Raw genomic sequence first — 54,813 nt, 5'->3', positions numbered from 1 at the left:
GGATAGAGAATATCCCTTTTTATTTTGTTCTAAATTCGATTTTTGAATGGAATATCAGATGATGAGACAAAATATTTTTGAAAACAGAAAAAGACAAACACCAAAAATGACGTTTGTCTTCGTTCTGGTTTTTAAAGTCTTCTGTTTCGACAATAGTAACACTGGCATTTGCTAGACCACCATTTTTTCTAAGTAGTGGAGTATCATAGCCTAGAAGAGTTCGAATACTGGCTGTGAGATTGGCTCCGTGACCGACAATCATGACATGTTCAAAAGGTTTGGACTCTAATGATTTGATAAATTGAATGGTACGCTGAGTTGTTTGATAGACAGACTCAGCACCAAACATAGTCGAATCAAACTTCGCTAGATTGGTACGAAAAGCTTTTAATTGCTCGGGATAGATGGCTTCTAAGGTTGCAAATTTTGCTCCTTCAAGTTTCCCGAGTTGCCACTCTCTTAGAGAGGCTATTTCTACTAAAGGACATCTATCTTTCAGTTGACTTTGGATAATTTGAGCAGAAGTTTTAGCCCGAGGAAGATCACTAGAATAAATCACATCAAATGGAGTTTCTTGGAGATACTGACCCAATTTTTTTAAGGTCTCAATGGATTCCTCAAGGAGTGGAGAGTCACCACTTGCTCCTTGAAAACGTCCCTCAAGATTCCAAAGTGTTTTACCGTGACGAATAAAATAGAATTTCATGTGTTACTTGCCTCCAAAATGTCAGCAAATTCAGCTTTAACAAAGGCTGCTAGATCTTTAGGGTTGATAATGATACTATGACCAATCTCCCCTGCGGAAACAATCATTTCATTGAATTTAAGCGCAGTTTGATCGATAAAGATAGGATAGTTATGTTTTTGACGAATCCCAACTGGATTATTGGCACCGTGGATATAGCCTGTTGTCTTTTCGAGGTCTTTTTGTGGAATCATACTGACTTTCTTGTTACCAGAAATCTTAGCCAGTTTCTTTTCAGAAAGATGTTCAGTGATAGGAAGGATTCCGATAATGGGTCCAGTCTTATCTCCCAGAAGGGCTAAAGTCTTAAAAATCTGACTCTTTTCATAACCTTGAGGCATCTCACCTTCCAAGGCATTAATTTGAATACCCGTATGGTTTATTCCTGCCTTAGTTAAAATTTGTTGGACCAAGGTTTTCTTGACTTTTACTTTTTTTGCCATTATTTATACTTATCCTCCAATTGACTCATCCAGATTCCCAACCAAATACCTAGAGCGAAGAAAAAGGCAATGATGACATAAGACACAAGAGATAATCCACTGTAGCTGATGCTTTCAGCATTACCAGCATTTGGAATGAGGATTAAGATTGTACTTGAAAGAACAATTCCGATGATAAAGTGGTAAACACGAGATTGATAAACACGGAGAGCGTAGTCCATAAATTTTGAAAAAATGACAAGAGTAGCAAGTGCTCCAATTCCTATTGGAAGGAAGGTTCCTAACAAATCAAAAGTCTTGAACCCTGTTAACATAGGGCCATAAAGGCCAAGAATCAAAAGAAGATTGGAAGGACTAAGCCCTGGAACCAAAATACCAAGTGCTAACAAACATCCAGCCAGTGTAAAGTTTAGGAAGCTTGCAGATAGAGAACCAACTACAAAATTCAAGGCATAGAGGGCGATACCTGAGATGATGAAGGTTACCCAAAACCATATGTGGTCAACCTTATCTCTATCAGAGTCACGAGTTGATTCTTTGACAAGACTTGGGATGGTACCAATGATAGCTCCAGCAAAACTCCACAATACATAAACTTGATAATTTTCTAAAAGATACTCGATTGGATAGGAGAAAAGTCCAATACCTAGTAGCATCCCAATGCCGACAGGAAGGAAAAAGAGAACATCTTCTTTTAAATTCTTAAAAGGATGGGCAAGAAAACGAATCATTCTTTCATAAATTCCCAAGATAGCGGCAAGAACGCCACCAGAAATCCCTGGTAGAATGAAACCGAGAGCAATAACAATTCCCTTAATAATTTTTGATAGCCATGATAACATAGAAGTCCTCCAAAATTCAGTGTATATTATAAAGATAAAACAGTGGTTTAATATTGAAAAATAAAGAAAAGCAAGCAGAAAGCAATGTCTGACTTGCTTATGGTGATAGTGATTAAGGATTTAAAAATAATTTTCTAAAGGTTTCTTCCTTGTTTTTTGTGGAAGAAATAAGGTTCAAATCCAGATGATTTTCAAAGCCTCCAAGGCTTCCATGAGAGGTGTATTGGTGAAGATCATAGTTAAGATCTGTATTGGGAGCACTCTCGTAGTAACCCGAGTTGGTTCCATAGGACGGTATCCAGATTGCTGAGAAATTCTCCGTACTGATACTATGCTCCTCCATAAAGTAAACACCAACATAGATGCCAATATTTTTTGCACCCAATGAAGCTAATTTAGCACGGAAGGCCTCAACACCCTGGTTCATGTCAGACATAGTCTTGTCTTCAACATCCAACCAATAGTAGCTAGGATTATAGGGAGAAGCAGCATTATAAAAAACTTCGGCAGCTTTTTCCATTTCTTCGACATTTTTACCAGCTACATAGGCATAAACAGCGACTGGAATATTCCGTTTTTGAAATTCTGTGATGTGTTCTTTATAAGCCTTATCAACCCCATTTTTAAATGAAGCATCGTTTTCAACAGAAGCTTGAGCTCCACTATGAACCCGAACGATTGCACCTGAAATATTTTGAGCTAAGGTGTCATAATTGATCTCTGATGGTCTTTGCCAGCCAGAAACATCAATAATCGGCTTGTTGATATTATGTAAAGCTTGAGTTTCTACTTGAACTGGATTTTGCTTTGTTTTGACTGGATGGTCTTCAAACTTGGGTCTATTGATGATTAAAATACCCACAAGAGTAGCTAATACAGTAAAAATAAAAACAGGATTTATTTTCTTTCTCATACTTTTATAGTGTATCGTAAATGGTGAAAAAAATCAAAAAAAAATACTCGAAATCATCTAGAGAATGCGATGTTTTAAAGCATTTGCCCTCTTTTGTGTTTGAAAGAGCAAAAATATGATATAATTAAAAGGAATTTCTATAGAAAAGAGAAAAATATGGCAAATTATGCAGTTATTTTAGCAGCGGGTAAAGGTACTCGTATGAAGTCAGATCTACCAAAAGTCATGCACAAGGTTGCAGGAATTTCAATGCTGGAGCATGTTTTTCGTAGTGTAGGGGCAATCAATCCTGAAAAAACAGTAACGGTTGTTGGTCATAAGGCAGAGCTAGTTGAACAAGTTTTAGCTGGTCAAACTGATTTTGTAAGACAGTCTGAGCAATTAGGAACTGGTCATGCGGTTATGATGGCTGAGCCAATTCTTGAAGGACTTTCTGGACAAACATTGGTTATTGCTGGTGATACACCACTCATTACTGGTGAAAGTCTAAAGAACTTGATTGATTTCCACGTTAATCACAAGAACGTAGCTACAATTCTTACTGCAGAAGCTGAAGATCCATTTGGTTATGGACGTATTGTTCGTAATGAGAATGCTGAAGTGCTTCGTATCGTGGAGCAGAAGGATGCGACTGATTTTGAAAAACAAATCAAGGAAATCAATACAGGAACCTATGTATTTGATAATGCTCGTCTTTTTGAAGCTCTTAAAAATATCAATACCAACAACGCCCAAGGTGAATACTACATCACTGATGTCATCGGCATTTTCCGTGAAGCAGGGGAAAAAGTTGGTGCTTATACTCTAAAAGACTTTGATGAAAGTCTCGGAGTTAATGACCGTGTTGCCCTTGCGACAGCTGAAGGCATTATGCGTCGCCGTATTAACCAAGCGCATATGATCAATGGAGTTAGTTTTGTGAATCCTGAAGCTACTTACATTGACATTGATGTTGAGATCGCTCCAGAAGTTCAAATAGAAGCAAATGTAACCCTCAAAGGTTCTAGTAAGATTGGTGCAGGAACTGTTTTGACCAACGGAACTTATATCGTTGATAGTAGTATCGGAGCAGGAGCAGTGATTACCAATTCAATGATTGAGGAAAGCTCAGTTGCTGATGGTGTTACAGTTGGTCCTTATGCTCATATCCGTCCAGGATCAAGCCTTGCAAAAGATGTGCACATTGGAAACTTTGTTGAAGTCAAAGGATCTAGCATTGGGGAGAATACTAAGGCAGGTCATTTGACTTATATTGGTAACTGTGAAGTTGGTAGTGATGTCAACTTTGGTGCTGGAACAATCACTGTAAATTACGATGGTCAACACAAGTTTAAAACAACCATTGGTAACAATGTTTTCGTTGGTTCAAATTCAACTATCATTGCTCCAGTAGAGCTTGGAAATAATTCTCTTGTTGGAGCAGGTTCAACCATTACTAAAGATGTCCCAGCTGATGCCATTGCTATTGGACGAGGTCGTCAAGTCAATAAGGATGAATATGCAACTCGCCTCCCTCATCATCCTAATAATAAATAGGAGCTAACGATGGAATTCGAAGAAAAGACTATAAGTCGTAAAGAAATCTATAAAGGACCGATCTTCCAATTGGTTCAAGACCAGGTTGAACTACCTTCTGGCAAAGGTAGAGCGCAACGTGATTTGATTTTCCACAATGGAGCAGTTTGTGTCCTTGCAGTCACTCCAGAAAATAAGATTGTCCTTGTTAAACAATATCGCAAGGCGATTGAAAAAGTCTCATATGAAATTCCAGCAGGTAAGCTTGAAATTGGGGAGAATGCAGATCCAGAAGCTGCAGCCCTTCGTGAATTAGAAGAAGAAGCGGCCTATACTGGTAAATTAAGCCTTCTTTATGATTTTTACTCAGCGATTGGATTTTGTAACGAGCGCTTAAAACTTTACTTGGCAATCGATTTGACAAAAGTTGAAAATCCTCGTCCTCAGGATGAAGATGAGACTTTGGAGTTGCTTGAAGTCAGTCTTGACCAAGCTAAAGCACTGATCCAGTCAGGAGATATCTGTGATGCTAAGACCATCATGGCTATCCAGTACTGGGAATTACAAAAAAATAGTGGAGGAACCCATGGGTAAACCTTTATTAACAGATGAAATGATTGAACGTGCCAATCGAGGAGAGGACATCTCAGGTCCTCCCTTGCTAGATGATGAGGAAACTAAGATTTTACCGACTTCTTCTCAAAATTTTGGCTATTCACGAAGCAGAGATCATGGTTTTAGTCAGGATACACTGACTATCGAAGTTGAACCCTCTATTCACAAAAGTCGTCGGATTGAAAATACTAAGAGAAATGTCTTTAATTCTAAATTGAATAAGATTCTATTTGCAGTTATTCTTCTCTTGATTTTGTTAATTTTAGCAATGAGATTTATTTAGGGGGACTATCATGAAAATTGGAATTATTGCAGCTATGCCTGAAGAACTAGCTTACTTACTTCAACACTTGGAGGACGCTCGTGAAGAAAAGGTTCTGGGAAATAGCTATCATACCGGTAAAGTTGGTTCTGTTGAACTTGTACTCGTAGAGAGTGGTATCGGAAAAGTCATGTCTGCAATGAGTGTCGCTATCTTAGCAGATCACTTTCAGGTTGATGCAGTGATTAATACTGGATCTGCTGGTGCAGTGGCAACTGGGATCGCAGTAGGGGATGTAGTGATTGCAGACAAGCTTGCCTATCACGATGTTGATGTGACTGCCTTTGGCTATGATTACGGTCAAATGGCTCAACAGCCTCTCTATTTTGAATCAGACAAAAAGTTTATCAATTTGATTCAAGAGAGTTTGTCTAAACTGGAACAAACTTGGCATTTAGGTTTGATTGCGACAGGAGACAGTTTTGTTGCTGGAGAAGATAAAATCAAAGCGATAAAAGAGCACTTCCCTCAAGTTCTTGCTGTAGAGATGGAAGGGGCAGCTATTGCTCAAGCAGCTCACGCTTTGAACCTACCTTTCTTAGTCGTTCGTGCCATGAGTGACAATGCCAACCATGAAGCATCCGTTTCCTTTGATGAATTTATCGTAGAAGCAGGACGTCGTTCTGCCCAAGCCCTAATGACGCTTTTGCAGTCTATAAAGGATTAATAGAATAATTACTGAGAGTGGGACAGAAATCGGTAATTCGTTAGAATTCGATTTCGTTGTCCCACCTCCGCACAGTTGAGTAGGGTTGTAAAAGCTGATGAAATCAGCGTAGTAGAGCCCACTCAACCACTGCGTCTTGCTCGACAATCCATAGACAATTGAGTGGCTAGGACTTTTGTCCCAGCCTCTTCTTATCTTGTCAACTAAAATAATCAGAAGGCTTCTGAGAAAAGTTATTTTCAAACTTTTTTGATATAATAGAAACATTGACTTGAAGAATAAGGAAGAGAAAATGAACGAATTATTAAAGGGAATGAATGACCGTCAAGCTGAGGCCGTCCAAACAACAGAAGGTCCACTACTTATCATGGCGGGGGCGGGATCTGGTAAGACTCGTGTTTTAACCTACCGTATTGCCTACTTAATTGATGAAAAGATGGTAAATCCATGGAATATCTTGGCCATTACCTTTACCAATAAGGCAGCGCGTGAAATGAAGGAGCGTGCTTATGGACTCAATCCAGCTACTCAGGATTGTTTGATCGCGACCTTCCACTCTATGTGCGTGCGTATCCTACGGCGCGATGCGGACCACATTGGCTACAATCGCAATTTCACGATTGTGGATCCTGGGGAGCAGCGGACGCTCATGAAACGCATTCTCAAGCAGTTGAACTTGGATCCAAAAAAATGGAATGAACGCACCATTTTGGGAACAATTTCCAATGCTAAGAATGATCTGATTGACGATGTGGCTTATGCTACCCAGGCAGGAGATATGTACACTCAAATTGTAGCTAAGTGTTATACGGCCTATCAGAAAGAACTTCGTCAGTCAGAGTCGGTGGACTTTGATGACTTAATCATGTTGACCTTGCGTCTCTTTGACCAAAATCCTGATGTTTTGACTTATTATCAGCAGAAGTTCCAGTACATCCACGTTGATGAGTATCAAGATACCAACCATGCCCAGTATCAATTAGTTAAACTCCTGGCTTCACGCTTTCAAAATATCTGTGTAGTTGGGGATGCAGACCAGTCTATCTATGGTTGGCGTGGTGCTGATATGCAGAATATCTTGGACTTTGAGAAGGATTATCCTCAAGCCAAGGTTGTTTTGTTGGAGGAAAATTACCGCTCAACCAAAACCATCCTCCAAGCAGCTAATGATGTCATCAAAAACAATAAAAATCGTCGTCCTAAGAATCTCTGGACTCAAAATACTGATGGGGAACAGATTGTCTACTATCGTGCTAATGATGAACAAGACGAGGCAGTCTTTGTAACCAAAACCATTGATGAACTTGGTCGAAGCCAAAACTTCCTCCACAAGGACTTTGCAGTGCTTTACCGTACCAATGCCCAATCTCGTACGATTGAAGAGGCTCTGCTCAAGTCCAATATTCCTTATACCATGGTCGGTGGAACTAAGTTCTACAGCCGTAAAGAAATTCGTGATATCATCGCCTATCTGAATCTCATTGCCAACTTGAGTGATAATATCAGTTTTGAGCGCATTATCAATGAACCTAAACGTGGTATTGGACCAGGAACAGTAGAGAAAATCCGTGATTTTGCTAATATGCAAAACATGTCGATGCTTGATGCTTCAGCTAACATCATGTTATCAGGGAGTAAAGGTAAGGCAGCCCAGTCTATCTGGGATTTTGCCAATATGATTCTTGATTTACGGGAGCAACTGGATCAATTAAGTATTACTGAGTTAGTGGAAGCAGTCTTGGAAAAAACAGGCTACGTGGATATTCTCAATGCTCAAGCAACCTTAGAAAGTAAGGCTCGTGTTGAAAATATCGAAGAGTTCCTTTCTGTTACCAAGAACTTTGATGATAATCCAGATAATCAGGAAGAAGAAACTGGCTTGGATAAGCTCAGTCGCTTCTTGAACGATTTGGCCTTGATTGCAGATACAGACTCTGGCAGTCAGGAAACATCAGAAGTAACCTTGATGACGCTCCATGCGGCAAAGGGACTCGAGTTTCCAGTTGTATTCTTGATTGGGATGGAAGAAAATGTCTTTCCACTTAGTCGTGCAGCAGAAGACATGGATGAACTAGAAGAGGAACGCCGTCTAGCCTATGTCGGTATCACGCGCGCAGAGAAAATCCTTTATCTAACCAATGCTAACTCACGCTTGCTATTTGGTCGAACGAACTATAATCGTCCAACACGCTTTATCAATGAGATTAGTTCAGATTTGTTAACTTATCAAGGTTTGGCGCGTCCAGCTAATAGCAGCTTCAAAGCATCCTATAGTAGTGGAAGTGTCGCCTTTGGTCAAGGCATGAGTCTAGCTCAAGCTCTACAAGATCGTAAACGCAACGCAGCACCAAGATCAATTGAATCAAAAGGACTACCTTTTGGACAGTTTTCAGCCGGTTCTAAATCGGCTTCTGGTGAAACCAACTGGTCTATTGGTGATATTGTCCTTCATAAGAAATGGGGTGAAGGAACTGTTCTAGAAGTTTCAGGAAGTGGATCTACTCAGGAATTGAAAATCAATTTCCCAGAAGTCGGCCTCAAAAAACTCCTAGCCAGTGTAGCACCGATTGAGAAGAAGTAAGTTTTCTAAATGAATAAGATTGAGGTTGGGACAAAAGATCCCGACCTCACTTTTTATTAGCAATCAAACTTTGACGCGGTAGCTGATTGAACTTTTTGTTCGTCTTTTAGACTCCAAAAAGCTCCTAATCATCCTCGCGGGGCTGGGACTACGAAATCGAGACTTTGTCTATCGATTTCTGTCCCACCGCCATTTTTATGAATACTCTTATCACAATCTTGTGATAATTTACATTTTCATAACAAAAAGTTTTTTGCTTACACGATTAAAACAAATAGTGTATAATTGAAAATTTTTGAAAGGAGAAGAAAATGACTGAAAAACAAATGAAAACATTAGGTTGGATTGCAACCTTTATGTCTGTAATGATGTATATCTCATATATTCCTCAAATTATGAACAACCTTGCGGGTCAAAAAGGAAACTTTATCCAACCAGCAGTAGCTGCAATTAACTGCAGTCTTTGGGTATACTACGGACTCTTTAAAAAAGAACGTGATATTCCTTTGGCAGCAGCCAATGCACCAGGCATCGTTTTTGGGATTATTACCGCATTGACAGCTTTATTCTAAAACATAAAGTAAACTCTTCTTCGTATCTAGTTATGAAGGAGAGTTTTTCTTTATCCGAAATTCCTAAAAAAACATGATATAATACTATTAGAAAGGTTGGTGTTTATGGCTAGAATACTTATCGTTGAAGATAATAATGAGATTCAAGAAATTTTGAGAACTCTTCTTTCTGAGGAGCATGAGGTGATTCAGGCTTTTTCTGGTACTGAAGGAATGATACGATTTGAACAAGGTGACATTGATCTAATCTTGTTAGATATTATGCTTCCAGGAAAAAATGGCGATCAGGTTTTAAAAGCCATTAGACAAGATAGTTCAGTTCCTGTCATCATGCTAACTGCCCTAAGCGATAAAAAGCTCATCAGCCAATATCTCTTAGATGGTGCTAATGATTATATTGTAAAGCCCTTTGATTTGGATGAAGTTTTTGCCAGGGTTACGGTACAATTACGTCAAAAAAGTGACAAGCAAGCAGCTGAAATCGAACATCCAGACAAGTTGATTCAACAGTTAAAAAATATTCAATTTGATGCAGACAGTTTTGAAATCAAAAATAGCCAGGAAACTATTCGCCTAGCTAAGAAAGAATGTTTGATACTCCAAACCTTGCTGAGACATCCTAAGAAGATTTTTACGAAAGAAGAACTTTATGAATTGGTTTGGGAGGACACTTATTTACCAGGCGACAATACTCTCAACACTCATTTAAGTAATCTCCGTAAAAAACTAAGCCAACTGGATCCAGAGCAAGAGTATATTGAGACTATCTGGGGAGTTGGTGTTCGGTTTAAAGGAGATGAGCAATGATCTACATTTTACTATCTTTGCTACTGATAGTCATTATCGTATTGATAATATGGTTGATTCGTTATCATTTAGCACTCGTGAACTTAAGCCAACAAATCGAAGACAAGATTCATACTGGAAGTATGAAGAGAATAGGAGTGTCAACCTTCTCTAAGGATTTTTTACATCTTTACCAGCAAATCAATCATCTTTTTCAAGAAGTTGAGCAGTCACGCTTGATTATGAAGCGTGAAAAGCAGACCTTGGATATGGCTATCAGCAATATTGCCCATGATATTCGGACGCCTTTAACGATTGCGTCAGGTTATACTCAGCAATTGCTTAAAACAGAAAATCCTGAGTCTGAGAGTTTGAGAAAAATTGCTCATCATCTCAATCAAGTTTCAAAACGCCTAGAGGCTCTTTTGGACTATCGTCGGTTAATGGAAGGAGCAGTGAAACCTAACTTATCTGAGTTAGAAGTTTCAGCTTTTATAACTCAAAAATTACTGACCTATTATGATTCTTTTCAAACGGCAAAGATTAACCTTGATTTGCAAGTAGAACCTGGTTTGTATTTACTGACAGATTCAGATTTATTAGACCGTATGTTACAAAATCTGCTTGGCAATGTTCTAAAACATGGTAAAGATGAAGCGATATTTTCTTTGAAGGAAGTGGACAATCACATCTGTTTAGAAATTGCGAATCTTGTCAAACAACCGATTCGTAAAATTGAAAATCTCAGTCAACGATTTTACTCTGAAAACCTCTCAGATACAGAAGAATCCTCTGGTTTAGGTCTTTATATTACAGAAGAATTATCTCATCTACTTGGTGCAGAACTACAACTAAGTACAGATGGTGCTTGGTTTACAGTTAAAATACTCTTTTAAAACAAGAAAACCTCCTCTTTTTGAACAGAGGAGGCCTTTTTTATAAGCTTTTCTTCTTGAAAACAGCAAGTCCACTAATGTTAAAGAATAGAATAATGGTCACTGTAACAATAATGGTATATAGAATGGACTGACTATGTGCAGTCATGGCATAGGCAAAGTTCAAGGATAAATAGCGCAAAATCTCGATATCTGGAAAGATAAGCATTGGCATTGAAAGTAAGGTAGAACTGATTAAATAGCCAATGAAAACAGCCAAATAAGAATGAGTCACATAGAGAATGAAGGAAATAATAGATAGCCAAGCTAGAATGCAGAGAAATTGAAGAGAAATTGTTAGAAGGAGATTGCCAATAAATCCTTCTGGCATCGTACCAAGACCGTTTAGGATAGTCGCTGGTACGAAAGCAATAACTAGGCTAACAAGAATTTGCATTAGAGCGATACTTGCTAATACTACAGACTTGGCTAGGAAGAATTCTGTGCGAGAAACACCCACTGTCAAACTGTTTTTATAGAGTTTTCCGATAAGATCAACTCCTAGAACTAAGCAAGCAAGGATAATACAGAGGAAAACTAGGTTTGAGCTATTGCTAGAGGTGTTAATAAGGGCTTGTATACCATCCCATCCCTTGCTTGGCAGTTCGGTTTCTGCGTTTGTACTTGTACTGACGGATATGATCTGTCCTGTAGCTCCGAAAGTAGCCCCCATTAACATGAGTGCAAAGAGAACGAGCTCTGTAATCCAAAATCCTTTGGAACGGAAAAGACGGTAAAAGTCTGCTTGAATTGTATGTATCATGGTTTTCCTCCTATTTTACTAATTGTGTGAAGTATTCTTCAAGATTTTGACGAGCATAGTAAATCTCATCCACGTCAACATCTGCTAGAGTAAGTTCTTTGAGAATTCGTTTGACATCTTGTTCATGACTAAAAATATGAATCTCATTATCTGAATTAACGACCTTAAATTCAAGATGCACTTTGTCTTTTAAGATTTGACTAGCTTTTTCTTTTTCACTTGTTTTTAGAACAATATAGTCTTCATTCAGTGTTTCGAATTCGGCCTTACTGATTTCTCTAATGATTTTCCCTTGGTGAAGAATTCCAAAGCGATTTGCAACTAGATAAAGTTCTGACAAGATATGACTAGAGATGAGAATTGTTATGCCTAGTTCTTGATTCAGACGTTGTATCATTTGACGAAACTCTTTGATACCGATTGGATCAAGTCCATTGATAGGTTCATCAAGGATGAGAAAGTCTGGTTTTGATAGAAGAGCAATAGCAATGCCTAGACGTTGTTTCATCCCAAGAGAGAAATCTCGAAAAACTTTTCTACCTGTATCTGTTAACCCTACATACTTTAACGTTTCTTGAATAACTTGGTCAGCATTTGGGATATGTCGAATAGTACAATAATATTTAAGATTTTGATAGGCCGTTAAATGATTATGAGCTACTGGAGATTCAATGACTGAACCTACTCGAGATAGGGCTTTTGTGCATTCCTTATAACTTTGACTGGAAAAGAGGGAAATGGTTCCATGGTCAGCAGATAATAATTGGGTAATGATTTTAATCAGAGTGGTTTTACCAGCACCATTCTTTCCGATAAGCCCATAGATATCTCCTTCTTTTACTGAGAGATTAAGATCTTGTAAAATGGGTTGTTTGCCAAATTGTTTGGACAAGCCATGGATTTCGAGGACTGTTTTCATAGTTTTCTCCTTTAACCTTTAAGATGTTTTATTTTTATAACTCTAGTATAAAGCATAGATATCAAAGAATCGTCAAGCATTTCTAAAGTGTTTCTAAAGTTTTTAAGTTTCTAAAAATAAAAAGCCCAGTTGGCTAGAAATGCTAGTTGACTGGGCTTATTTTCTACAAAATATATTTCTCAATAGCGCGTGCAACACCATCTTCTTCATTGCTAGCAGTTACGGCATCAGCGAGAGATTTGACATAGTCGCTAGCATTTCCCATGGCAATCCCAAGCCCTGCAAATTCTAACATCTCAATATCGTTATTGGCATCACCCATGGCCATGATTTCAGAAGGTTTGATATCCAAAATCTCTGCCAAACGAGAAAGAGCAGAAGCTTTTGTGGTACCGAGTGGCATTGCTTCATAGATAACTGGTTGTGAACGAACTCCGCTAAATCTCTGACAAAGTTCATCAGCAAATCGTTGTTCAAAATCATCTGTTTGTTCTTTTGTACCTAAGAACATACCCTGGAACATGCGATATTTACCACTGGTAGCTTCCTCTAGTGAAATTTCAGTCAGGTCAGAAAAGACAAGTGAGGCATCATATTGAACGATAGGATTTGGTTCGCCTCCGAGAACGAAGTAGTGTTCCTCGTCAAAGAGAGTCAACTGAACTTCACTATTTTCTGCAAGTTCATTCAGGTATTCAATGTCTGATTTGCTAAGTTCTCTCCAGTCAACCAGTCCCCAATCACTAGTTTGGTGGGTAGAACAACCATTGTTGACAATAACGTATTCATTCTGCAAATCAAGACCGAGTTTCTTGTAGTAGGGAAGAACTCCAAAGAGAGGTCGACCAGTACATAGAACCAGTTTCACTCCTTTATCGATAGCCTTATGAATGGCATCAATATGAGCCTGAGGGATTTCCTTGGCTTCGTTGAGTAGAGTTCCATCCATATCAAGAGCAAGTAATTTAATCATAGTAGTTCCTTTTCACGTATTTTGTCTATATTATAGCATATTTTGGATGAAATAAGGATTACTATGTCAATTTAGGACGTTTCAATTACAATTCATGATTGGAAGAAGCTTTTTTGCAAATATATGCTATACTAAACTCGCCATATACTGATAGTGGATAAAAAAGCAGAGGGTTTATCATGAAAAGAAGAACAGTACAGATTTTACTAGCTTTATTAGTAATTATTTATAGAAAGACATGGTTTTGGTGGATTTTTAATCACTTTTCAGCTAGATTTGTAGCCGCTAGTCGAGAATTTTTTCAGATTCTTGCTTTTTTAGAGTTTAGCGTTACTTTTCTAGCTATTCTATATTTACTAGTATTTGAAGGTAAGAAAATTCTTGAGTTGAAGTGGAAATGGAGATATCCAGTTTATTTGCTTCTTGCTTATGGTGTCAATTATCTTTTAGATATTGCATTGTCCTTTTTAACCCCAGCAACGTCCAATCAAATCGCTTTAAATGAATTGACAGAGATGACAGGGCGACAAGAGTTACCTTATCTTTTACTTATTGTTTGCCTGCTAGGACCAATTACAGAAGAATTGGTATATCGAGGAGTTCTGATGAATACATTTTTGAAAGATTCACCTTGGTATGGAGATGTTTTACTATCAGCTTGTGTCTTTGGCTATGTGCATGTCAGTTCAGGTTTAACACCACTCGCCTTTTTCACCTATGCAAGTGGAGGAACGATTTTAGCATTGCTCTACCGAAAAACTCACTCTCTCTATTATCCCATTTTACTCCATATCATGATTAACATTACAGCATTTTGGGAATTATGGATTCTCGTATTTTCATGAAGCTAGTGCTTATCAATCAATGCCGGAAATTTCCGGTATTTTATTTTTTATCAGTAGTTTAATAACTCTCTATTTATAGGATTAGCAGTCAAAAAATGGTATAATGAAAGGTAATGAAAAAACAGACGAGGCAGAGATGAAACTACTTTATACCGATATTCGGACTTCTTTGACAGAAATCCTAACCAAGGAGGCTCAAGGACTGGTTGCCCAAGGTAAACGAGTCTTTTACATAGCTCCTAACTCTCTTTCTTTTGAAAAGGAACGTGCCGTGCTGGAGTACTTGAGTCAGCAGGCTTCTTTTGCCATAACAGTCACGCGCTTCGCTCAAATGGCTCGTTATCTGGTTTTAAACGATATACCCGCGAAGTCAAGTCTCGATGATATCGGTCTTGGTATGGCTTTCTATAAATGTCTATCCGAGATTGATCCTAAGGATTTGCGTGTTTACGGGGCTATTAAACAAGATCCGCAATTCATCCAGCAACTGATTGAGATTTATCACGAAATGACAACTGCAAAGATGAGTTTTTTGGACTTGGAAAGTCTGGCTGACGCTGATAAACGCTCTGATTTACTCTTGATTTTTGAAAAAGTAACAGCTTATCTGAATCAAGGTCAAGTTTCGCAAGGAAGTCAATTATCGTATCTGATCAATGCTATCGAAGAAAATAAAGTAAGCAGTGATTTTAGTCAGATTGCCTTAGTCATTGATGGTTTTACTCGTTTTTCTGCAGAAGAGGAACACCTGGTTGATCTGCTCCATCGTAAGGGTGTTGAGATTGTCATTGGTGTATATGCGTCTAAGAGAGCCTATACTAGCCCTTTTAGTGAAGGGAACCTCTATCAAGCCAGTGTTGAGTTTTTGCATCATTTAGCCTTTAAATACCAGACCAAGGCAGAAAATGCTTGTCAAGACCATGAGAAACTTGATGCCTTTGCCAAGGCCTCAAAATTACTGGAAAGTGCTTATGATTATTCTGAAATTAGTTTAGATGTGAATGACGAAGATAGAAAAGACTTGCAAATCTGGTCTTGTCTGACCCAAAAAGAAGAGTTGGAGTTAGTTGCTCGTAGTATTCGTCAGAAATTGCACCAAGAGCCAGAACTTAGCTATAAGAATTTTCGTATCTTACTCGGAGATGTAGAGTCTTATAAACTGTCTCTGCAGACAATTTTTAATCAATATCAAATTCCTTTTTATCTAGGTAAGAGTGAGTCTATGGCTCATCATCCATTAACGCAATTTGTAGAATCCATCGGACGTTTGAAACGATACAATTTCCGTCAAGAAGATTTGATTAATCTCTTACGCACTGGCTTGTATACTGACCTTAGTCAAGAGGAAATCGATAGCTTTGAGCAATATCTTCGTTATCTAGGTATTGATGGTCTTTCTAGTTTTAAACAAGAATTCACAAAAAATCATCATGGGAAATTTGATTTAGAAAAATTAAATAAGCTTCGTGTTCGTGTTCTAAATCCACTAGAAACTTTATTATCTAGTCGTAAGCAAAAAGCTGAGAATCTTCTTGCAAGATGGAGCAACTTTTTGAAAGATGCTTATTTGACCAAGCAATTACAAACCTTATCTGCAACGATGGAAGTAGCAGAGCAAGAAAGACAAGAGGAGGTCTGGAAAGCATTTTGCCACGTAATGGAGCAATTTGCAACTGTATTTGAAGGTTCTCAGGTCAATTTGGATGATTTCTTAGCTCTTCTTCATTCAGGTATGAGCTTGTCAAATTACCGTACAATTCCAGCAACAGTAGATACTGTCCTGGTGCAGAGTTATGATTTGATTGCACCCTTGACAGCTGATTACATCTATGCAATTGGTTTAACTCAAGATCATTTGCCCAAAATTGCTCAGAACACCAGTTTGTTGAGCGATGAAGAAAGAGAATCCTTGAATCAAATGACTCAAGAAGGTTCTCAATTACTGATTGCAAGTCAAGAAAACCTCAAGAAGAATCGCTATACTATGCTTTCTTTGGTCAACTCTGCTAGGAAGCAATTAGTCTTATCAGCACCAAGTTTACTCAATGAAAATGAGAGTAAAGAGTCAGTTTATCTGAAAGAATTGCAGGACTTTGGTTTTAGCAAGATTGAAAAGAGAATTGATCGAAAAAATCTATCGAAAGATGACATTGGTTCTTATCACAGTCTTTTGTCTAGTCTGGTTGCCTATCATCAGCAAGGTGAGATGGAGACAAGCGACCAAGACTTAACCTTTGTCAAGGTTTTGGCTCGTGTGATGGGTAAAAAGTTGGAAGGCAAAGGTTTGGAAAATCCAGTTTTACCAACAAGTCCAAAGAGCAAGACTTTAGATTCTGAAACTTTGAAAGCCTTGTATCCTGAAGATCAAGATTTCTATCTATCTACTTCTGGACTAACGGAGTTTTACCGTAATGAATATAGTTATTACCTTCGTTATGTATTAGGCTTGCAAGAAGAATTGCGTCTGAAACCTGATGCTCGAAGCCATGGGAATTTCTTGCATCGTATCTTTGAGCGGGCATTGAAAATGCCGAGCGATGAATCCTTTGATCGTCGTTTAGAACAAGCTATCTCTGAAACCAGTCAAGAACGTGAGTTTCAAGCTATTTATCAGGAGAGTTTGGAGGCTCAATTTACTAAGGAAGTCCTCTTGGATGTCGCACGCGCTACTGGACATATTCTTCGACATAATGCGGATGTTGAAACGATTCAGGAAGAGGCAGTCTTTGGTGGCAAGGAACAAGCCTTTATTCAGCTAGGTAATGGTCGAAATCTCTATGTTCGTGGTAAGGTTGACCGAATTGACCGTCTAAAATCAGATGGAGCTATCGGTGTTGTAGATTATAAGTCTTCTTTGACTCAGTTCAAGTTCCCTATGTTTTATAATGGTCTTAACTCGCAATTACCAACCTATCTAGCTGCCCTCAAGCAAGAAGGGAATAGAGACTTCTTTGGAGCTATGTACCTAGAAATGGCTGAACCAATTCAGTCATTACAAACTGCTAAAACTCTTTCTAAGGCAGTAGCAGAAACGAATAAGACTATGAAATACCAAGGCCTCTTTCTTGAAAAAGAGATGCAACACCTTGGAGAGTTCTACAATAAAAATAAGACTTATCAGTTGTCAGATGAGGAATTCCAGTTATTGTTAGACTATAATGCCCTTCTCTACAAAAAAGCGGCAGAGAAGATTTTATCTGGTGAATTTGCGATCAACCCTTATACAGAAAACGGTAGAAGCATTGCACCCTATGTTCAACAATATCAAGCTATTACAGGTTTCGAAGCCAATTATCATTTAGGTCAGGCAAGATTGTTAGATAAGGTTGCTAAAAGTAATGATAAGGAAACATGGTTTAATAAAATTAGAGAGGAGTTGGAGCGATGAAATTTTTATCCCAAGAAGAGATTGAAAAGTTGCAAATAGAAGAAGCTAATTCTGACAAGAAACCAAAGAAAACTGCTGAACAAATTCAAGCTATCTACAGTTCCAGTCAAAACATTCTGGTCTCAGCATCAGCTGGCTCAGGAAAAACCTTTGTCATGGCTGAACGAATTCTTGATCAACTAGCGCGTGGTGTAGAAATTCGCCAACTCTTTATCTCAACCTTTACGGTAAAGGCAGCAACCGAGTTAAAAGAACGCTTGGAAAAGAAAATCAGCCAACAAATCCAAGAGACACAAGATTTGGAACTAAAAAAACACCTCGGTAGACAATTAGCTGATTTACCCAATGCTGCGATTGGTACCATGGACTCTTTTACGCAAAAATTCCTGACCAAGCATGGTTATCTCCTTGACCTCGCTCCAAACTTTCGTATCCTTCAAAATGAAAGTGAGCAGCTTCTCTTAAAAAATGAGGTCTTTCGTCAAATTTTTGAAAGTCACTACCAAGGCAAAGAACAGGAACGATTTAGTCAGTTGGTGAAGAACTTTGCAGGTAGAAGCAAAGACGCGCGTGGACTGCGTAAACAGGTCTATATGATTTATGACTTTTTGCAATCCACTAGTAATCCTCAGGCTTGGCTACAGGAATCTTTCCTAAAAGGTTTTGAAAAGGCTGATTTTACGGTTGCTAAAGAAACCCTTGCAGAGGATATAAAAGAAAGACTTTGGGATTTAGAAAGCTTTTTCCGTTATCATTTGGATAATGATGCCAAGGAATTTGGCAAAGCAGCTTATTTAGAATCTGTCCAACAAGTTTTAGATGAAATCGGAGCTTTAACCAACGAATCAACTTTTAATCAATATCAAGAAGTTTTAGACCGAGTTGTTAGTATCTCTAAGGATAAGGGAGGTCGTGCTCTTACAAATGCTAGTCGTAAGGCCGAACTGCAAGACTTGAAAGAAACTTACAACCAAGAGAGAAAAGCAAAAATTGAAAAGTTGATTGCACTCAATGATCAAATCACTTTACTAAAATTCCAAGAAGATTATCATCAAGATTCCTGGGACTTGGCAAAGACTTTCCAAGTATTCATGAGGGATTTTGTTGATGCCTATCGACAACGGAAGCGCGAAGAAAATGCCTTTGAATTTGCGGATATTAGCCACTATACCATTGAAATTTTAGAAACCTTCCCACAGGTGCGTCAAGAGTATCAGGAACGCTTCCACGAAGTTATGGTCGATGAATATCAGGATACCAACCACATCCAGGAGAGAATGCTGGAACTCCTCTCAAACGGTCATAATCGTTTTATGGTAGGAGATATTAAGCAGTCTATTTATCGTTTTAGACAGGCAGATCCCCAAATCTTTAACGAAAAATTTCATAGATTTGCTCAAGATGGCAAAGAAGGTCAGTTAATTCTGCTTAAGGAAAATTTCCGTAGTAGTTCAGAAGTTCTAGATGCTACAAATGATGTCTTTAAGCATCTTATGGACGAGGAAGTTGGGGAAATTTCATACGATGGTATGCATCAACTTGTTTTTGGAAATACTGATATTCAAGTAAATCCTGAAAACAAGGCAGAAGTTCTCTTATATGATAAGGATGATAGCGATTCTGATGATGAGGAGGAACTTGCAACCAACAAATTAACTGGTGAAATGCGCATGGTGCTTAAGGAGATAATTCACCTTCATAATGATAAGGGTGTACCTTTCAAGGACATGGCTCTCTTAACTGCCAGCAGAAGTCGCAATGACCAAGTCCTACTTGCCTTGTCTGAGTATGGTATTCCAGTCAAGACAGATGGCGCCCAAAACAACTATCTACAATCTTTGGAAGTGCAGGTTATGTTGGATACTCTCCATGTTATCCATAATCCTCTGCAAGACTTTGCTTTAGTAGCTCTCATGAAGTCTCCTATGTTTAGCTTTGATGAAGATGAATTGGCTCGTCTAGCTCTTCAAAATTCTGAGGATAAGGTTCAAGAGAACTTTTATGAAAAACTAGTCAATGCTCAGGAGAAAATTGGTCTTCAAAAGGATTTAATCAAAGCTGAATTACAAAAGAAGCTAGGCTTTTTCATGGAAACCGTTCAAGATTGGCGTTTGTATTCCAAAACACATTCACTTTATGATCTTATCTGGAAAATTTATAGCGACCGCTTTTACTATGATTATGTTGGTGCTTTACCAAATGGTCAGGCTAGACAGGCTAACCTATATGTCCTAGCACTACGAGCTGACCAGTTTGAAAAGAGTAATTTTAAAGGCTTATCACGTTTCATAACTATGATTGATCAAGTCTTGGAAGCCCAGCATGATCTTGCCAATGTCGCTGTGGCACCACCTAAGGATGCTGTAGAACTTATGAGTATTCATAAAAGTAAGGGCCTAGAGTTTCCTTATGTCTTTATCCTTAATATTGATCAGCAATTTAACAAGCAAGATTCTATGTCTGAGGTCATCCTAAGTCGAAGAAATGGCCTTGGTCTCAAGTATGTTGCTAGAGTTGCTACAGATGCCAAAGAGGAATACGTTCCATCTACTATTAAATTATCTATCCCTAGCTTGACCTATACGCAAAACGAAGAAGAACTTCAGTTAGCAAGTTATTCTGAACTAATGCGTTTGCTTTATGTGGCTATGACGCGAGCTGAGAAAAAATTATATTTAGTTGGAAAAGGTTCTCGTGAAAAGTTAGAATCTAAAGAATATACGACAAATGGGCAAGGTCTTTTGACTCGAGAAACTAGACTAGACGCTACTAATTTCCAAGATTGGATTTGGGCCATTTATCAAGCATTTTCTAAGGAGGATTTGCATTTCACTGTGCGCTTTGAAGGTGAAGAAGGCCTAACCAAAGAAGCTATCGGAGAATTGGAAAATAAAAGCCAGCTCCAAGACCAATCCCAAGCAGATAATCGCCAGTCAGAAACCATCAAAGATGCGTTGGAAATGCTAAAAGAAGTGGAAGTGTATAATCAAGTCCACCGTGCAGCAATCAATCTTCCAAGTGTACAAACCCCTAGTCAGCTTAAAAAATTCTATGAACCTGTCATGGATATGGAAGGTGTAGTAGTAGCTGGTCAAAGTCAACTAAAAGAAAGCACTGTTCAATTCAACCTTCCTGATTTCTCTAAAACTAAGAAAGTTGCTGGTGCTGAGATTGGTAGTGCTACCCATGAACTCATGCAGAGAATTAATCTAGCTAAGAAACCAACTTTAGAGACTTTAACAGAGGCTTTAGAGCAAGTTCAAGTAAGTTCAGCTGTCAAATCCAAAATCAATCTAGGAAAAATTTTATCCTTCTTTGATACAGCTCTCGGTCAAGAGATTCTTGCAAATCAAGATAAACTCTATCGAGAACAACCTTTCTCAATGTTAAAAAGAGACGAGAAGAGCCAAGAAAACTTTGTTGTCCGTGGAATCTTAGATGGTTATCTCCTCTACGATGATAAAATTGCTCTCTTTGACTACAAGACAGACCGTTATGAGCATGTTAGTCAGCTTGTTGAATGCTATCGAGGACAATTAAACCTCTATGCAGAGGCTCTATCTCGTTCATATCAGATAGAAACAGTTGAAAAATATTTGATTCTACTTGGTAAAGACCAAGTAGAAGTCGTTAAACTTTAAAAAGAAAGGAGACATCATGTCCATTCCTGTTAGAAAAAACTTATATGATGCAGTTTTAGAGGCCTCTAAAGCCGATACTTGGGAACAAGCTACCAAAGAGTGGAGTGAAGTTTCCTTGATTTTTAATGGAATCGGTCGAAGCAATTGTGTCTGCGGTAATGCTATTAAGTATGCTTATGAACTTTTTAACGGAGTTACTGGCAAACGACTTTTTCCCATTGGGAGTGACTGTGTGCGTCATTTCCAAAGAATTAGCCTAGATCAACAGCTAGAAGAGGAAGAAAAACTTCTCAGAAAGCTTGAAAATCTAACCAGAAAGGCCCAGAAAAAAGAAGTCATTCGAGTTAATAAAACGGATTTTGATGAGCGACTAATCAACTGGCTATGGGAAAAGGGAGCTTTTAAGTCAAATCGAGGTAATCAATTTTCACCAGAAAAAGATTATCAACTCTTTTTGGAAGTTTTTCAAGGTGGAAGTTGGAGTAGGGCAGAGCCTTTGAAGAAAGCTCGTATGGAAGAAGTCCTTGAAAAATTTATCAAACCCTTTCTACTTGGAAAATCTGACGATCAACTCTATCTTGTTAAACTAGGAAAAGAAAAAATTGACTATGAGCAGGAACTTCGCATCAAGGCTGAAAAGGAGCGAAAGAAGCGAGACAAGATTGCTAAACAATACGCGGATAATCTGGTTCTAGCAATGGGACCAGCTGAACGTGCCTATCAGGATTACTTTGGATTGAGCGAAACACTGACACTAGAGGAGCGCCAGTGGGAAAAAATTCTCTTTGGTAAAAATCGGACAGAACGTTCTATCAAATCAAAACAGTACCAAAGAGAACTCGAAAAGGATCAACGCATTGCTAGTCAAGATCCTCTTGAAAGAAAACAAAAGCAAGTCTGGTTGCTTAACTCGTATTTTAAGGATATACCCGAAGAAAAAGCTCGCTTTTCCCGACTTCTAATCATGCATCGAAAAACCGGAGAAATTCCATTTTCAACTGACTATCTCTCTAACACTTTGTTTGACTTTTTCTACAAAATGAAGGCTTTTGAATTTGAAATAGCACCTGATCAGGTACGTGATTTTCTAAAGGAATGTTTAGATGCGGAGAATCTATCGTCCGCACAAAAATCTTGGATAGAAGGCATTTTAACCAACTGCATCAAACCTTTTTTAGAAAGAATGATAGTATAGCGGTAGTTTTCGTCCTGCATGGAGAGACTCATTATTGTTAAAATTATGTCTCTAAATCATTTGACATAATTTTATTTATGTATAAAACAAAATGTTTGTATCAACATTAAAAATTAGAAAGAAACTATGTCAAAAGAAATCGATATCGAATATTATCACCAACTAGCCTTGCAAAAACAAAAAGAGCATCGTAAGTTTTTAGGAAATCTAAAGAAGAAAGCTCCTAAAAATTTAGATAAAATTGCGCTTGAAATCCATCAAGAAGTTTTTAATGAAATTGATTGTACAGCCTGCGCTAACTGCTGCAAGAGTCTTGGTCCAGACTTTAAAGAAGCAGATATCACACGTATTGCCAAGTATTTTAAAATGAAATTGCCAGCCTTTGAAGCTGAGTTTTTGCAGGTAGACGAGGATGGAGATAAGGTTTTCAAATCTATGCCCTGTCCATTTTTAGGTGGCGATAATCTCTGTTCCATCTACGACGTCCGTCCCAAAGCCTGTCGTGAATTTCCACATACTGACCGTAAGAAGATTTACCAAATCAATAATCTTACTATTAAAAATACTCTAACCTGCCCCGCAGCCTATCTCTTTGTTGAAAGATTAAGAGAGAAAATAGACTAAGTACTCTCATTGTATGATAAGATACATCCTCAAATACAGTTGCTATTTGAGGATTTTTGTATATTTATTTTTATCTGAAAATTCAAACTAAATTTCTTATTAAGTGATAAGTCCTTTTTAAAGCTTAAAGTTTTTTAAACTTTTTCTTAAAGAAAACTGATATAAGGTATCTTTAAGCGATGTTCTGTATAGTTATACCATCATCAAAGAAAGAGGTATCGATATGAACTACATAGTCATTCCAGCTTATCAACCAGATAATAAACTTATCAAACTCATTGAAAAAATTCACGAAAAGAGTGATTTTCATATCTTAGTCATAGACGACGGCAGTTCATCAGAGTGCCAAAAAATCTTTGATAAAGCAAAACAATTTGCTACTGTCATTCGTCACCAAGTGAACCAAGGTAAAGGGCAGGCTCTAAAAACAGCCTTTACTTATATTCAAGAACAAAACATTTATGGTACGGTTGTCACAGCAGATGCGGATGGACAGCACAAGGTATGGGATATTTTCCGCACGGCTAATAAAGCTTCCGAAAATCCAAACAAGCTAATCTTGGGTGTACGTGCCTTTTCTGGAAAAGTTCCCCTTCGTAGCCGTTTTGGTAACAGCTTAACTAAAGCTCTCTTTAAGCTTCAAACAGGAGTAGGAGTAACAGATACGCAAACTGGACTTCGTGCATTTACGACAAACTTGATACCGTTTATGCTTAAGATTGAAGCTCAACGTTATGAATATGAAATGAATATGTTGCTCGAAGCAACAAAAGAATACGAGATTCTAGAAGTGCCTATTGAAACTGTCTATATCAACGATAATGAGGCTTCACACTTCCGTCCAATCCAAGACGGGCTCATGATTTATAAAAATATCTTTAAATTTGCCTTATCATCTCTTAGTAGCTTTGTTGTAGACTATGTCGTTTACGCCCTAGCAATCTTGATTTTGCCGACAGTTCCGACGAGTCTACGAATCTTTCTAGCAAACGGAGTTGCTCGTGTGACTAGCTCTATTTTCAACTATTCTACAAATAAGAAACTAGTCTTTAAAAATGACGATAGCCTTGTGAAAACAGGGATGGGATACTTTGGTCTAGCAGTTGGACTCTTTGTCTTAGACACGCTACTGATTCGTCTCTTCTTTACAGTCTTTGGTATCAACCTTCTGATTGCTAAAGTTATCGTCGGCATTCTTCTCTTCACTGTCTCTTGGACAGTGCAGAAGAAATTCATCTTTAAGGAAAGGACATCAACTGTATTATGAAATTTTTAAAGAAACGCTATGCTTACGCCTCAGTTCTTGGTCTACTCTTGACAGGATCCTTTAGTTACTCAATGCTAAAGACCTTTGTCCTTGCTGAAACTATCTCGACAGTTGCCACAACGAGCACAAGTTCCAATGCTGCAGCAGCAAGTCAAGCTGCTAAAACGGCTACTGTCACTGACTCTAGATATAAAGATGACAATATTTCTGTTAATTTGTCTGAAACGACAGTCAATAATACCCAAGTCTACGTTGCTGATATTACTCTGAGCTCATCGGATTATCTGAAAACTGCCTTTGCTCAAAATGCCTACAGAACTAACGTAACTGCAAAAACCTCTGTTACCGCAGCTGACAACAATGCCATTTTAGCGGTAAATGGGGACTACTATGGAGCAAACTCTACAGGCTATGTTATCCGTAATGGAGTTGTTTATCGTGATACTGTTCGTGAAGATTCTAGTAATGGGGACTTAGCTATTTATAAAGACGGCTCTTTCAAGGTCATTTACGAAGATCAAATCTCAGCTGAGCAACTAGTAAATGACGGTGTTGTCAATCTCTTGGCTTTTGGACCAGCCTTGGTCGAAAATGGTGAAATTGCAGTTGATACCAATACAGAAGTAGGACAAGCAATGGCTTCAAATCCTCGTACAGCTATTGGTATTATCGATGAAAACCACTATATCATCGTGGTTTCAGATGGACGTACCTCTGAAAGTGAAGGTCTCTCTCTTTATCAGCTTGCTGAGGTCATGAAATCTTATGGAGCAAAAACAGCCTACAACCTTGATGGTGGTGGATCATCTACACTTTACTTCAACGGTCAGGTTATCAATAAACCAACGACTGGAGGAAACAAAATTTCAGAAAGGGCGGTGAGTGATATTGTCTACATCGGTTACTAATCTTGGCAAAAAACGTTTTAAGAAAACAGTCATTTCTTACACACTAATCACTATTTTCTTCTTTGCATTTTCTAGAATTTACGAAGCATTCAGCTTTGGAGAAACTTCTGTTCATATGCACTATCTATTTACTGCACCTCTTGTAGGGGGGATTCTACTAGCAATCTTTCTCAAGGTTCTCCCTCATTTCTCTCGTATTAGTCTAAATCTATGGAATTCGGCAGTAGCGATTATTACAGCGGGTACACTTTTCCGTGGTATTGTCAACCTTTCAGGACGCTCAACAACCTTGGATGCACCCTACTGGTATGTTGGGATTGGGTTTGGAATACTAGCGATCTTCACTATTTTCATCAATCCAAACCTTTGGAATAATTCTGCTAAAGCAACAAAAACAAATCGCAAAGAAGTCTATAGTCAGGTATAATGTTATAAAAAAGTAGTCGTTCAGCTGATGTTCGACTACTTTTTATTGACTTTTATTTCTCAAATATTGTAGAAATATTACAAGTTCTTTTCTTCTGAAAGATACTACTTTTATATTTAACAGAATATTGTATAATATAGTGGATAAATACTGTTTTTTACACAATATATAGAAGCATCAAATACAATATCTAGATATTTGTTAGGAGAAAAGAATGAAAAAAATATTGCTGGCAAGTACGGTTGCCCTCTCTATGGCAGGTTTTGCAAAAACAACCGTCTATGCCGAGGATTCTCAAGCTACCAATAATATTCAATCATCAGAAAGAGCTTCTTCGAATACAGTAAGCAATGAGAAGAAAAAACAAAGCGAAGCTGAAAAAGCAACCTCTAAAACTCCTGATACCCAGGAACAATCTTCAAAAGAAGCAATAGTAGAGGTAGTTAACAAAGAAGGTTGGCAAAAAGAAAATAACCAATGGCGTTATTATGAAAATAATCAGCCTGTTTCAAATTGGAAAAAAATAGCAGGAGTCTGGTACTATTTCAATCAAGATGGCATCATGCTTAGTAATATTATCTTTAATGATTACCTATTGAATAGTAGTGGTGCTATGGCAGAATCTTCTTGGGTAAAAATTGCTGATAAATGGTACTATGCCAATGAAGATGGGAAAGTTACTCGTAATAATTGGAAAAAGATAGCTGGAGTTTGGTATCGATTTGATGAATCTGGCACAATGTTAAGCAATACTATTTATAATGATTATCTTCTCAAGACTAGTGGTGCTATGGCAGAAAATTCTTGGGTAAAAATTGCTGATAAATGGTACTATGCCAATGAAGATGGGAAAGTTACTCGTAATAATTGGAAAAAGATAGCCGGTGTTTGGTATCGATTTGATGAATCTGGCACAATGTTAAACAATACTATTTATAATGATTATCTTCTCAAAAGTAGTGGTGCTATGGCGGAAAATTCCTGGTTAAAACTTGAGGATAAGTGGTATTATGCTACAGAATCAGGAAAAATTATTCGCGACAAGTGGGAAAAAATCAACGGTACATGGTACTATTTTAATAAAGATGGTGACATGCTAAGTAGCCAATGGAAATCGAAATACTATCTAAAAGATAGTGGAGCCATGGCTGAGAGTGAATGGATCTTTGATAAGAAATATAATAGCTGGTTCTACCTCAAGTCGAACGGCGCCTATGCTGAAAATCAATGGCAGAGTGCTTACTATCTAAAATCTGGTGGCTATATGGCTAAGAATGAATGGATTTTTGATAAGGACTATGACGCTTGGTATTACCTCAAAGAAGATGGGGTTTATGTAACTGGGACTTTCAAAATCAGAGGTAAAGACTATTCATTCCAAAGCAATGGAAAATGGATTTCTGATCCATCATCCTATTATAAGGTAGTTCCAATTACAGCTTATGTCTACAGTGCTTCTGGTGATAGGCTCAGCTATATCTCACAAGGTAGCATTGTTTCAGTTACGGGAGCTGGAGTTCAAGGTGGTCGACTTCCAGTCAAAATATCAGGACTTTCAGGATATATGAACAAGACTGATCTTGTAGCAGTTAGTTCTGCAAGTGACTTCATTCCTCACTATACTACGGATGGTAAATATCTCTACCATGAGTTATCACCTTATGCTAGTATTCGTGTAGCACCTCATAGCTCATCAATGACCATTGGTAAAAAGTATTATTCAGCTGATGGTATTAACTTTAAAAACTTTACAGTTGAAAATCCTTTCTTATTTAGAGATTTAAGAAAACCAAGCAATTATACGGCTGAAGAATTAGATAAAGTCTATTCTCTTATGAATATCAAGGGCAGTCGTCTGGCAGGTAAGGGTGCAATCTTTAAAGAAGCTGAAGAACGCTATCAGATCAACGCTCTCTATCTAATCGCCCATAGTGCCCTTGAAAGTTCATGGGGACGTAGCCAAATTGCTAAGGATAAAAATAACTTCTTTGGTATCGCTGCTTATGATACAACACCATATGATTCAGCAAAAAGCTTTGACGATGTTGATAAGGGTATCTTAGCTGCGGCTAAGTGGATTCGCGAAAATTACATTGATAATGGCAGAACATACCTAGGAAATAAAGCATCAGGGATGAATGTTCTTTATGCATCGGATCCATACTGGGGAGAAAAAATTGCAAGTATCATGATGAGAATCAACAGTCAGCTAGGTGAAAAAGATTAAAAATCATTAAAATCGATAACGACTGTATGGTGGTTATCGATTTTGCTTATCAAGAGAAACTTGAGGAATTAACTTTATGAAACAGAATATTGAGAATATAAATAAAAGAGGAATTGATTTACGTGACTTAGGGATTGATGCATACGCTTATGATTATTCAGTAATCCCAGACTTACTTGATAATCTCCAAGCCAATAATCAAATTATACTAGGTGGAGATGTGTTTTGCTACAAAAATGCTCAATTGACACATACTTATGATCATTGGTATTACGAGAAACAAGATCCAACCATTGATAGCAGTAAATCCATTATTCAAACAGAAAAATATATCAGCAACTATGTTAAAGATCATGGTGAACACTATTATTTTTCAATTGTTTTAGACAATGAGGAATTTAATTTGTGACTGATTGACTTAGAAAACATTTTACAATCGGCATTGAATCAAGCGTCAAATATGAGAAATCATGTTATAATAAAAGATAGTGATTTATTTTTAGAAAAAGGATATCTATTTAATTTTTAAATATGAAAAAATAGATACAAATCCAATAAAAGAAAGGAATTTTACAGAATGGCAACTATTCAATGGTTTCCTGGCCACATGTCCAAGGCAAGAAGACAGGTTCAGGAAAATTTAAAATTTGTTGATTTTGTGACGATTTTGGTGGATGCCCGCTTGCCCTTGTCTAGTCAAAATCCAATGCTGACTAAAATTGTAGGAGATAAACCAAGACTTCTGATTTTGAACAAGGCAGACCTAGCAGACCCAACATTAACAAAAGAGTGGCGTCAATACTTTGAATCACAAGGCATTCAAACACTGGCAATCAATTCTAAAGAGCAAATTACAGTAAAAGTTGTAACGGATGCTGCTAAGAAACTCATGGCAGATAAGATAGCTCGTCAAAAGGAACGTGGGATTCAAATTGAAACCTTACGTACCATGATAATCGGTATTCCAAACGCTGGTAAATCAACGCTGATGAACCGTTTGGCTGGTAAGAAAATTGCTGTAGTTGGTAACAAGCCAGGTGTGACAAAAGGCCAACAATGGCTCAAAACAAATAAGGATTTGGAAATCTTGGATACTCCAGGTATTCTTTGGCCAAAATTTGAAGATGAAACTGTTGCTCTTAAACTTGCTCTTACAGGAGCGATCAAGGATCAGTTGCTTCCAATGGATGAAGTAACGATTTTCGGTCTTAATTACTTTAAATCGCATTATCCTGAAAAACTTCAAGAACGTTTTAAACAGATGAATCTGGACGACGAAGCTCCTGAAATTATCATGGACATGACTCGTATCCTTGGTTTCCGTGATGATTATGATCGCTTTTACAACCTTTTCGTCAAGGAAGTTCGTGATGGAAAACTAGGTAACTATACATTAGATACATTGGAAGACCTCAATGGCAACGATTAAAGAAATAAAAGAAGAATTAGCAAAGATAACTGAACTTGAAAGTCCTCTGTTTAAGGAATTTGAAAAAGATTCTCGTTCAGGTGTTCAAAAAGAAATTGAAAAACGTAAGAAATCTATTCAAGCTGAAATTGATGAAAATCTCCGCTTAGAAGGCATGTTATCTTATGAAAAAGAGCTTTACGCTCAAGGTACTAGCTTAATTGCAGGTGTAGATGAAGTTGGACGTGGGCCTTTAGCTGGTCCTGTTGTTGCTGCAGCAGTCATTCTGCCCAAAAATTGTAAGATTAAAGGCTTAAATGACAGTAAAAAGATCCCTAAGAAAAAACATGAGGAGATTTTTCAAGCTGTTAAGGACAATGCTCTAGCAATTGGTATTGGAATTATGGACAATCAAGTCATTGATCAAGTCAATATCTATGAAGCAACTAAACTAGCCATGAAAGAAGCTATTTCTCAGCTTGACCCTCAACCAGAGCACCTTTTGATTGATGCTATGAAGTTGGATTTGCCGATTTCTCAGACATCCATCATCAAAGGAGATGCCAATTCCCTATCCATTGCAGCTGCATCCATCATTGCTAAGGTTACCAGAGATAAAATCATGGCAAAATATGATCAGGAATTTCCAGGTTATGATTTTTCTCAAAATGCTGGTTATGGAACGGCTAAACATTTAGAAGGATTAGAAAAGCACGGTGTTACACCCATTCATCGCACAAGCTTTGAACCGATTAAAACGATCGTTTCAGAAGCTGAAAAAGATAATTAAAGGAGAAAATTATGGAGGAACAGTCGGAAACACTTAGTTCCAAGAAAGAATTTGCCTTTGCATCTAGTACAATTCTATCTCAAGTAGGACGTGGAATTATCGTTGGATTAGTCGTAGGCCTTATTGTTGGGTCTTTTCGGTTTTCTATTGAAAAAGGATTTCATGTCATCCAAGGGCTTTATCATGATCAAGATAATCTTGTACGTAACCTGTTGATTATCTCCCTGCTTTATCTTGTTATTTGCTGGCTTAGCGCCAAATTAACACGCTCGGAAAAAGATATCAAAGGTTCTGGTATTCCTCAAGTTGAGGCAGAGTTAAAAGGTCTCATGTCTCTCAACTGGTGGAGTGTGCTATGGAAGAAATATGTTCTTGGTATTCTCGCAATTGCAAGTGGACTCATGTTAGGGCGTGAAGGTCCAAGTATTCAACTAGGTGCTGTTGGAGGTAAAGGAATTGCTAAGTGGCTCAAGTCTAGCCCTGTCGAAGAACGTTCTTTAATCGCGAGTGGAGCTGCTGCTGGACTTGCTGCTGCCTTTAATGCGCCGATTGCAGGGTTATTATTTGTAGTAGAAGAAGTCTATCACCATTTTTCAAGATTTTTCTGGGTTTCTACCTTGGCAGCCAGTCTGGTAGCAAACTTCGTTTCTCTTCTCATCTTTGGCTTAACACCTGTACTTGATATGCCGGACAATATCCCTCTCATGAACTTGAGCCAATATTGGATTTATCTGGTGATGGGAATTTTTCTAGGACTCTCAGGTTTTCTCTATGAAAAAGCCGTTCTTAACGTTGGAAAAGTATATGATTGGATTGGTCAAAAGGTTCATCTGGATAAGGCCAATTATCCTATTCTAGCCTTTCTTCTTATCATTCCAATAGGAATCTTCCTACCTCAAATACTTGGTGGGGGCAATCAGGTTGTCTTATCCTTAACAGAACAAGATTATAGTTTCCAAATTCTTTTACTTTACTTCATCATTCGCTTTATCTGGAGCATGATTAGTTACGGAAGTGGACTGCCAGGTGGTATTTTCTTGCCAATTTTAGCTTTAGGCTCCTTACTTGGTGCTCTAGTAGGCGTTATTTGTGTCAATCTAGGCCTCGTTACACAGCAGCAATTCCCTATCTTTGTGATTCTTGGAATGAGCGGGTATTTTGGGGCCATCTCAAAAGCACCTTTGACAGCTATGATTCTTGTGACGGAAATGGTTGGTGACATCCGCAATCTAATGCCTTTAGGGATGGTAACCCTAGTTGCCTATATTGTTATGGATCTGCTCAAAGGGGCGCCTGTCTATGAAGCCATGCTGGAGAAAATGCTACCTGAATCAGTAACTGATGATGGAGAAGTTACCCTCATTGAAATTCCAGTTTCAGATAAAATAGCAGGGAAACAAGTACATGAACTCAACTTACCACATAATATCCTCATCACAACTCAAGTCCATAATGGCAAGAGCCAAACCGTTAACGGTTCAACCAGAATGTACCTCGGTGATATGATTCACCTAGTTATTCCAAAAAGTGAAATTGGGAAAGTGAAAGATTTATTGTTGTAGGAAAACGAGTTTACATAATTTATGTTATGTCTCGCATATAGTTGGTCTAAAATTAGTAATTAAAATGATAGACCGAGTCATATGAATCAAAACTCGATTCCTAAATAATGGTATCGAGTTTTTATAATTTATTCTAATAAACTTAAACTGTAGAAGCTTTAGAAATTTTTGAAGTCAATAAATTAATGATCAATAATTCACTTAGCGAATCTAGACGTTTTTTAGTATTGTATAGCTTATTTGAACATTCCTAAATCTCCCCTATAACATCTTTCCGAAAAACTATAATTTTCTTGAAAAATATAACTAGCTATGCTATACTACTAGTATAGAATATTTGGAGAAAAACATGAAACGCGAGATCTTATTAGAACGGATTGATAAACTCAAACAAGTTATGCCCTGGTACGTTCTGGAATACTACCAATCAAAATTGGCCGTTCCCTACAGTTTTACGACATTGTACGAATACTTAAAGGAATACGATCGATTTTTCACCTGGGTTTTGGAATCTGGTATATCGGATGCTGATACTATGGCAAATATTCCTTTGGATGTTCTGGAGAACATGACCAAGAAAGACATGGAATCTTTTATTCTTTACTTACGTGAACGTCCTTTGCTTAATGCTAATACAACTAAAAATGGTGTCTCCCAAACAACCATTAACCGTACTTTATCTGCACTGTCTAGTCTTTACAAGTATTTGACAGAGGAAGTTGAAAATGAACAAGGTGAACCGTATTTCTATCGCAATGTTATGAAGAAGGTCGCTACCAAGAAAAAGAAAGAAACCTTGGCTGCACGAGCTGAGAATATCAAGCAAAAACTCTTTTTAGGTGATGAAACAGAAGGTTTTCTTAACTATATCGATGAGGAATACCCTAAAACTCTCTCAAATCGAGCCTTATCGTCCTTTAACAAGAATAAGGAGCGAGATTTAGCCATCATTGCTCTTCTTCTTGCTTCTGGTGTTCGTCTCTCCGAAGCAGTTAACCTTGATCTTCGAGATCTCAACCTCAAAATGATGGTGATTGATGTTACTCGTAAGGGTGGAAAGCGCGACTCAGTCAATGTTGCTGCCTTTGCTAAGCCTTATTTAGAGCAATATCTCGCCATTCGCGACAAACGTTATAAGACAGAAAAAACAGATACAGCTCTCTTTCTAACATTATATCGAGGGGTTCCAAACCGTATCGATGCTTCTAGTGTTGAAAAGATGGTAGCTAAGTATTCGGAAGACTTCAAAGTTCGGGTAACTCCCCATAAACTACGCCATACGCTTGCAACACGTCTCTACGATGCAACCAAGTCGCAGGTTTTGGTAAGCCATCAACTGGGACATGCCAGCACACAAGTTACGGACTTGTATACCCATATTGTCAATGACGAACAAAAAAATGCCTTGGATAGCTTATAATTTATAACATAATTTAAATTATGTAAATTTAATTCCAAAATAAAGAAGTTGGGAATTCCAACTTCTTTTTCTCTATTCCACCACAGCTTCAGCAATTTCTTCTGCAGTGATTCCTGCGAAGTAACGACCTAGGTTAATGGTTTGAAGGGCTTTGAGGACATCTTCACGTTCGTATTTGACACCACGAAGGACGTCTTCTACTGCTGCAACATCTTCGATACCAAAGAAGTCACCGTAAATTTTGATATCTTGAATTTTTGATTCAATAACATTCGCAAAGATTTCAACCTTACCGCTTGGGAATTTAGTTCCACGACGGACATTGTATTCAGGTGATTTCCCATAGTTCCAGTCCCAAGTTCCAAACTTAGTTTCTTTGATACGATTGATTTCAGCCAATTCTTCATCTGAAAATACATATTCTGTCATTTCAGGATATTCTTTTTTCATGTATTCCAAGAGTAAGTCACGGAATTCTTCAACAGTGATCTTTTCTGGCAACTCATCGATAATATTAGTTACTCGAGCACGGACTGATTTAACCCCTTTAGACTCAAATTTGTCCTTAGATACTTTAAGCGCGTTAGCAAGGACTGACAAATCAACATCAAAGAGAAGACAACCATGGTGCATGATACGTCCGTTGATATAGGCTTGCGCATTTCCACAGAATTTCTTACCGTCGATTTCCAAGTCGTTACGGCCTGTAAATTCAGCTTTAACACCAAGTTCAGCCAAAGTATTGATAACTGGAGTAGAGAAGCTCTTAAAGTCAAAGGCCTTGTTTTCGTCTTCTTTCGAAATAATTGTATAGTTAAGGTTGTTCAAATCATGGTAAACAGCTCCACCACCACTGATACGACGCACTACTTCAATTCCGTTTTCGCGTACATAGTCACGGTTAATTTCCTCGATGGTATTTTGGTGACGACCTACAATGATAGATGGTTTGTTGATCCAAAGAAGGAAGATTTGATCTTCATCAAGAAGATGCTTAAAAGCGTACTCCTCTAAAGCAATATTAAAGGCAGTGTCGTTTGAATGATTGATAATGTATTTCATAAGATACCTTCTAATATGATAGAGACTGGAAAATAATTCCAGTCTAGTCTATCTATTTTTATTTTTTCTTAGGTGAATGGATAGCCATTCCAAGAACATCAGCAAATGCTTCGTACATAACTTCAGAGTATGTTGGGTGTCCGTGGATTGTCTTAAGCATTTCTTCAACAGTGATTTCCATTTCGATGATACTTGACGCTTCATTGATCAACTCTGCAGCAGCAGGACCAATGATATGAACACCAAGGATTTCACCATATTTCTTATCTGCAATGACTTTAACAAATCCTTGAGCCGCATCTGATGCAATGGCACGTCCGTTTGCGGCAAAGTTGAATTTACCAATTTGGACATCATATTTCTCACGAGCTTGTTCTTCTGTCAAACCAACTGCTGCTACTTCTGGAAGTGTGTAAATAGCTGCAGGAGTCAAGTTCAATTTAGCAACATGGTGATTTCCTTTAAGGGCATTTTCAGCCGCTACTTCACCCATACGGAAGGCAGCGTGGGCCAACATCTTAGTACCGTTGATATCACCTGGTGCATAGATACCTGGAACAGAAGTTTCCATGTATTCATTAACCTTGATACGACCACGGTCTAACTCAAACTCAACTTCTCCGATTCCTTCAAGATCTGGAACACGACCGATTGAAAGAAGGGCTTTATTTGCGATGATATCATCTTTTCCTTCAACCTTGATACGAAGTTTGCCATCTTCTTCAATGATTTCTTGCAGTTTAGTACCTGTCAAGATAGTCATACCTTTGCGTTCAAGAATCAAGCGAAGGTTCTTAGAGACTTCCGCATCCATTGCTGGAACAATGCGATCCATCATTTCGATAACAGTAACTTTTGAACCAAATGTCATGAAGGCTTGTCCGAGTTCGATACCGACAACTCCACCACCAATGATAACGAGGCTTTCTGGTACTTCATTCATTTCAAGGATATCGTCACTAGTCATCACAAGAGATGATTCCATGCCAGGAACGTTGATTTTGCTTACTTTTGAACCACCAGCAAGAATAATCCTCTTAGTTTCAAGCAATTCAGAACCATTTACCAAGACATTCTTATCTTTAGTAATAGTACCGATACCTTTATGAACATCAACTCCATAGCTACGAAGAAGTCCTGCCACACCACCAACAAGAGTATTAACAACTTTAGATTTAGTTTCTAAAAGTTTGTCCATATCAACAGTGAAGTTAGGATTTTCAATTACGATACCACGATTTGCTGCATGACCGATATTTTCGATAATTTCGGCGTTGTGAAGGTAAGTCTTAGTTGGGATACATCCACGGTTTAAGCAAGTTCCACCAAGTTCAGATTTCTCAACAAGAGCAACCTTACCACCTAATTGAGCTGCTTTAATGGCAGAAACATAACCAGCAGGTCCACCACCAATAACAACGATATCATAAGCATCATCGCTCTTACCATCATCGTTCGAAGCACTTGCTGCAGGTGCTGGGCTAGCTTCTGGTGCAACTGCTCCAGCTGTTGGGATATTTTCCCCTTCTTCACCAAGATAACCGATAACTTCAGTAACAGGAACAGTCTCGCCGTCCCCTTTCAGGATAGCGATCAAGTAACCGTCTTCTTCTGCTTCCAATTCCATGCTGACTTTGTCAGTCATGATTTCCAAAAGGATTTCTCCTTCTTTTACAAATTCTCCGACTTTTTTATTCCATTGGACGATTTGTCCTTCTGTCATATCCACGCCGGCTTTTGGCATAATTACTTCTAAGGCCATATCTTACTTCCTTTATCTATATTTCTAAAAATAAATTCTCTAAACCAACATTGAGATTGGGTTTTCAATTAAAGCTTTCAAGTCTTTCATAAACTTAGCACCAGCCATACCATCTACGACACGGTGGTCAATTGTTAAACCAAGACTCATAATTGGACGAATCACGATTTCACCATTTACTACAACAGGTTTCTCAATTGTTGAGCTAACCCCAAGGATTGCTGAGTTAGGTTGATTGATGATTGGACCGAATGATTGAACACCAAACATCCCCAAGTTACTGATGGTGAAGGTTGAGTTTTGCAATTCGCTAGGAGCCAGTTTACCATCCAAAGTACGTCCGATAACATCTTTGAAGGCAACTACCAACTCAGACAAGCTCATTTTTTCAGCATTATAAACAACTGGCGTCATCAAACCATTATCCATTCCAACAGCCATCGCAAGGTTGACATAGTTGTGAGTGATAATTGTCTTACCATCTTCAGTTAATGACGCATTGATGTATGGGTGTTTCATAAGAGTCTTAACAACCGCAAGTGAAAGCAAGTCTGTAACAGTAATTTTCTTGCCAGTTGCTTCCATGATTGGATCAAGAACTTTCTTACGAAGTGCAAGCATTTCAGACATATCAACATCGTAGTTAAGCGTAAAGGTTGGGGCAGTCAAGTATGACTCAACCATACGTTGAGCAATAACCTTACGCATAGGAGTCATAGGAATGCGTTCGATTTCTCCATAAGGAGTTACGTTATCTGGAACTTCTTCTACTTTCTCGATTTGAGCAGGTGACTTGATTGTTTCGTTTTCAATATTTTCAGGAAGGAAGGCTAAAACATCCTTCTTCATAATCTTACCACGGTGACCAGTTCCTTGGATTTCCTGCCAAGCAATATTATGCTCTAGTGCAATTCGTTTTGCGAGTGGTGAAATGCGAACCACATTAGTGTCTTTAAATGTTTCCACGTCTTCTTTGTGGACACGACCGTTTGCGCCTGAGCCAGAAATATCGTAGAGATTAATTCCTAAATCATCCGCTAATTTTCTAGCTGCAGGAGTCGCTCTTAGCTTATCATCAGCCATGACCTCTCCTATTCTATTACAAGATATTAAGGACGAAGAGGGCAATGAAAAAATAGGAGATTGACGATGTGTTCCATGAACACAAGGAAATCTATCTTTTTTTCGCAGACCTCCGTCCGAATTCAATTATAAGATACTAAGGGCGTTTAAAAGCGACTGAAAAATAGGAAATCTACGCAGACTTCGATGAAGTCAAGGAGATTTATCTTTTTTCCGAGCTTTTAGCCCGTGCTCTAATCTAAGATATCAAGAACGCAGAGAACTCTGCACCTAAAAGATACAAAGCTTCTCGTCTAATTAATTTTTTTACATAATTTATATTATGTGTTATTGTTTGTTATAAGTTTTACGGATTGCATCTTTGATGCTTTCAACTGTCGGAATCATTGCATTTTCAAGATTTTGTGCATAAGGCATTGGTACATCTTCACCAGCACAACGGCGAATAGGTGCATCCAAGTAATCAAATGCTTCTGATTCAGAAATGATAGCTGAGATTTCTCCGATAAATCCACTTGTCTTATGAGCGTCATTGACAAGAACCACTTTTCCAGTCTTCTTAACTGAATTAATAATGATGTCTTTATCAAGTGGAACCAAAGTACGTGGGTCTACTACTTCTACTGAGATGCCTTCTTCGGCCAATTCTTCAGCTGCTTGCATGACACGACGAAGCATTTTACCGTATGTTACTACTGTTACATCAGTTCCTTCGCGTTTAATTTCACCAACACCAAGCGGAATTGTATAGTCAGGATCTACTGGTACTTCACCTTTTTGGTTAAATTCCGATTTGTATTCAAGAATGATAACAGGGTTGTTATCACGGATAGAAGACTTAAGAAGTCCCTTCATATCGGCTGGTGTACCTGGAGCTACAACCTTCAATCCTGGGATATGAGTAAACCAAGATTCCAATGATTGTGAGTGTTGAGCTGCAGAACCAACTCCGTTACCAGCTGCACAGCGGATTGTCATAGGCACTTGACCTTTACCACCAAACATGTAACGAGTTTTAGCTGCTTGGTTGACGATATTATCCATGGCAATAACTGAAAAGTCCATGAAAGTCATATCAACGATTGGACGAAGTCCAGTCATAGCAGCACCAGCAGCAGCACCAGAAATTGCAGCTTCTGAAATTGGACAGTCACGTACACGTTCTGGTCCAAATTCTTCAAGCATACCTACAGATGTACCAAAGTCTCCACCAAAGACACCGACATCTTCACCCATCAAGAGTACATTTTCATCACGACGCATTTCCTCAGACATTGCAAGGATAATGGTATCGCGGAAAGACATTAATTTAGTTTCCATATTTTCTCTACTTCTCCTTAGTCTGCGTAAATATCTTCAAATGCTGATTCAAGCGGAGGGAATGGACTTTCTTCTGCAAACTTAACAGATGCCTCCACTGCTTCCTTGACTTGAGCCTGAATTTCTTCAAGTTCTTCTGCACTAGCAATTTTATTTTCAACAAGGTACTTGCGGAGGTTTTCGATTGGATCTTTTTCCTTCCACATATCGACTTCTTCACGTGTACGATATTTACCAGGGTCTGATGATGAGTGACCAAGCCAACGATAGGTTACACTTTCAATCAAGACAGGGCCTTTACCAGAACGAACATGGTCAACCGCTTTCTTAAATCCTTCGTAGACATCGATAACATTGTTACCGTCTTCGATAAACATTCCAGGAATACCGTAAGCTGCGCTACGCTCGTGGATATGCTTGACATTTGTCATTTTCTTAATATCGGCAGAGATTCCATAGCCGTTATTGATACAGTAGAAAATTACTGGAAGATTCCAAATTGAAGCCATATTAACAGCTTCGTGGAATACACCTTCATTCGTCGCTCCATCACCAAAGAAGCAAACAACGATTTTACCAGTGTTTTTCATTTGTTGAGTAAGGGCAGCCCCTACTGCAATCCCCATACCACCACCAACAATACCGTTGGCACCAAGGTTACCTGCATCAAGGTCGGCGATGTGCATTGATCCACCTTTACCTTTACAAGTTCCAGTATACTTACCAAGGATTTCAGCCATCATACCATTAAGGTCGATTCCTTTAGCAATGGCTTGTCCGTGACCACGGTGGTTCGATGTTATGAAGTCGTCTTCGTTTAGAGCTAACATAGCCCCAACGTTTGCAGCTTCCTCACCAACAGAAAAGTGCGTCATACCTGGCACTTTACCTTTTTTTACTAATTGAGCAATTTTTAAATCCATACGACGAATTTCTTCCATCTTACGGAACATCTCAAGCAAAAGATTTTTATCTAAAGTTGACATAATCTTGCCTTTCTAAGTTTAAATTCTTATAGTTCTATTTTACTGTATATGTTAATTTGTGTCAAAAAATATGCCTGCAATTTTTCACAATATACAAAAAGAAAAGTCAGTAAAACCAAGACTTTTCTTTATATAAAATACAAATTTCACAAGTTATTTTTTCATTATTTTTCAACAAATTATTTGAATCTTTTCATAATAACTTGTAAACGCCACTGATAAAGAATTCCACTTACCATTAAACTAATGATGAGAGCAATCCAATAGGAGTACGCACCTAAACTAGTCGAATAATCAAGATATAACCCAAGCGGAATCCCAACACCCCAGTATCCAAGAAGACCAAGGCAAAAAGGAACAATCGTATCCTTGTAACCTCTTAAAATCCCTTGCAAAGGTGCCGCAAAGGTATCAGCTAACTGGAAGAACAAGCTATAGGTCATAAAAGAAGCTGTTAGTTGGATAAATTCTGGATCTTGACCATATAGTCTGGCTACATTTTCACGATAGATGTAAAGAAAGCTAAGTGTTAAAATTGCAAACATCATTGCTGTTAAACGACCAATATGGATATACTGTTTAGCATCGTCTAATCGTTTAGCTCCTACCTCATAAGAAATCACAATAGCCATCGCAGTTGAAATACTCATAGGAAAAGCATACATCAGATTTGAAAAATTCATAGCTGACTGATGACTGGCAATAATAAGTGATGAGAATTTCGCCATAATCAAACCAACAACTGAAAAAATGGCTACTTCAGCAAATACCGTTCCACCAATTGGTAGACCAAGATAAATAGCTTCCTTGATTTTTTTGATTTGTAGGGGCATAGGTTTTTGGAGTTGATATTCCTTGAGCTTTTTATGCTTTAACAAGACCAAAACCGAAATCAGCAACAAAGCCCAGTAGGCAAGGGAAGTCCCCAGACCTGCTCCTGCACCTCCTAACTCAGGAAAACCAAAAGCTCCATAAATCAATACATAGTTGAAACCACTATTTAAGGGTAGCAAGAGGAGCATGAGATACATAGACAATTTTGTCAGTCCTAGCGTATCAAGTAGCGATCGAATAACACTAAAAAGCAAGAGAGGAATAATACCGATGGCTAAGAGCCACAGATAACGTATGGCAACGCTGGATACAGTCACTTCCAGTCCCATGAATTGTAACACAATTGGTGCTAAAAAGAAAACCAAGCCAAAAAGTACGATAGATAAGGCTAAAGCCAAATAAAGAAATTGATAAAAATCCGAAGAAACTTCTTTCTTTTTTCCTTGTCCCAAATGGTGACCAATAATAGGGACCAAGGCTGAGACGATTCCAGTCAAAAAGGTAAAGAAAGGATTCCATAAACTAGTTGCAATTGAAACACCCGCTAGATCGAGAGTATTATATTGGCCTGTCATCGTGGTATCGACAAAAGATGCGGAATAATTAGCGAATTGATAAATTAAAATAGGGAAGAAAATTTTTAAAAATAAGATGATTTTGTCTTTAATAGTTTCTGTTGAATGCATACCTACTCTTTCTGCTCCTTTGCATCCAAGCCAAAAAGCTTTAAGCCGTATTTTCTCAAGCTCAAAGGTGGATTACTAGTTTTTGATGTCGTGTGCCAGCAATTACATGAGGCGCAATAATAGCTTCTAACCAAGCCACCATTATCATACTCTACAGCATGATCAGCTTTTTCCTTGGTTTCATACTGAATTTTAGCACGGTTAGCGGCTTGACAATATACTCCATGGCAAGCATTTCGTTTACGATTCTAAGTTTACGAAAATAATTCATCCTCAAGCTCCTAATCTGCTTGATAAACGATTTGTCCCATACAGATAGTATATTTAACCTGCCCTTTTAATTGTTCACCAATAAATGGAGAATTAGCTGATTTAGAAGCAAAATGCGTATCAACGATTCGGTCAGCTTTATCATCGAAAATTGTAATATCAGCTGGGCCGTTTTCAGCCAAATATCCTGCTTCAAAATTATACAATTTGGCAGGGTTTACTGTCATTTTTTCTAATAATTCCATCAGGGTTAGCTCACCAGCTTCGACTAAGTAAGTTAAACCGAGTGACAAAGAAGTTTCTAAACCTGTCATACCTGATGGAGCTTTGGTAATATCCTCAACATTTTTTTCGTCAGCATGGTGAGGCGCGTGGTCAGTAGCAATGACAGAAATGACTCCAGATTTAAGTCCTTCAATAACTGCACGACGGTCAGACTCCAGACGAAGAGGTGGATTCATCTTAGCGTTACTTCCTTTAGTCAAAAGAAGAGTTTCAGTCTTAGAAAAATGCTGGGGTGCTACTTCTGCAGTTACGTTTGCTCCCATATTTTGAGCGAACTCCACAACCTTAACACTTTCTTCCTTGGATAAGTGCTGGATATGAACATGGGCTTTTGTTGCATAGGCAATCATGACATCACGTGCAATCATTGCATACTCTGCAACCCCTGTAGCGCCACAAATATGGAAGTGTTCTTTAGCAATATTTTCATTAAAACCTAGCGTACCATTCAGACCAGGATCTTCTTCGTGCAGACTGATAAAGGTGTTGAGTTTTTTAGCCTCTTCCATGGCTTCCTTGACAACTTTACTTCTTTCAAGTGGAATTCCGTCATCAGAAAAACCAACAGCTCCAGCTTCTAAAAGCGACTTAAAGTCTGTCAAACCTTGGCCATTAAAGTTCTTGGTAATCGTTGCTACAGTCTTGACATTGATTTTTTCCTTAGCTGCCGACTGAAGGACTTCTTGTAAGGTTTCTACGTCAGAGATCGTTGGATTAGTATTAGCCATCATAACGACAGTTGTAAATCCACCTGCAGCTGCTGCTAGTGCTCCCGTATGAATGTCTTCTTTATGAGTTTGACCAGGTTCACGGAAATGAACATGGATATCCACCAATCCAGGCGCAACTACAAGACCAGTAGCATCTATTACTTGAACTCCCTCAACATCGATTCGAGGAGCGATTTTAACGATTTTTCCATTTTCAACTAAAATATCACTGACTTGATCCAAACCAGACTTAGGATCCATTACACGGCCGTTTTTGATTACTAACATCACTTTACTCCTTTATTCGTAGAAATCCACTTGGGTATCCAATAATTTATCACCATCATAGACAAATTTAGCTGAAAAGAATGGTTTATCTTCTAAAAGCCACTCTACAAAGGTATGGTCCCCTTCCCAGGTCGGCTTACTTAAAACCTCATCGTAAGGAACCCATTCTAAGGTTCCTTCATTACAGTCAATCAACTCACCTTCAAACTCAGTTACCTTAAATACATAGGTGTACCAGTCAAGGTCTGGTGTAAACTCTGGAAAGGTGATTACTCCTTTTAATACTGGTTTTGCTCTTAGACCAGTTTCTTCAAGAATTTCACGAGCAGCACATTCTTGTGGAGTTTCCCCCCGTTCTAACTTTCCACCTACACCGATCCATTTCCCTTCATGGACATCATTAGGCTTTTTATTGCGATGAAGCATGAGTAGCTCTTTCCCGTTGTCAATGTAGCAAATTGTCGCTAACTGAGGCATATTCTCTCCTTATCTAAGCCAATCAATCGGCTCTTGTCCTGTCTCTGTTAAGAATGCATTGGCCTTGGAAAAAGGCTTGGAACCCCAAAATCCTCTATAAACCGACAACGGACTGGGATGGGCTGATTCGATAATCAAGTGCTGATGATTGGTAACTAAGGCCTTCTTCTTGCGTGCATAGGCTCCCCAGAGTACAAAAACGACTGGCCTATCTAGATGATTGACCACCTGAATCACAGCATCTGTAAATGGCTCCCATATCTGACCAGCATGACCATTGGCCTGACCAGCAGGAACAGTCAAGCAAGCATTAAGAAGCAAGACTCCTTGCTCAGCCCAAGCTGTCAAATCATGTGATTTCTTAACTCCGATATCATCTGACAATTCTTTCAAGATATTTTGCAGGGATGGCGGAGCCGGGATAGAGTTAGGAACAGAAAAACTCAAGCCTTGCGCCTGACCTGGCCCATGATAGGGGTCTTGCCCTAGAATCACCACTTTAACTTCTTCAAGCGGTGTTGTCAAGAGAGCTTGAAAAACCTTCTCCTTAGGTGGATAAACGGTTCCCTGAGCATAGACCTGGTTCATAAACTGATTGATTTTACCGAAATAACCTTTGGGTAATTGCTCCTTAATCAAAGCATGCCAAGACGAGTGTTCCATAGCCAACTCCTTCGTTTTTACTGCCTCTATTATAGCAAAAAGTGGCTATCTAAACCACTTTTTACAGTTTATCTAAACAATCCAGCAAGTCTTGATAAGAATGGATTTCGTAAGTCGGCTGGGCTTGTGTGTAATTTTCTAGGTGATGAGGGTTGTACCAAATCGTGTCAATTCCAGCATTATTGCCACCTTGAATGTCGGCGGTTAGGGAATCTCCAATCATCAGCGTCTTTTCTTTGCTAAAACCTTCAATCTGCTGACCAATTTTTTCATAAAAGAGAGCATCCGGTTTTTGTGTTTGCAGCTGTTCAGAGATAAAAACTTGATTGAAATAAGGTGCCAGACCCGATTGAGCCAAACGTCCCGTCTGAATGCCAGTAATGCCATTTGTCGCAGCATAGAGCTCATAGTCTTGTTTTATCAAATTTTTTAATAAATCTTCCACACCTAGGTAAGTCTGCCCCTGTTTGGAAAGGAAAAACTGGTAGCGCTCTGCTAAGTAGGACCCATCTTTTTCAATACCAAAATGAGCAAACAATTTTTCAAAACGAGTGTTAATTAACGCATCCTTTGTAATTTTTTTCTGTTCCAAATCCTTCCAAAGGGCTTTGTTCATGGGCACATAATAATCTTTGTAATTTTGGATATCCTCTACTCCTTCTTCTTCTAAGAGTTGCGTCAGAGCTATATCCTCAGCAGCATCAAAATCGAGTAAGGTGTGATCGAGGTCGAAGAGTAGAAATTTGTAGGACAATTTGAGAGTTTCCTTTCTAGGTACTTAATAGATTAGTTTATTTCTTCTTATTCTTAGTTTTATTCATCAACATACCAACTACAACTGGAGTAACCACACTTCCAACTTGTCCAACAACTTTAAGTATCTTTTTTGCTTCATCTATTTTTTTGTTTCTACATGATTCGCACTTATTGTGCTTATAACTTGATGGTAAATCCCTAGTACATGTCTTGCATTTTTTTATTTTTTTCATTCTAACACCTCTGTCTCAATAGAATCTGGTTTATTTGGCAATTTCATTATAGAAGTTTCAATTTTTGGCAATTCTTTTGTCCAGTAATTTGTAGGAGAAGGATCAAGTAGATCGAGTCTCTCTACTAATTCCTGAGAACTGAGATAAGTTTCGTTAATAAATTTCCCAAAGTAATCCAAACTTTTTTGAGCAGCTTTTTTCTCGCCCAACTCATTATAAGCTATTGCTGCTGATAGTGAAACAATATTTACAGCTGCTAATCCATCTCTAATCTCATTCATACGAGCTTCAATTTTATCTGGTTTATCCCCTTTTAATAACTTACCCCAAGTAGAATCTGGTTGTTCTTTGATAAAATTTACATTTGATTTTTGACTAAGCATTAAGAGATTTCTACTATCTTCTGCATCTGAAATAACTTGCAGTAACATCATTGTTCTAATGTTTGAATCTGATATTTCTCTAGCTTGCAAGAGTTTCTGTTGACAACTATAGGCTATTGCAAGTCTATCTGACTCCTGTCCTTTTCTGACGTCCTCAATAGCATATTGTACATTCTGAATCTCCTCTGCAATCTGAGCCATTTGAATTTGTGACGAATAATCGGCTAACGCTTTATTTAATTCTGGTGTCAACTTAACAGATTTCAATGGTACATTTCCAATGACTTTATTAGTATTAGTGTTTACTAATACAGCCAAGAGAGAGCCATCTTTCTTTGTCATTAATTTTAACACTCCTTGAGCAATTTGTTCCCGTTGTTCTGGAGAAAGAATTGCCTGAAAAACCTCTTCAGGTATACTAGATTGGACAACATTGATAAAGGCTGGAGCAGAATATAACATTTTTTCTACTTCAGATAAGATTTTATTTGCATTTTTGACTAAAGGTTTGGCTATTTCTGGTAACTTATTAAAAAACGATGAGGGTTTTAGTTCATAACCATCAATATCAAGAATATCGAAGTCATCTTCTCCAAAAAATAAAACTTCATCCATAAATTACTACCTCATTATGTTTAAATTATTAGAAATATTATACCATATTAAACAAAATTATGATTTTGATTTTTCTTTAATATCATTTATCCAATCATTTTTACTGGAATCTAACATAGAATAATACTATCCTACACAATTGACAGCTCAAATCTTTCAGAATAGAACAATCCTATCTATCGAATATTCTGTTTTCATAAATATCCATGCAATTCTAGACTTAGAATCCCTATAAATTAAATGTTTTTGTACTCTTCTAAGTAATTGATTACCTTAAATGTTAATTTTTGAAGAATTCTAAAGCTAGAATAGTCCCATCACAATCTGTTTTGAATGATTAACAATTTAGAAACGCTATGATTCTACTCCTTTTACATTAAAAAGGAACTGCCCAAAGCAATCCCCTCTAATTCCACCTTATGCACCAGAAATGAACCCTATTGAACAAGTCTGGAAAGAAATTCGAAAACGAGGCTTTAAAAATAAGGCTTTCCAAACATTAGAAGCCGTCATTGATAAGCTTCAAGAAGTTATTCAAGGACTGGAAAAAACCGTTTTAAAGTCCACTGTCAGCAGACAATGGACTAGGTTGCTTTTTGAAAATAATTGATTATGAGTATAACTTGCCCCAAAGTCTAGTAAAAAACAAAAGGCCTTCTTCAATTACTCCCTACTTGAAAAGCTCCTTTAAGAGAAAAGGAGCTATCTTGTATTTTATTGGTGTACAGCTTGGGCTGCTGTGATAAGAGTAAGTTTGAAGACGTCGTCTGAATTACATCCACGTGAAAGGTCATTAACTGGTTTGTTCAAACCTTGCAATACTGGACCAACCGCTGCAAATCCACCGAGACGTTCTGCCATCTTGTAACCAATATTCCCTGCTTCAATACCTGGGAAGATAAAGACGTTTGCTTGTCCAGCAACCTTACTTCCTGGTGCTTTAAGAGCAGCTGTTTCTGGAACGAAGGCAGCATCAAATTGCAATTCCCCATCAATTTCAAGGTCAGGACGAAGATCATGAGCAATCTTAGTTGCTTCAACAACTTTATCTACGCTTTCACCAAAACCAGAACCTTTAGTTGAGTAGCTTAGCATCGCAATTTTTGGTTCGATACCAAACATCTTAGCTGTGATAGCAGAGTTAATCGCAATCTCTGCCAATGCTTCAGCATCAGGATTGATATTGATGGCACAGTCACCAAATAGGTAACGCTCAGTGCCACGAACCATAAGGAAGGCACCTGAAGTACGACTAACATTTGGACGTGTTTTAATGATTTGAAGGGCTGGGCGAACAGTTGCCGCAGTAGAGTGAATAGCTCCTGAAACCATTCCATCTACCAAGCCCATGTATACTAACATAACACCAAAATAGTTCACGTCTTTAACCAATATTTCGCGAGCTTCTTCTTCAGTCATTTTTCCTTTACGACGTTCTACAAGTGATGCTACCATGTCTTCAAATTGAGGGTAATGTGCAGGATCGATTACTTCATAACCATCCATGATTCCTTCGATTTCAAGATAGATTTTAATTTTATCAGGATTTCCAAGTAGGACAGGGATAACTTCTGTTTCTTTTACGATGCGTTTTGTTGCTTGAAGAATGCGTGGTTCTTCACCTTCAGGCAAGACAATACGTGCATTTTTACCAACTAGGTTGGCTTTTAAATTTTCAAAAACTTCCATGAGTTTTGACTCCTTTTAAGATAAATTATTATTTGATAACTGAGTTATAAGAGTGTTGAAATCATCCGGCAGTGGACTTTCCATCTCCAACTGCTCTTCAAGAAAAGGATGATAAAACGATAAGTAATGGCAATGCAGAGCTTGACGCTCTATGCCATGTTCAAGACTACCACCATAGAGGTCATCACCAAGCAAAGGGAAACCGATATGTGAGAAATGGACACGAATCTGGTGTGTCCTTCCTGTATGCAGTCGAATATCAACTAGATGAATATCGCCATAAGACTCCACTATACGATAGGAAGTATGGGCATACTTGCCACCTTTTGCAACTCGTCTAGTGATAATGGAATCTTCATCTCGAGCAATCGGGGCAATGATTTCACCTTGAGGTTCAAGAAACCCATCTCCTTTAACCAGAGCAAAATAGCGCTTTTCAATGGCTTTCTTTTGCAACTGCTTGTCTAGTCTAGCATGAGCATAACCATGTTTAGCAAAAAGCATGAGACCCGAAGTATCGCGATCTAGTCTGGTTACAATGTGAACCTGCTGATTTTCATAGTTCTGTTTCACATAGTAACCCTTGATAAAGTTAGCGATGGTATTGGAATGATTGACACTAGGAATCGAGGCCACACCAAAGGGTTTGTTTATGATTAAGAAATGCTCATCTTCAAACAGAATATCCAGTGGATAATCAATTGCTTCCAGTGTCTCGAATCCTTCCTCAGGAGGAATGTCGATGACAACCACATCCCCAATATCTAAGAGATAGGTTGCATTTTGTGGATGACCGTTTACGCGAATATCTCCACCTCGAAACTTGATTTTGGCCAGTAAACCTTTAGAGACTTCATGCTTTTTCAGAAAAGTCTTTACCTTGACGTGTTCGTCAGCAATAAATTCAAACCTCATTCATCCACCTCACCAATAAAGGCATCTTTGACACGATTCCAAAAACTAGTATGGCTTGGTGTTGCTACAAAATGAATCTTATGATGGTCTATCTGGTATTCTATTCTTTCAATATTACGGTAAGAATAAATGCTATTGTCAACAGAAATCGTATGATAGTCATTACGAGTTGGTATCAATTCTATCTTATCCTTCTTAGGCACAATGATAGAAGAACCTAAGGTTCTGTAGACACGATTGTTAAGACTCGCAATTTCTGTCAATTGAAGGGCTTCAATGGTAGGATGTAAAACAGCTCCACCAAGAGATTTATTATAGGCTGTACTGCCAGTTGGCGTTGATACCGTCAGGCCATCTCCTCTAAAACGTTCAAATGGCACTTGGTTAATGATAATATCGGCAACCATGGTCCTATCAGCTCTCCGAATGCTAGCCTCATTCAAAGCACGGAAAATTTTCACTTCTCCATTTTCCAAAAATATCTTTACATTTAACAGCGGGTAAGACACACGAGCCCCAGTATCCAACTGTAGATTAGTAAGCAGTTGATCTAGTTCAAAATCACGGTAATCCGTATAGAAACCTAAATGACCTGTGTGAACACCAACGAAGCGAACCTTATCCAGCTGGTCTTCATACTTGTGAAAAGCAGACAAAAGCATCCCATCCCCACCTATGGAAATCACGATATCGGGATGTTTATCATTTAATATAAAGTTATTCTTTTTTAGTCGATCTCTTAATTCATATAAGACTCTTTGACTTTGAGGTTTGCGATTAGCGATTAGATCAATTCGTTTACCTGTATTCTTCATCGGTATCGTCACTATTACCTACCCCGTCATTTAACTTTCTATGCAATGGATCAAAGAGTGCCTGTGCTTCCTGGATATCATCACGAATTTTACTCATTTCTTCATCCAATTGGTGAGAGATTCTTGCTGTGATTTCCAAGCGTTTCTTAATTTCTTCTGGAAAATCCCCTTGATATTTATAATTGAGAGAATGCTCGATGGTAGCCCAGAAATTCATAGCCAAGGTTCGAATCTGAATCTCCACCAGAATCGTTCTTGCACCCTTGATCGTGTCCACAGTATACTCAATAATCAAATGGTAAGAACGATATCCTGAAGCCTTTCGATGAGTGATGTAGTCACGTTCTTGGACAACTCTCATGTCTTGCCTCTTACGAAGGATGGCAACAACCTCGCTCACGTCATCTACAAATTGAACCATGATGCGTAAACCTGCAATATCTTGCAAGTCCTGTTCCAACGTATCGTATCCAATCCCTCGACGAGCCATTTTTTCTTTTATACTTTCGATCGGTTTGACTCGACCAGTTACAAACTCAATTGGAGAATGTTTATTTTGTTTGCGGTATTGTTTTCGAATACCTCGGAGTTTTATCTTCAGCTCTCCGACAGCCTGAATGTAAGGATCTAAAAATTCTTCCCATTCTGTAATCATATATCTTTTTCATCCAATTCTCTATACACTTCGATTTATCTAGTTTTTGATTTTCTAGGAAAAATCTTATACAATAAATACAATGCTTATTATACCATACAATCGCTTTCAAAGATAAGGAAAAAGTAAAAAAAATGAAACATTTAGAAATTGAAATGAAAACACTTCTAAACAAGGATGAATATCAAAGATTGCAGGATCACTTTTCAGGAGTCACACCTATTACACAAAAAAATTACTACCTAGACACGCCAGATTTTTACCTTCGCAAACATAAAATCGCTATGCGCATTCGTACTTTTGAAAATAGCGCTGAATTGACCATAAAAATCCCACAAAAAGTTGGAAATATGGAGTACAATCAAGATCTAAGCCTTGAGGAAGCAAACTATTGTCTTAAAGAATGTAAACTTCCACAAGGAATGATTCTTGACGAATTGACTAGCCGTGGACTTTCAACCAGTGGCTGGGTAGTTTTAGGTTGCCTAACTACTGTTCGCTACGAAAAGCAAACTCCTATCGGCCTCATGGCTCTTGATCAAAGCCAATACTTTGATATTGTTGACTATGAGCTTGAATTAGAAGTGGAAGATGGCAACCAAGGTAGTCTTGATTTCCAAGAATTTTTACAAGCCAATGAAATCCATTACAAAAAAGCTCCTTCAAAATTGGTTCGTTTTATAGAAAATATGAAAAAATACTGAAATAATCTTCTTTTTTTGATAAAATAAAATGGATGAAAAATAATAGAATCTGTTGTAGAGAGCATCTATCACTAAAAGTGTTTCACTACAGCGATTCACTTAGTTTAAAGAGGACGGTTTATCGATGTCAGATACAAAAAACATGAAACTTTTCGCACTATCTTCCAACCAGGAAATTGCTCAAAGAATCGCAGATGCTGCAGGTGTTCCACTTGGAAAAGTATCTTCACGCCAATTTTCAGATGGCGAAATCCAAGTAAACATCGAAGAAAGTGTTCGTGGATATGATGTTTATATCATCCAATCAACTAGTTATCCAGTAAATAACCACTTGATGGAACTTTTGATTATGGTTGATGCTTGTGTTCGCGCAAGTGCTAATACTATTAACGTTGTTCTTCCATACTTCGGCTACGCTCGCCAAGATCGTATTGCTTCTTCACGCGAACCACTTACTGCAAAACTAGTTGCAAATATGTTGGTGAAAGCTGGAGTTAGTCGTGTATTGACTCTTGACCTTCATGCCGTTCAGGTTCAAGGATTCTTTGACATTCCTGTAGATAACCTCTATACAATTCCACTTTTTGCAAAACATTACTGCGATAAAGGTTTGACTGGTTCAGATGTAGTTGTTGTCAGTCCTAAAAACTCTGGTGTAAAACGTGCTCGTAGTCTTGCAGAATACCTAGATGCTCCAATTGCCATCATTGATTATGCACAAGATGATTCTGAACGCAGTCAAGGTTACATTATCGGGGAGGTTGAAGGTAAGAAAGCAATCTTAATCGATGACATTCTGAATACTGGCCGTACCTTCTCTGAAGCTGCTAAAATCTTAGAGCGTGACGGCGCAACTGAAATCTATGCGGTTTCAAGTCATGGACTATTCGTTAACGGTGCAGCAGAGTTATTAGATGCAACAAAAATCAAGGAAATCTTGGTTACAGATTCTGTATTGACAGAAAGTAGAAAACCTAAAAACGTACAATATATCACTGCTAGCGAATTGATTGGTGATGCTATGGTTCGTATTCATGAAAGAAAACCAGTTAGTCCACTATTTAAATAGAAATTAGGTGAGTTTTTGATTTATTTGGATAATGCTGCAACGACTCCAATGTCTTCAGTAACTATCTCAGCAATGACTCAAGTCATGCAAGAAACTTATGGCAACCCTTCTAGTATTCATGGACATGGGCGCCAAGCAGGTAAACTATTACGAGAAGCTCGTCAAGAACTAGCAAGTTTACTAGGAACAAAGCCACAACATATATTCTTTACCACTGGTGGTACTGAAAGCAATAATACTGCTATCATCGGCTACTGCCTTCGCCATCAAAATCGTGGAAAGCACATTATCACTACTGCGATTGAGCACCATGCTGTTCTAGAACCCATCAAATACTTGGTTGAAAATTTCGGTTTTGAAGTGACTATTTTACAGCCTGAACATCAAGAAATCACTGCAGACCAAGTCAAAAATGCACTTCGTGAAGATACCATTCTTGTTTCTACTATGTTTGCCAACAATGAAACTGGTACACTATTACCTATTGCTGAAATTGGTGAGGTTCTAAAAAATCATCCAGCCGTCTATCATGTCGATGCGGTTCAGGCAATTGGTAAATTAGAAATTCTTCCTGAAAAATTGGGAATTGATTTTCTCAGTGCTTCTGCACACAAATTTTATGGTCCAAAAGGAGTTGGTTTTCTCTATGCTGCATCTACAGATTTTGATTCCTATCTTCATGGTGGTGATCAAGAGCAGAAAAAAAGAGCAGGAACAGAAAATCTTCCTGCCATTGTAGGAATGGTAGCAGCTCTAAAGGATGATCTTGAAAACCAAGCACAAAACTTTGAAAAGGTTCAACAACTGAAAGACACCTTCTTAAAGGAAATGGCTGAGGCAGACTATTACCTCAATCAAGGAAAAGACCAGCTACCTTATGTCCTTAATATTGGATTTCCAGGTCAACGTAATGATCTACTACTCCTTCGTCTGGATCTTGAAGGGATTTCTATTTCAACTGGTTCTGCTTGTACTGCAGGTGTCGTTCAGGTTAGTCATGTTCTTCAGGCTTTCTACGGAGAAGGCTCTCCTCGCTTACACGAATCCGTTCGCGTCAGCATTTCACCTCAAAATACAGAGCAAGAAATGATCACCCTCGCCCAAACTCTAAAAGAAATCATTGGAGGTTAACTCAATGGCATTCGAAAAAACTATTAGTCTTAAAAATTGCCGTTACGATTACACACTTAGCCCTACTGTCAAAAAGTTTACTCTAAAAGATAACACTTTTTTTGAAACAAAGGTTGGTAACTATGAATTAACACGCCTTCTTGAGAAGGTTCCAAATAGTGGAGAAGGTTTCCAACTTAAGATTATCATCAACAAAGACTTAACTGGTGCAAAAATCAACATCACTGATAAATTTGGTCTACGTTTGGTTGATATCTTTAAGTCAGAAGAAACTCATATCCACCAAGAGAAATTCTACTTCTTGATGGACAGTCTTGTGGAGCGTGGTGTCTTCACTAAAAGTGAAAGATAGAAGGTCCCTATGTTTCGATTAACCTATAAGGATACCTATCAAGTCGATCGCATTTTAGAATACGAAGATTACGAAGCACTCATGCTGTCACTTTCAGGATGTGTGACTCTTCCAGATACGACCGTCATTACTTCTCTTACCTATAAGGGAAAAGAAATCTATCAAGGTCTTCTGGGAGATCTCTATCGTTTTCTATATCACTATGATTTTACAAAGATAAACTAAGATTTTCTTAGTTTTTTCTTGTTTTTGTTGATTTTTTCACAATCTTTCTATAAAATAGTATTTAGAAAGGTTGTGATTTTGTGAAAGAAAAACAGTCTGCTATTCCAAAAGCAACAGCAAAGAGACTTTCTCTTTATTATCGTATCTTTAAAAGATTTCATGCAGAAAAGATTGAAAGAGCCAACTCAAAACAAATTGCCGAGGCCATTGGTATTGATTCTGCTACCGTTAGACGAGATTTTTCCTACTTTGGTGAACTTGGTCGCCGTGGATTTGGCTACGATGTCAAAAAACTAATGACGTTTTTTGCTGATCTTCTAAATGATAATTCTATTACGAATGTTATGTTAGTGGGGATTGGTAATATGGGGCACGCTCTCCTTCACTACCGTTTCCATGAACGAAACAAAATGAAAATTATTATGGCTTTTGATTTGGATGACCATCCTGAAGTTGGGACGAAAACTCCCGATGGAATTCCAATTTATGGAATCTCCCAAATCAAGGATAAAATAAAAAATGCAGATGTAAAAACTGCAATCTTAACTGTTCCGAGTGTCAAATCACAAGAAGTAGCTAATCTCCTTGTCGATGCAGGCATCAAAGGAATTTTAAGCTTTTCACCCGTTCATCTCCAACTACCAAAAGATGTGGTAGCTCAATATGTGGATTTAACTAGTGAATTGCAAACTCTCCTCTATTTCATGAGAAAAGAGGATTAGAAAGCGTAAGCATTTATGAAAAAACCAGTTATAGGGATTACAGGAAACGAAAAAACTCATCCAGATGATGACATCATGATGAGCTACGCAGCAAAGGGCTTTGTTGAAGGAGTCAAGGAAGCTGGAGGGATTCCCATCATCCTACCGATTGGTGATCAAGAAATGGCTAGCCACTATATCAGTATGATTGACAAGCTCATCTTGACAGGTGGGCAAAATGTTGATCCAAAATTCTATGGTGAACCAAAAACCATTGATAGCGATGACTACCACCTTCAAAGAGATATCTTCGAACTAGCCCTCATCAAGGAAGCTATTAAACAGAAAAAGCCTATTTTCTCTGTTTGCCGTGGGACTCAACTCTTTAACGTTGCTATGGGTGGAACTTTGTATCAAGATATCGAAGACCACTGGCAGGATTGTTCTGCCGAGTACACAACACAACGTTTGGTAACAGAACCTGATACTGTTCTTCGAGATATCTATGGAGAAATCTCTCATATCAACTCTTTCCATCATCAGAGTATCAAGGATTTAGCACCTAACTTAAAGATTGTAGCTCATGACCCTAAGGATGGCATTATTGAAGCTGTTATGAGTACAGATGATGTTGCCTTTCTCGGTGTCCAATGGCATCCAGAATTCCTCTTTGAAAATCGTCCCAAAGATAAAACTCTTTTCGACTATGTCGTCAATGAATTGTAAAGAGTCTGGGACAATAGTGTCTCGATTCTATCAAAAAAGCAACGGTTTTTGCCGTTGCTTTTTGCATGGTTGCGATAGTCTTGGTAAAATAGAATTGCTTAATAAACCATTTAGAAAGGCTATCC

Annotated in this window: 52 protein-coding genes and 1 pseudogene; 30 read left to right on the top strand and 23 right to left on the bottom strand. The window is 38.2% G+C overall.

Annotated features, from left to right (window positions below; genetic code table 11):
* Window positions 1-19 precede the first annotated feature (19 nt).
* The 4 genes from GEZ89_RS06155 to GEZ89_RS06140 form a co-directional block, all read right to left on the bottom strand.
* Window positions 20-706: a histidine phosphatase family protein gene (locus tag GEZ89_RS06155; protein ID WP_228113872.1), complete on the bottom strand. Its 687-nt coding sequence runs from the start codon at window positions 704-706 to the stop codon at window positions 20-22.
* Window positions 703-1,188 (bottom strand): aminoacyl-tRNA deacylase, encoded by a 486-nt coding sequence (locus GEZ89_RS06150; RefSeq protein ID WP_153225364.1) that lies wholly within the window; start codon window positions 1,186-1,188, stop codon window positions 703-705. Before GEZ89_RS06150 ends, GEZ89_RS06155 begins: the two co-directional genes overlap by 4 nt.
* Complete coding sequence (locus GEZ89_RS06145; RefSeq protein ID WP_153225363.1) at window positions 1,188-2,030, bottom strand: DUF368 domain-containing protein; 843 nt, start codon at window positions 2,028-2,030, stop codon at window positions 1,188-1,190. Before GEZ89_RS06145 ends, GEZ89_RS06150 begins: the two co-directional genes overlap by 1 nt.
* Window positions 2,031-2,142: 112 nt before the next feature.
* Window positions 2,143-2,943, bottom strand: a complete 801-nt coding sequence (locus GEZ89_RS06140) for a glycoside hydrolase family 25 protein (protein ID WP_153225362.1) — start codon at window positions 2,941-2,943, stop codon at window positions 2,143-2,145.
* Between the two features lie 156 nt (window positions 2,944-3,099).
* Between GEZ89_RS06140 and glmU the strand changes: the two genes are divergently transcribed.
* The 8 genes from glmU to GEZ89_RS06100 all read left to right on the top strand — a co-directional run bounded on the left by glmU (window position 3,100) and on the right by GEZ89_RS06100 (window position 10,897).
* Window positions 3,100-4,479, top strand: coding sequence for a bifunctional UDP-N-acetylglucosamine diphosphorylase/glucosamine-1-phosphate N-acetyltransferase GlmU (gene glmU, locus GEZ89_RS06135; RefSeq protein WP_153225361.1), 1,380 nt, complete (start codon window positions 3,100-3,102; stop codon window positions 4,477-4,479).
* Between the two features lie 9 nt (window positions 4,480-4,488).
* Window positions 4,489-5,052, top strand: a complete 564-nt coding sequence (locus GEZ89_RS06130) for an NUDIX hydrolase (RefSeq protein ID WP_153225360.1) — start codon at window positions 4,489-4,491, stop codon at window positions 5,050-5,052.
* Complete coding sequence (gene macP / locus GEZ89_RS06125; protein ID WP_153225359.1) at window positions 5,045-5,356, top strand: cell wall synthase accessory phosphoprotein MacP; 312 nt, start codon at window positions 5,045-5,047, stop codon at window positions 5,354-5,356. The genes GEZ89_RS06130 and macP overlap by 8 nt, the downstream gene beginning before the upstream one ends.
* 10 nt (window positions 5,357-5,366) lie before the next feature.
* Window positions 5,367-6,062, top strand: a complete 696-nt coding sequence (locus tag GEZ89_RS06120; RefSeq protein ID WP_153225358.1) for a 5'-methylthioadenosine/adenosylhomocysteine nucleosidase — start codon at window positions 5,367-5,369, stop codon at window positions 6,060-6,062.
* A gap of 292 nt (window positions 6,063-6,354) precedes the next feature.
* The gene (gene pcrA, locus GEZ89_RS06115) at window positions 6,355-8,643 is read left to right on the top strand and encodes a DNA helicase PcrA (RefSeq protein WP_153225357.1); all 2,289 of its coding nucleotides are present in this window, start codon (window positions 6,355-6,357) and stop codon (window positions 8,641-8,643) included.
* A gap of 311 nt (window positions 8,644-8,954) precedes the next feature.
* Window positions 8,955-9,215, top strand: a complete 261-nt coding sequence (locus tag GEZ89_RS06110) for a SemiSWEET family transporter (RefSeq protein ID WP_006150712.1) — start codon at window positions 8,955-8,957, stop codon at window positions 9,213-9,215.
* A 105-nt stretch (window positions 9,216-9,320) separates the two neighbouring features.
* Window positions 9,321-10,022, top strand: coding sequence for a response regulator transcription factor (locus GEZ89_RS06105; protein WP_153225356.1), 702 nt, complete (start codon window positions 9,321-9,323; stop codon window positions 10,020-10,022).
* Complete coding sequence (locus GEZ89_RS06100) at window positions 10,019-10,897, top strand: sensor histidine kinase (RefSeq protein ID WP_153225355.1); 879 nt, start codon at window positions 10,019-10,021, stop codon at window positions 10,895-10,897. Before GEZ89_RS06105 ends, GEZ89_RS06100 begins: the two co-directional genes overlap by 4 nt.
* Before the next feature lie 40 nt (window positions 10,898-10,937).
* On the opposite strand, the gene GEZ89_RS06095 is transcribed toward GEZ89_RS06100, so the two are convergent.
* The 3 genes from GEZ89_RS06095 to GEZ89_RS06085 all read right to left on the bottom strand — a co-directional run bounded on the left by GEZ89_RS06095 (window position 10,938) and on the right by GEZ89_RS06085 (window position 13,591).
* Entirely contained in the window at window positions 10,938-11,699 is a 762-nt protein-coding gene (locus GEZ89_RS06095; protein WP_153225354.1) for an ABC transporter permease, read from the bottom strand.
* A 10-nt stretch (window positions 11,700-11,709) separates the two neighbouring features.
* Window positions 11,710-12,618 carry an ATP-binding cassette domain-containing protein gene (locus GEZ89_RS06090; protein ID WP_153225353.1) on the bottom strand — a complete coding sequence of 303 codons (909 nt, stop codon included), beginning with the start codon at window positions 12,616-12,618 and terminating at the stop codon, window positions 11,710-11,712.
* A 163-nt stretch (window positions 12,619-12,781) separates the two neighbouring features.
* Window positions 12,782-13,591 (bottom strand): Cof-type HAD-IIB family hydrolase, encoded by an 810-nt coding sequence (locus GEZ89_RS06085; protein WP_153225352.1) that lies wholly within the window; start codon window positions 13,589-13,591, stop codon window positions 12,782-12,784.
* Between the two features lie 179 nt (window positions 13,592-13,770).
* On the opposite strand from GEZ89_RS06085, the gene GEZ89_RS06080 reads away from it, so the two are divergent.
* The 14 genes from GEZ89_RS06080 to xerS all read left to right on the top strand — a co-directional run bounded on the left by GEZ89_RS06080 (window position 13,771) and on the right by xerS (window position 33,293).
* Window positions 13,771-14,436 (top strand): CPBP family intramembrane glutamic endopeptidase, encoded by a 666-nt coding sequence (locus GEZ89_RS06080; protein ID WP_153225351.1) that lies wholly within the window; start codon window positions 13,771-13,773, stop codon window positions 14,434-14,436.
* A gap of 136 nt (window positions 14,437-14,572) precedes the next feature.
* Entirely contained in the window at window positions 14,573-17,824 is a 3,252-nt protein-coding gene (gene rexB / locus GEZ89_RS06075) for an ATP-dependent nuclease subunit B (protein WP_153225365.1), read from the top strand.
* Window positions 17,821-21,465, top strand: a complete 3,645-nt coding sequence (addA, locus tag GEZ89_RS06070) for a helicase-exonuclease AddAB subunit AddA (RefSeq protein ID WP_153225350.1) — start codon at window positions 17,821-17,823, stop codon at window positions 21,463-21,465. The genes rexB and addA overlap by 4 nt, the downstream gene beginning before the upstream one ends.
* A 16-nt stretch (window positions 21,466-21,481) precedes the next feature.
* Window positions 21,482-22,660, top strand: coding sequence for a hypothetical protein (locus GEZ89_RS06065; protein WP_153225349.1), 1,179 nt, complete (start codon window positions 21,482-21,484; stop codon window positions 22,658-22,660).
* A 126-nt stretch (window positions 22,661-22,786) separates the two neighbouring features.
* The gene (locus GEZ89_RS06060; protein WP_000031465.1) at window positions 22,787-23,284 is read left to right on the top strand and encodes a YkgJ family cysteine cluster protein; all 498 of its coding nucleotides are present in this window, start codon (window positions 22,787-22,789) and stop codon (window positions 23,282-23,284) included.
* Between the two features lie 223 nt (window positions 23,285-23,507).
* A complete protein-coding gene (locus tag GEZ89_RS06055; RefSeq protein WP_153225348.1) occupies window positions 23,508-24,551 on the top strand; it encodes a bifunctional glycosyltransferase family 2/GtrA family protein in 1,044 nt (347 codons plus the stop codon).
* Window positions 24,548-25,459 carry a phosphodiester glycosidase family protein gene (locus GEZ89_RS06050; RefSeq protein ID WP_153225347.1) on the top strand — a complete coding sequence of 304 codons (912 nt, stop codon included), beginning with the start codon at window positions 24,548-24,550 and terminating at the stop codon, window positions 25,457-25,459. Before GEZ89_RS06055 ends, GEZ89_RS06050 begins: the two co-directional genes overlap by 4 nt.
* Window positions 25,440-25,886 (top strand): hypothetical protein, encoded by a 447-nt coding sequence (locus tag GEZ89_RS06045; protein WP_153225346.1) that lies wholly within the window; start codon window positions 25,440-25,442, stop codon window positions 25,884-25,886. The genes GEZ89_RS06050 and GEZ89_RS06045 overlap by 20 nt, the downstream gene beginning before the upstream one ends.
* Window positions 25,887-26,100: 214 nt before the next feature.
* On the top strand, window positions 26,101-28,113 hold the full coding sequence (locus GEZ89_RS06040; protein ID WP_153225345.1) for a glucosaminidase domain-containing protein: 2,013 nt from the start codon (window positions 26,101-26,103) through the stop codon (window positions 28,111-28,113).
* A 76-nt stretch (window positions 28,114-28,189) separates the two neighbouring features.
* Window positions 28,190-28,522, top strand: coding sequence for an Imm40 family immunity protein (gene imm40 / locus GEZ89_RS06035; RefSeq protein WP_153225344.1), 333 nt, complete (start codon window positions 28,190-28,192; stop codon window positions 28,520-28,522).
* A 168-nt stretch (window positions 28,523-28,690) separates the two neighbouring features.
* The gene (ylqF, locus tag GEZ89_RS06030; RefSeq protein ID WP_153225343.1) at window positions 28,691-29,542 is read left to right on the top strand and encodes a ribosome biogenesis GTPase YlqF; all 852 of its coding nucleotides are present in this window, start codon (window positions 28,691-28,693) and stop codon (window positions 29,540-29,542) included.
* Window positions 29,529-30,311 carry a ribonuclease HII gene (locus GEZ89_RS06025; RefSeq protein ID WP_153225342.1) on the top strand — a complete coding sequence of 261 codons (783 nt, stop codon included), beginning with the start codon at window positions 29,529-29,531 and terminating at the stop codon, window positions 30,309-30,311. Before ylqF ends, GEZ89_RS06025 begins: the two co-directional genes overlap by 14 nt.
* Before the next feature lie 11 nt (window positions 30,312-30,322).
* Window positions 30,323-31,873, top strand: coding sequence for a ClC family H(+)/Cl(-) exchange transporter (locus GEZ89_RS06020; protein WP_153225341.1), 1,551 nt, complete (start codon window positions 30,323-30,325; stop codon window positions 31,871-31,873).
* A gap of 349 nt (window positions 31,874-32,222) precedes the next feature.
* Window positions 32,223-33,293, top strand: coding sequence for a tyrosine recombinase XerS (gene xerS / locus GEZ89_RS06015; protein WP_049509685.1), 1,071 nt, complete (start codon window positions 32,223-32,225; stop codon window positions 33,291-33,293).
* Window positions 33,294-33,365: 72 nt separating this feature from the next.
* On the opposite strand, the gene GEZ89_RS06010 is transcribed toward xerS, so the two are convergent.
* The 12 genes from GEZ89_RS06010 to GEZ89_RS05955 all read right to left on the bottom strand — a co-directional run bounded on the left by GEZ89_RS06010 (window position 33,366) and on the right by GEZ89_RS05955 (window position 45,706).
* A complete protein-coding gene (locus GEZ89_RS06010) occupies window positions 33,366-34,355 on the bottom strand; it encodes a lipoate--protein ligase (protein ID WP_006145561.1) in 990 nt (329 codons plus the stop codon).
* Between the two features lie 58 nt (window positions 34,356-34,413).
* Window positions 34,414-36,117, bottom strand: coding sequence for a dihydrolipoyl dehydrogenase (lpdA, locus tag GEZ89_RS06005; RefSeq protein WP_153225340.1), 1,704 nt, complete (start codon window positions 36,115-36,117; stop codon window positions 34,414-34,416).
* 39 nt (window positions 36,118-36,156) lie between these two features.
* The gene (locus GEZ89_RS06000) at window positions 36,157-37,200 is read right to left on the bottom strand and encodes a dihydrolipoamide acetyltransferase (protein ID WP_075231347.1); all 1,044 of its coding nucleotides are present in this window, start codon (window positions 37,198-37,200) and stop codon (window positions 36,157-36,159) included.
* A gap of 327 nt (window positions 37,201-37,527) precedes the next feature.
* Window positions 37,528-38,520, bottom strand: coding sequence for an alpha-ketoacid dehydrogenase subunit beta (locus GEZ89_RS05995; protein WP_000448506.1), 993 nt, complete (start codon window positions 38,518-38,520; stop codon window positions 37,528-37,530).
* A 17-nt stretch (window positions 38,521-38,537) separates the two neighbouring features.
* Window positions 38,538-39,506, bottom strand: coding sequence for a thiamine pyrophosphate-dependent dehydrogenase E1 component subunit alpha (locus tag GEZ89_RS05990; RefSeq protein ID WP_153225339.1), 969 nt, complete (start codon window positions 39,504-39,506; stop codon window positions 38,538-38,540).
* A gap of 179 nt (window positions 39,507-39,685) precedes the next feature.
* Window positions 39,686-41,026 (bottom strand): MATE family efflux transporter, encoded by a 1,341-nt coding sequence (locus GEZ89_RS05985; RefSeq protein ID WP_153225338.1) that lies wholly within the window; start codon window positions 41,024-41,026, stop codon window positions 39,686-39,688.
* 281 nt (window positions 41,027-41,307) lie between these two features.
* The gene (locus GEZ89_RS05980) at window positions 41,308-42,579 is read right to left on the bottom strand and encodes a dihydroorotase (protein WP_153225337.1); all 1,272 of its coding nucleotides are present in this window, start codon (window positions 42,577-42,579) and stop codon (window positions 41,308-41,310) included.
* Between the two features lie 12 nt (window positions 42,580-42,591).
* Window positions 42,592-43,056, bottom strand: coding sequence for an NUDIX hydrolase (locus GEZ89_RS05975; protein WP_001135780.1), 465 nt, complete (start codon window positions 43,054-43,056; stop codon window positions 42,592-42,594).
* 9 nt (window positions 43,057-43,065) lie between these two features.
* Window positions 43,066-43,719 (bottom strand): uracil-DNA glycosylase, encoded by a 654-nt coding sequence (locus GEZ89_RS05970; RefSeq protein ID WP_153225336.1) that lies wholly within the window; start codon window positions 43,717-43,719, stop codon window positions 43,066-43,068.
* 61 nt (window positions 43,720-43,780) lie between these two features.
* Window positions 43,781-44,473, bottom strand: a complete 693-nt coding sequence (locus GEZ89_RS05965) for a YjjG family noncanonical pyrimidine nucleotidase (protein WP_153225335.1) — start codon at window positions 44,471-44,473, stop codon at window positions 43,781-43,783.
* A gap of 37 nt (window positions 44,474-44,510) precedes the next feature.
* Window positions 44,511-44,708 (bottom strand): hypothetical protein, encoded by a 198-nt coding sequence (locus GEZ89_RS05960; protein WP_153225334.1) that lies wholly within the window; start codon window positions 44,706-44,708, stop codon window positions 44,511-44,513.
* The gene (locus tag GEZ89_RS05955) at window positions 44,705-45,706 is read right to left on the bottom strand and encodes a hypothetical protein (RefSeq protein ID WP_153225333.1); all 1,002 of its coding nucleotides are present in this window, start codon (window positions 45,704-45,706) and stop codon (window positions 44,705-44,707) included. The genes GEZ89_RS05960 and GEZ89_RS05955 overlap by 4 nt, the downstream gene beginning before the upstream one ends.
* Before the next feature lie 409 nt (window positions 45,707-46,115).
* On the opposite strand from GEZ89_RS05955, the pseudogene GEZ89_RS05950 reads away from it, so the two are divergent.
* Window positions 46,116-46,316: pseudogene (locus GEZ89_RS05950) on the top strand (transposase); the annotation flags it as partial.
* Between the two features lie 104 nt (window positions 46,317-46,420).
* Here GEZ89_RS05950 and pta read toward each other — a convergent pair.
* Genes pta through GEZ89_RS05930 form a run of 4 tightly spaced genes read right to left on the bottom strand, consistent with a single transcriptional unit; the run spans window position 46,421 to window position 49,780 of the window.
* On the bottom strand, window positions 46,421-47,395 hold the full coding sequence (gene pta, locus GEZ89_RS05945) for a phosphate acetyltransferase (protein WP_049509200.1): 975 nt from the start codon (window positions 47,393-47,395) through the stop codon (window positions 46,421-46,423).
* A 15-nt stretch (window positions 47,396-47,410) separates the two neighbouring features.
* Window positions 47,411-48,310 carry an RluA family pseudouridine synthase gene (locus tag GEZ89_RS05940; protein ID WP_153225332.1) on the bottom strand — a complete coding sequence of 300 codons (900 nt, stop codon included), beginning with the start codon at window positions 48,308-48,310 and terminating at the stop codon, window positions 47,411-47,413.
* On the bottom strand, window positions 48,307-49,125 hold the full coding sequence (locus tag GEZ89_RS05935) for an NAD kinase (RefSeq protein WP_025171265.1): 819 nt from the start codon (window positions 49,123-49,125) through the stop codon (window positions 48,307-48,309). Before GEZ89_RS05935 ends, GEZ89_RS05940 begins: the two co-directional genes overlap by 4 nt.
* Complete coding sequence (locus tag GEZ89_RS05930) at window positions 49,109-49,780, bottom strand: GTP pyrophosphokinase (RefSeq protein WP_153225331.1); 672 nt, start codon at window positions 49,778-49,780, stop codon at window positions 49,109-49,111. Before GEZ89_RS05930 ends, GEZ89_RS05935 begins: the two co-directional genes overlap by 17 nt.
* A gap of 134 nt (window positions 49,781-49,914) precedes the next feature.
* Here GEZ89_RS05930 and GEZ89_RS05925 point away from each other — a divergent pair, with 134 nt between their 5' ends.
* From GEZ89_RS05925 to GEZ89_RS05895, 7 genes are all read left to right on the top strand, one after another.
* A complete protein-coding gene (locus GEZ89_RS05925; protein ID WP_153225330.1) occupies window positions 49,915-50,484 on the top strand; it encodes a CYTH domain-containing protein in 570 nt (189 codons plus the stop codon).
* A gap of 124 nt (window positions 50,485-50,608) precedes the next feature.
* Entirely contained in the window at window positions 50,609-51,553 is a 945-nt protein-coding gene (locus GEZ89_RS05920; RefSeq protein ID WP_153225329.1) for a ribose-phosphate diphosphokinase, read from the top strand.
* A gap of 15 nt (window positions 51,554-51,568) precedes the next feature.
* On the top strand, window positions 51,569-52,684 hold the full coding sequence (locus tag GEZ89_RS05915) for a cysteine desulfurase family protein (protein WP_153225328.1): 1,116 nt from the start codon (window positions 51,569-51,571) through the stop codon (window positions 52,682-52,684).
* 4 nt (window positions 52,685-52,688) lie between these two features.
* A complete protein-coding gene (locus tag GEZ89_RS05910) occupies window positions 52,689-53,036 on the top strand; it encodes a DUF1831 domain-containing protein (RefSeq protein ID WP_045762949.1) in 348 nt (115 codons plus the stop codon).
* Between the two features lie 9 nt (window positions 53,037-53,045).
* Complete coding sequence (locus GEZ89_RS05905; protein ID WP_153225327.1) at window positions 53,046-53,261, top strand: DUF4649 family protein; 216 nt, start codon at window positions 53,046-53,048, stop codon at window positions 53,259-53,261.
* Between the two features lie 80 nt (window positions 53,262-53,341).
* The gene (locus GEZ89_RS05900) at window positions 53,342-53,983 is read left to right on the top strand and encodes a redox-sensing transcriptional repressor Rex (protein WP_311522274.1); all 642 of its coding nucleotides are present in this window, start codon (window positions 53,342-53,344) and stop codon (window positions 53,981-53,983) included.
* Window positions 53,984-53,998: 15 nt separating this feature from the next.
* Complete coding sequence (locus tag GEZ89_RS05895) at window positions 53,999-54,688, top strand: gamma-glutamyl-gamma-aminobutyrate hydrolase family protein (RefSeq protein WP_153225326.1); 690 nt, start codon at window positions 53,999-54,001, stop codon at window positions 54,686-54,688.
* Window positions 54,689-54,813: the final 125 nt, after the last annotated feature.

It is taken from the genome of Streptococcus mitis (genome assembly GCF_009496285.1).
Taxonomy (GTDB): Bacteria; Bacillota; Bacilli; order Lactobacillales; family Streptococcaceae; genus Streptococcus; species Streptococcus mitis_BP.
Note: the sequence above shows the minus strand (reverse complement) of the source record. Positions and strands in the feature narration are given on the sequence as shown.

Bases quoted from the DNA above. Each gene is read 5' to 3' on its own strand.
- GEZ89_RS06155 (WP_228113872.1), bottom strand. From the start codon at position 706: ATGAAATTCTATTTTATTCGTCACGGTAAAACACTTTGGAATCTTGAG.
- GEZ89_RS06150 (WP_153225364.1), bottom strand. From the start codon at position 1,188: ATGGCAAAAAAAGTAAAAGTCAAGAAAACCTTGGTCCAACAAATTTTA.
- GEZ89_RS06145 (WP_153225363.1), bottom strand. From the start codon at position 2,030: ATGTTATCATGGCTATCAAAAATTATTAAGGGAATTGTTATTGCTCTC.
- GEZ89_RS06140 (WP_153225362.1), bottom strand. From the start codon at position 2,943: ATGAGAAAGAAAATAAATCCTGTTTTTATTTTTACTGTATTAGCTACT.
- glmU (WP_153225361.1), top strand. From the start codon at position 3,100: ATGGCAAATTATGCAGTTATTTTAGCAGCGGGTAAAGGTACTCGTATG.
- GEZ89_RS06130 (WP_153225360.1), top strand. From the start codon at position 4,489: ATGGAATTCGAAGAAAAGACTATAAGTCGTAAAGAAATCTATAAAGGA.
- macP (WP_153225359.1), top strand. From the start codon at position 5,045: ATGGGTAAACCTTTATTAACAGATGAAATGATTGAACGTGCCAATCGA.
- GEZ89_RS06120 (WP_153225358.1), top strand. From the start codon at position 5,367: ATGAAAATTGGAATTATTGCAGCTATGCCTGAAGAACTAGCTTACTTA.
- pcrA (WP_153225357.1), top strand. From the start codon at position 6,355: ATGAACGAATTATTAAAGGGAATGAATGACCGTCAAGCTGAGGCCGTC.
- GEZ89_RS06110 (WP_006150712.1), top strand. From the start codon at position 8,955: ATGACTGAAAAACAAATGAAAACATTAGGTTGGATTGCAACCTTTATG.
- GEZ89_RS06105 (WP_153225356.1), top strand. From the start codon at position 9,321: ATGGCTAGAATACTTATCGTTGAAGATAATAATGAGATTCAAGAAATT.
- GEZ89_RS06100 (WP_153225355.1), top strand. From the start codon at position 10,019: ATGATCTACATTTTACTATCTTTGCTACTGATAGTCATTATCGTATTG.
- GEZ89_RS06095 (WP_153225354.1), bottom strand. From the start codon at position 11,699: ATGATACATACAATTCAAGCAGACTTTTACCGTCTTTTCCGTTCCAAA.
- GEZ89_RS06090 (WP_153225353.1), bottom strand. From the start codon at position 12,618: ATGAAAACAGTCCTCGAAATCCATGGCTTGTCCAAACAATTTGGCAAA.
- GEZ89_RS06085 (WP_153225352.1), bottom strand. From the start codon at position 13,591: ATGATTAAATTACTTGCTCTTGATATGGATGGAACTCTACTCAACGAA.
- GEZ89_RS06080 (WP_153225351.1), top strand. From the start codon at position 13,771: ATGAAAAGAAGAACAGTACAGATTTTACTAGCTTTATTAGTAATTATT.
- rexB (WP_153225365.1), top strand. From the start codon at position 14,573: ATGAAACTACTTTATACCGATATTCGGACTTCTTTGACAGAAATCCTA.
- addA (WP_153225350.1), top strand. From the start codon at position 17,821: ATGAAATTTTTATCCCAAGAAGAGATTGAAAAGTTGCAAATAGAAGAA.
- GEZ89_RS06065 (WP_153225349.1), top strand. From the start codon at position 21,482: ATGTCCATTCCTGTTAGAAAAAACTTATATGATGCAGTTTTAGAGGCC.
- GEZ89_RS06060 (WP_000031465.1), top strand. From the start codon at position 22,787: ATGTCAAAAGAAATCGATATCGAATATTATCACCAACTAGCCTTGCAA.
- GEZ89_RS06055 (WP_153225348.1), top strand. From the start codon at position 23,508: ATGAACTACATAGTCATTCCAGCTTATCAACCAGATAATAAACTTATC.
- GEZ89_RS06050 (WP_153225347.1), top strand. From the start codon at position 24,548: ATGAAATTTTTAAAGAAACGCTATGCTTACGCCTCAGTTCTTGGTCTA.
- GEZ89_RS06040 (WP_153225345.1), top strand. From the start codon at position 26,101: ATGAAAAAAATATTGCTGGCAAGTACGGTTGCCCTCTCTATGGCAGGT.
- imm40 (WP_153225344.1), top strand. From the start codon at position 28,190: ATGAAACAGAATATTGAGAATATAAATAAAAGAGGAATTGATTTACGT.
- ylqF (WP_153225343.1), top strand. From the start codon at position 28,691: ATGGCAACTATTCAATGGTTTCCTGGCCACATGTCCAAGGCAAGAAGA.
- GEZ89_RS06025 (WP_153225342.1), top strand. From the start codon at position 29,529: ATGGCAACGATTAAAGAAATAAAAGAAGAATTAGCAAAGATAACTGAA.
- GEZ89_RS06020 (WP_153225341.1), top strand. From the start codon at position 30,323: ATGGAGGAACAGTCGGAAACACTTAGTTCCAAGAAAGAATTTGCCTTT.
- xerS (WP_049509685.1), top strand. From the start codon at position 32,223: ATGAAACGCGAGATCTTATTAGAACGGATTGATAAACTCAAACAAGTT.
- GEZ89_RS06010 (WP_006145561.1), bottom strand. From the start codon at position 34,355: ATGAAATACATTATCAATCATTCAAACGACACTGCCTTTAATATTGCT.
- lpdA (WP_153225340.1), bottom strand. From the start codon at position 36,117: ATGGCCTTAGAAGTAATTATGCCAAAAGCCGGCGTGGATATGACAGAA.
- GEZ89_RS06000 (WP_075231347.1), bottom strand. From the start codon at position 37,200: ATGGCTGATGATAAGCTAAGAGCGACTCCTGCAGCTAGAAAATTAGCG.
- GEZ89_RS05995 (WP_000448506.1), bottom strand. From the start codon at position 38,520: ATGGAAACTAAATTAATGTCTTTCCGCGATACCATTATCCTTGCAATG.
- GEZ89_RS05990 (WP_153225339.1), bottom strand. From the start codon at position 39,506: ATGTCAACTTTAGATAAAAATCTTTTGCTTGAGATGTTCCGTAAGATG.
- GEZ89_RS05985 (WP_153225338.1), bottom strand. From the start codon at position 41,026: ATGCATTCAACAGAAACTATTAAAGACAAAATCATCTTATTTTTAAAA.
- GEZ89_RS05980 (WP_153225337.1), bottom strand. From the start codon at position 42,579: ATGTTAGTAATCAAAAACGGCCGTGTAATGGATCCTAAGTCTGGTTTG.
- GEZ89_RS05975 (WP_001135780.1), bottom strand. From the start codon at position 43,056: ATGCCTCAGTTAGCGACAATTTGCTACATTGACAACGGGAAAGAGCTA.
- GEZ89_RS05970 (WP_153225336.1), bottom strand. From the start codon at position 43,719: ATGGAACACTCGTCTTGGCATGCTTTGATTAAGGAGCAATTACCCAAA.
- GEZ89_RS05960 (WP_153225334.1), bottom strand. From the start codon at position 44,708: ATGAAAAAAATAAAAAAATGCAAGACATGTACTAGGGATTTACCATCA.
- GEZ89_RS05955 (WP_153225333.1), bottom strand. From the start codon at position 45,706: ATGGATGAAGTTTTATTTTTTGGAGAAGATGACTTCGATATTCTTGAT.
- pta (WP_049509200.1), bottom strand. From the start codon at position 47,395: ATGGAAGTTTTTGAAAATTTAAAAGCCAACCTAGTTGGTAAAAATGCA.
- GEZ89_RS05940 (WP_153225332.1), bottom strand. From the start codon at position 48,310: ATGAGGTTTGAATTTATTGCTGACGAACACGTCAAGGTAAAGACTTTT.
- GEZ89_RS05935 (WP_025171265.1), bottom strand. From the start codon at position 49,125: ATGAAGAATACAGGTAAACGAATTGATCTAATCGCTAATCGCAAACCT.
- GEZ89_RS05930 (WP_153225331.1), bottom strand. From the start codon at position 49,780: ATGATTACAGAATGGGAAGAATTTTTAGATCCTTACATTCAGGCTGTC.
- GEZ89_RS05925 (WP_153225330.1), top strand. From the start codon at position 49,915: ATGAAACATTTAGAAATTGAAATGAAAACACTTCTAAACAAGGATGAA.
- GEZ89_RS05920 (WP_153225329.1), top strand. From the start codon at position 50,609: ATGTCAGATACAAAAAACATGAAACTTTTCGCACTATCTTCCAACCAG.
- GEZ89_RS05910 (WP_045762949.1), top strand. From the start codon at position 52,689: ATGGCATTCGAAAAAACTATTAGTCTTAAAAATTGCCGTTACGATTAC.
- GEZ89_RS05905 (WP_153225327.1), top strand. From the start codon at position 53,046: ATGTTTCGATTAACCTATAAGGATACCTATCAAGTCGATCGCATTTTA.
- GEZ89_RS05895 (WP_153225326.1), top strand. From the start codon at position 53,999: ATGAAAAAACCAGTTATAGGGATTACAGGAAACGAAAAAACTCATCCA.